General features: G+C 68.9%; 52 protein-coding genes and 3 pseudogenes (1 of these 55 cut by a window edge). 31 read left to right on the top strand and 24 right to left on the bottom strand.

The features are described from left to right. Together TFC3_RS28255 and TFC3_RS28250 are read left to right on the top strand one after the other, a co-directional pair. Positions 1-1,442 carry the 3' portion of a sodium:proton antiporter gene (locus TFC3_RS28255; RefSeq protein WP_067508179.1) on the top strand. It extends 211 nt beyond the left edge of the window, so only the last 1,442 of its 1,653 coding nucleotides appear in the window; the start codon falls outside the window, past its left edge; its stop codon occupies positions 1,440-1,442. A 41-nt stretch (positions 1,443-1,483) separates the two neighbouring features. Then, a complete protein-coding gene (locus TFC3_RS28250; protein ID WP_067508177.1) occupies positions 1,484-1,837 on the top strand; it encodes a VOC family protein in 354 nt (117 codons plus the stop codon). 24 nt (positions 1,838-1,861) lie between these two features. Here TFC3_RS28250 and TFC3_RS28245 read toward each other — a convergent pair whose 3' ends face one another. Continuing rightward, complete coding sequence (locus TFC3_RS28245; protein ID WP_236718495.1) at positions 1,862-2,653, bottom strand: L-type lectin-domain containing protein; 792 nt, start codon at positions 2,651-2,653, stop codon at positions 1,862-1,864. Between the two features lie 246 nt (positions 2,654-2,899). On the opposite strand from TFC3_RS28245, the gene TFC3_RS28240 reads away from it, so the two are divergent. After that, positions 2,900-5,329 carry a fibronectin type III domain-containing protein gene (locus TFC3_RS28240; RefSeq protein ID WP_161952692.1) on the top strand — a complete coding sequence of 810 codons (2,430 nt, stop codon included), beginning with the start codon at positions 2,900-2,902 and terminating at the stop codon, positions 5,327-5,329. Positions 5,330-5,336: 7 nt separating this feature from the next. Here the strand turns inward: TFC3_RS28240 and TFC3_RS28235 are convergent, their stop codons facing one another. Further along, positions 5,337-5,657 carry a hypothetical protein gene (locus TFC3_RS28235; RefSeq protein WP_067508171.1) on the bottom strand — a complete coding sequence of 107 codons (321 nt, stop codon included), beginning with the start codon at positions 5,655-5,657 and terminating at the stop codon, positions 5,337-5,339. Positions 5,658-5,897: 240 nt separating this feature from the next. On the opposite strand from TFC3_RS28235, the gene TFC3_RS38265 reads away from it, so the two are divergent. From TFC3_RS38265 to TFC3_RS28200, 7 genes are all read left to right on the top strand, one after another. Continuing rightward, positions 5,898-6,536: a hypothetical protein gene (locus tag TFC3_RS38265; RefSeq protein ID WP_161952691.1), complete on the top strand. Its 639-nt coding sequence runs from the start codon at positions 5,898-5,900 to the stop codon at positions 6,534-6,536. Next, positions 6,533-8,026 carry a glycosyltransferase family 4 protein gene (locus tag TFC3_RS38260; RefSeq protein ID WP_161952690.1) on the top strand — a complete coding sequence of 498 codons (1,494 nt, stop codon included), beginning with the start codon at positions 6,533-6,535 and terminating at the stop codon, positions 8,024-8,026. The genes TFC3_RS38265 and TFC3_RS38260 overlap by 4 nt, the downstream gene beginning before the upstream one ends. 9 nt (positions 8,027-8,035) lie before the next feature. Further along, positions 8,036-8,755 carry an SGNH/GDSL hydrolase family protein gene (locus tag TFC3_RS28220; protein WP_067508165.1) on the top strand — a complete coding sequence of 240 codons (720 nt, stop codon included), beginning with the start codon at positions 8,036-8,038 and terminating at the stop codon, positions 8,753-8,755. After that, entirely contained in the window at positions 8,752-10,413 is a 1,662-nt protein-coding gene (locus tag TFC3_RS28215; protein WP_067508163.1) for a glycosyltransferase family 39 protein, read from the top strand. The genes TFC3_RS28220 and TFC3_RS28215 overlap by 4 nt, the downstream gene beginning before the upstream one ends. Continuing rightward, the gene (locus TFC3_RS28210) at positions 10,410-11,801 is read left to right on the top strand and encodes an oligosaccharide flippase family protein (RefSeq protein ID WP_161952689.1); all 1,392 of its coding nucleotides are present in this window, start codon (positions 10,410-10,412) and stop codon (positions 11,799-11,801) included. Before TFC3_RS28215 ends, TFC3_RS28210 begins: the two co-directional genes overlap by 4 nt. Before the next feature lie 141 nt (positions 11,802-11,942). Further along, entirely contained in the window at positions 11,943-12,362 is a 420-nt protein-coding gene (locus TFC3_RS28205) for a YciI family protein (protein ID WP_067508159.1), read from the top strand. A gap of 72 nt (positions 12,363-12,434) precedes the next feature. After that, positions 12,435-13,553 carry a glycosyltransferase family 1 protein gene (locus TFC3_RS28200; RefSeq protein WP_067508157.1) on the top strand — a complete coding sequence of 373 codons (1,119 nt, stop codon included), beginning with the start codon at positions 12,435-12,437 and terminating at the stop codon, positions 13,551-13,553. Here TFC3_RS28200 and TFC3_RS28195 read toward each other — a convergent pair. Then, positions 13,526-14,701 carry a beta-galactosidase gene (locus TFC3_RS28195; protein ID WP_067508155.1) on the bottom strand — a complete coding sequence of 392 codons (1,176 nt, stop codon included), beginning with the start codon at positions 14,699-14,701 and terminating at the stop codon, positions 13,526-13,528. The two genes, TFC3_RS28200 and TFC3_RS28195, sit on opposite strands and share 28 nt — an antisense overlap. Before the next feature lie 138 nt (positions 14,702-14,839). On the opposite strand from TFC3_RS28195, the gene TFC3_RS36335 reads away from it, so the two are divergent. Further along, positions 14,840-15,976, top strand: coding sequence for an EAL domain-containing protein (locus tag TFC3_RS36335; protein WP_082772566.1), 1,137 nt, complete (start codon positions 14,840-14,842; stop codon positions 15,974-15,976). 5 nt (positions 15,977-15,981) lie between these two features. On the opposite strand, the gene TFC3_RS36330 is transcribed toward TFC3_RS36335, so the two are convergent. After that, entirely contained in the window at positions 15,982-16,692 is a 711-nt protein-coding gene (locus tag TFC3_RS36330) for a G5 domain-containing protein (protein ID WP_236718494.1), read from the bottom strand. A gap of 64 nt (positions 16,693-16,756) precedes the next feature. Next, the gene (locus TFC3_RS38255; protein WP_161952688.1) at positions 16,757-16,900 is read right to left on the bottom strand and encodes a hypothetical protein; all 144 of its coding nucleotides are present in this window, start codon (positions 16,898-16,900) and stop codon (positions 16,757-16,759) included. A 142-nt stretch (positions 16,901-17,042) separates the two neighbouring features. Between TFC3_RS38255 and TFC3_RS28180 the strand changes: the two genes are divergently transcribed. Further along, positions 17,043-17,303, top strand: coding sequence for an SDR family oxidoreductase (locus TFC3_RS28180; protein ID WP_067508153.1), 261 nt, complete (start codon positions 17,043-17,045; stop codon positions 17,301-17,303). Here TFC3_RS28180 and TFC3_RS28175 read toward each other — a convergent pair. Beyond that, a complete protein-coding gene (locus TFC3_RS28175) occupies positions 17,272-18,069 on the bottom strand; it encodes a class I SAM-dependent methyltransferase (protein ID WP_067508151.1) in 798 nt (265 codons plus the stop codon). The genes TFC3_RS28180 and TFC3_RS28175 overlap by 32 nt on opposite strands. Positions 18,070-18,171: 102 nt before the next feature. On the opposite strand from TFC3_RS28175, the gene TFC3_RS28170 reads away from it, so the two are divergent. Then, a complete protein-coding gene (locus TFC3_RS28170; protein ID WP_067509765.1) occupies positions 18,172-18,549 on the top strand; it encodes a VOC family protein in 378 nt (125 codons plus the stop codon). A 933-nt stretch (positions 18,550-19,482) separates the two neighbouring features. On the opposite strand, the gene TFC3_RS28165 is transcribed toward TFC3_RS28170, so the two are convergent. From TFC3_RS28165 to TFC3_RS28150, 4 genes are all read right to left on the bottom strand, one after another. Further along, entirely contained in the window at positions 19,483-20,904 is a 1,422-nt protein-coding gene (locus TFC3_RS28165) for a sugar porter family MFS transporter (protein ID WP_082772563.1), read from the bottom strand. Positions 20,905-20,951: 47 nt separating this feature from the next. Then, on the bottom strand, positions 20,952-22,016 hold the full coding sequence (locus TFC3_RS28160; protein ID WP_067508148.1) for a low specificity L-threonine aldolase: 1,065 nt from the start codon (positions 22,014-22,016) through the stop codon (positions 20,952-20,954). 12 nt (positions 22,017-22,028) lie between these two features. Next, a complete protein-coding gene (locus TFC3_RS28155) occupies positions 22,029-23,078 on the bottom strand; it encodes a MerR family DNA-binding transcriptional regulator (protein WP_067508146.1) in 1,050 nt (349 codons plus the stop codon). A gap of 193 nt (positions 23,079-23,271) precedes the next feature. After that, positions 23,272-23,865, bottom strand: a complete 594-nt coding sequence (locus TFC3_RS28150) for a LysE/ArgO family amino acid transporter (protein ID WP_067508144.1) — start codon at positions 23,863-23,865, stop codon at positions 23,272-23,274. Positions 23,866-23,933: 68 nt separating this feature from the next. On the opposite strand from TFC3_RS28150, the gene TFC3_RS28145 reads away from it, so the two are divergent. Next, positions 23,934-24,776, top strand: coding sequence for a LysR family transcriptional regulator ArgP (locus TFC3_RS28145; protein ID WP_067508142.1), 843 nt, complete (start codon positions 23,934-23,936; stop codon positions 24,774-24,776). 63 nt (positions 24,777-24,839) lie between these two features. On the opposite strand, the gene TFC3_RS28140 is transcribed toward TFC3_RS28145, so the two are convergent. Then, entirely contained in the window at positions 24,840-25,385 is a 546-nt protein-coding gene (locus tag TFC3_RS28140; protein ID WP_067508140.1) for a TIGR00730 family Rossman fold protein, read from the bottom strand. A gap of 1 nt (position 25,386) precedes the next feature. Then, entirely contained in the window at positions 25,387-26,166 is a 780-nt protein-coding gene (locus tag TFC3_RS28135) for a TIGR00730 family Rossman fold protein (protein WP_067509763.1), read from the bottom strand. Between the two features lie 196 nt (positions 26,167-26,362). Between TFC3_RS28135 and TFC3_RS38605 the strand changes: the two genes are divergently transcribed. After that, a complete protein-coding gene (locus TFC3_RS38605; RefSeq protein ID WP_236718618.1) occupies positions 26,363-26,524 on the top strand; it encodes a hypothetical protein in 162 nt (53 codons plus the stop codon). A gap of 208 nt (positions 26,525-26,732) precedes the next feature. Here the strand turns inward: TFC3_RS38605 and TFC3_RS38865 are convergent, their stop codons facing one another. From TFC3_RS38865 to dapE, 3 genes are all read right to left on the bottom strand, one after another. Beyond that, complete coding sequence (locus tag TFC3_RS38865) at positions 26,733-27,314, bottom strand: hypothetical protein (RefSeq protein ID WP_201787283.1); 582 nt, start codon at positions 27,312-27,314, stop codon at positions 26,733-26,735. 38 nt (positions 27,315-27,352) lie between these two features. Then, a complete protein-coding gene (locus tag TFC3_RS38860) occupies positions 27,353-27,925 on the bottom strand; it encodes a hypothetical protein (RefSeq protein WP_201787282.1) in 573 nt (190 codons plus the stop codon). A gap of 686 nt (positions 27,926-28,611) precedes the next feature. Continuing rightward, positions 28,612-29,685, bottom strand: coding sequence for a succinyl-diaminopimelate desuccinylase (dapE, locus tag TFC3_RS28120; protein ID WP_067508138.1), 1,074 nt, complete (start codon positions 29,683-29,685; stop codon positions 28,612-28,614). Positions 29,686-29,775: 90 nt separating this feature from the next. Here dapE and TFC3_RS28115 point away from each other — a divergent pair, with 90 nt between their 5' ends. The 7 genes from TFC3_RS28115 to TFC3_RS28085 all read left to right on the top strand — a co-directional run bounded on the left by TFC3_RS28115 (position 29,776) and on the right by TFC3_RS28085 (position 41,297). Next, positions 29,776-30,072: a type VII secretion target gene (locus tag TFC3_RS28115; RefSeq protein WP_082772562.1), complete on the top strand. Its 297-nt coding sequence runs from the start codon at positions 29,776-29,778 to the stop codon at positions 30,070-30,072. Then, entirely contained in the window at positions 30,069-31,274 is a 1,206-nt protein-coding gene (locus TFC3_RS38250) for a WXG100 family type VII secretion target (protein ID WP_067508133.1), read from the top strand. The genes TFC3_RS28115 and TFC3_RS38250 overlap by 4 nt, the downstream gene beginning before the upstream one ends. Beyond that, entirely contained in the window at positions 31,271-32,218 is a 948-nt protein-coding gene (dapD, locus tag TFC3_RS28105) for a 2,3,4,5-tetrahydropyridine-2,6-dicarboxylate N-succinyltransferase (protein ID WP_173745409.1), read from the top strand. The genes TFC3_RS38250 and dapD overlap by 4 nt, the downstream gene beginning before the upstream one ends. 160 nt (positions 32,219-32,378) lie before the next feature. Continuing rightward, positions 32,379-33,395 carry a LacI family DNA-binding transcriptional regulator gene (locus TFC3_RS28100; RefSeq protein ID WP_082772561.1) on the top strand — a complete coding sequence of 339 codons (1,017 nt, stop codon included), beginning with the start codon at positions 32,379-32,381 and terminating at the stop codon, positions 33,393-33,395. 41 nt (positions 33,396-33,436) lie between these two features. Beyond that, entirely contained in the window at positions 33,437-34,114 is a 678-nt protein-coding gene (locus tag TFC3_RS28095) for a DUF433 domain-containing protein (RefSeq protein WP_082772560.1), read from the top strand. Between the two features lie 218 nt (positions 34,115-34,332). After that, positions 34,333-37,866 (top strand): ATP-dependent DNA helicase, encoded by a 3,534-nt coding sequence (locus tag TFC3_RS28090; RefSeq protein WP_067508130.1) that lies wholly within the window; start codon positions 34,333-34,335, stop codon positions 37,864-37,866. Continuing rightward, on the top strand, positions 37,863-41,297 hold the full coding sequence (locus tag TFC3_RS28085; protein WP_067508128.1) for an ATP-dependent DNA helicase: 3,435 nt from the start codon (positions 37,863-37,865) through the stop codon (positions 41,295-41,297). The genes TFC3_RS28090 and TFC3_RS28085 overlap by 4 nt, the downstream gene beginning before the upstream one ends. Here TFC3_RS28085 and TFC3_RS28080 read toward each other — a convergent pair. Then, positions 41,265-41,672, bottom strand: coding sequence for a pilus assembly protein CpaE (locus TFC3_RS28080; protein ID WP_067509753.1), 408 nt, complete (start codon positions 41,670-41,672; stop codon positions 41,265-41,267). The two genes, TFC3_RS28085 and TFC3_RS28080, sit on opposite strands and share 33 nt — an antisense overlap. Positions 41,673-41,898: 226 nt before the next feature. Between TFC3_RS28080 and TFC3_RS28075 the strand changes: the two genes are divergently transcribed. Beyond that, positions 41,899-42,102, top strand: coding sequence for a cold-shock protein (locus TFC3_RS28075; RefSeq protein WP_014447450.1), 204 nt, complete (start codon positions 41,899-41,901; stop codon positions 42,100-42,102). 69 nt (positions 42,103-42,171) lie between these two features. On the opposite strand, the gene TFC3_RS28070 is transcribed toward TFC3_RS28075, so the two are convergent. Beyond that, positions 42,172-42,885, bottom strand: coding sequence for a 1-acyl-sn-glycerol-3-phosphate acyltransferase (locus TFC3_RS28070; RefSeq protein WP_067508126.1), 714 nt, complete (start codon positions 42,883-42,885; stop codon positions 42,172-42,174). A 149-nt stretch (positions 42,886-43,034) separates the two neighbouring features. On the opposite strand from TFC3_RS28070, the gene TFC3_RS38600 reads away from it, so the two are divergent. Further along, positions 43,035-43,196 (top strand): hypothetical protein, encoded by a 162-nt coding sequence (locus TFC3_RS38600; RefSeq protein WP_173745408.1) that lies wholly within the window; start codon positions 43,035-43,037, stop codon positions 43,194-43,196. Positions 43,197-43,239: 43 nt separating this feature from the next. Further along, the gene (locus TFC3_RS28065; protein WP_067509751.1) at positions 43,240-44,091 is read left to right on the top strand and encodes a hypothetical protein; all 852 of its coding nucleotides are present in this window, start codon (positions 43,240-43,242) and stop codon (positions 44,089-44,091) included. Here the strand turns inward: TFC3_RS28065 and TFC3_RS28060 are convergent. From TFC3_RS28060 to TFC3_RS28045, 4 genes are read right to left on the bottom strand one after another with little or no spacing between them, the layout of a single operon-like run. Next, on the bottom strand, positions 44,088-45,050 hold the full coding sequence (locus tag TFC3_RS28060) for an ABC transporter permease (protein WP_082772559.1): 963 nt from the start codon (positions 45,048-45,050) through the stop codon (positions 44,088-44,090). The two genes, TFC3_RS28065 and TFC3_RS28060, sit on opposite strands and share 4 nt — an antisense overlap. Further along, positions 45,040-45,783 carry an ABC transporter ATP-binding protein gene (locus TFC3_RS28055; RefSeq protein ID WP_067508124.1) on the bottom strand — a complete coding sequence of 248 codons (744 nt, stop codon included), beginning with the start codon at positions 45,781-45,783 and terminating at the stop codon, positions 45,040-45,042. The genes TFC3_RS28060 and TFC3_RS28055 overlap by 11 nt, the downstream gene beginning before the upstream one ends. Before the next feature lie 18 nt (positions 45,784-45,801). Beyond that, the gene (locus TFC3_RS28050; RefSeq protein WP_067508122.1) at positions 45,802-46,863 is read right to left on the bottom strand and encodes an ABC transporter substrate-binding protein; all 1,062 of its coding nucleotides are present in this window, start codon (positions 46,861-46,863) and stop codon (positions 45,802-45,804) included. A gap of 8 nt (positions 46,864-46,871) precedes the next feature. Next, positions 46,872-47,276, bottom strand: a complete 405-nt coding sequence (locus TFC3_RS28045) for an Rrf2 family transcriptional regulator (RefSeq protein ID WP_067508120.1) — start codon at positions 47,274-47,276, stop codon at positions 46,872-46,874. Between the two features lie 190 nt (positions 47,277-47,466). On the opposite strand from TFC3_RS28045, the gene TFC3_RS28040 reads away from it, so the two are divergent. From TFC3_RS28040 to nudC, 3 genes are all read left to right on the top strand, one after another. Beyond that, positions 47,467-48,774, top strand: a complete 1,308-nt coding sequence (locus TFC3_RS28040) for a pitrilysin family protein (RefSeq protein WP_067508118.1) — start codon at positions 47,467-47,469, stop codon at positions 48,772-48,774. Positions 48,775-48,847: 73 nt separating this feature from the next. Next, the gene (locus tag TFC3_RS28035) at positions 48,848-50,164 is read left to right on the top strand and encodes a pitrilysin family protein (RefSeq protein WP_067508115.1); all 1,317 of its coding nucleotides are present in this window, start codon (positions 48,848-48,850) and stop codon (positions 50,162-50,164) included. Beyond that, positions 50,161-51,090 carry an NAD(+) diphosphatase gene (gene nudC, locus TFC3_RS28030; RefSeq protein ID WP_067508114.1) on the top strand — a complete coding sequence of 310 codons (930 nt, stop codon included), beginning with the start codon at positions 50,161-50,163 and terminating at the stop codon, positions 51,088-51,090. The genes TFC3_RS28035 and nudC overlap by 4 nt, the downstream gene beginning before the upstream one ends. Positions 51,091-51,139: 49 nt before the next feature. Here the strand turns inward: nudC and TFC3_RS28025 are convergent, their stop codons facing one another. Beyond that, the gene (locus TFC3_RS28025) at positions 51,140-51,382 is read right to left on the bottom strand and encodes a mycoredoxin (RefSeq protein ID WP_067508112.1); all 243 of its coding nucleotides are present in this window, start codon (positions 51,380-51,382) and stop codon (positions 51,140-51,142) included. A gap of 81 nt (positions 51,383-51,463) precedes the next feature. Here TFC3_RS28025 and TFC3_RS28020 point away from each other — a divergent pair. The 3 genes and pseudogenes from TFC3_RS28020 to TFC3_RS28010 all read left to right on the top strand — a co-directional run. After that, positions 51,464-53,195: pseudogene (locus tag TFC3_RS28020) on the top strand (ATP-dependent helicase); the annotation flags it as partial. A 71-nt stretch (positions 53,196-53,266) separates the two neighbouring features. Then, a pseudogene (locus TFC3_RS40570) lies at positions 53,267-53,587 on the top strand (HRDC domain-containing protein); the annotation flags it as partial. 580 nt (positions 53,588-54,167) lie between these two features. Then, positions 54,168-54,530, top strand: a complete 363-nt coding sequence (locus TFC3_RS28010) for a WhiB family transcriptional regulator (RefSeq protein WP_067508106.1) — start codon at positions 54,168-54,170, stop codon at positions 54,528-54,530. A 402-nt stretch (positions 54,531-54,932) separates the two neighbouring features. Here TFC3_RS28010 and TFC3_RS36320 read toward each other — a convergent pair. After that, positions 54,933-55,109: pseudogene (locus TFC3_RS36320) on the bottom strand (GNAT family N-acetyltransferase); the annotation flags it as partial. A gap of 22 nt (positions 55,110-55,131) precedes the next feature. Beyond that, positions 55,132-56,478: an AarF/ABC1/UbiB kinase family protein gene (locus TFC3_RS28005; RefSeq protein WP_067509747.1), complete on the bottom strand. Its 1,347-nt coding sequence runs from the start codon at positions 56,476-56,478 to the stop codon at positions 55,132-55,134. Positions 56,479-56,596 lie beyond the last annotated feature (118 nt).

Raw genomic sequence — 56,596 nt, 5'->3', positions numbered from 1 at the left:
CCATGCCGGCGATGAATTTCCGGCGGGAGTTCGGGGCTATCAGCGGGTTGTCCGTACTCCTTGTGGTGGCCAGCGCGCTCGTGCTTGGCCTCTTTTTCACGGTGGCCGTTCCCGAACTGGGGTTCACGTGGGGCGTGGCGCTGGGCGCGATTGTCAGCCCGACCGACGCGGTGGCCACCTCGATCATCAAGCAGACCTCGGTCTCGAAGCGGGTCGTGGCGATGCTCGACGGGGAAAGCCTGCTCAACGATGCGACGGCACTGGTTCTGCTGCGGACGGCGATTGTGGCGGGGGCTGCTTCCTTTTCGCTGTGGGGCGCGGTAGGCACGTTCGCCTATTCGGTGGTCGTGGCGCTGATCATCGGGGTGGTGGTGGGGTGGCTCAACCTCGCGGTGCGCCGGCGGGTGACGGATTCGACTGTCAACACGGTGATTTCCTTTGCGGTGCCGTTTATCGCGTGCGTACCGGCGGGGCTGCTCGGGGCATCCGGATTGGTGGCGGCGGTGGTCGCCGGGCTGGTGACCGGGTTCCGGGCGCCGCGGGATTTGTCGGCGCGGAACCGGCTGTCGGACTCGCAGAATTGGCGGACCGTGGAGCTGGTGCTGGAGGGCGCTGTTTTCCTGACGATGGGGCTGCAGATCCAGTCGATCGTCAAGCACGTGCAGGACGACCACGCGGGCGTGGGAACTGCGGTGCTGGTCGCGGCGGGAGCGCTGATTCTCACCATTGCGGTGCGCGCGGCCTATGTGGGGCCGCTGCTGGGGGTGCTGGCCAGCCGGTCCCGGCACGGCATGAAGGTACGGACCCGAGTGCAAACAATGCACGATCAGATGGGTACGCCCGAAGGTAAGCAAGCAGCGTTCAGCGAGGTGAACCGTCGAGCCAAACCGGCGTCGGAGCGCGACCTCGACCGGTTCGCTTTCCGGCTCACCCAGGCTCTCGCCGACATCGAATACTTCCTGCGCGAGCCGCTGGGCTGGCGCGAAGGCACCGCGGTGGTGTGGGCGGGCATGCGCGGGGCGGTGACCGTGGCCGCCGCGCAGACGCTGCCCGAGGACACGCCGCAGCGCTCGGTGCTGGTGCTGATCGCGTTCGCAGTGGCGGCGATGTCGCTGCTCGTGCAGGGCGGCACCATCGGTCCGCTGTTACGCGTCATTACGCCCCGGGTCGATCCGGGCGCTGTCGAGGAACAGGTGAGCGGTGAACGTACCCGGATCATGCAGCTCCTGCGCGACGAAGCCGAAGCCATGCCGGAACCGCCGCGCGAGCAAGGGTTCGCGGTGGCGATGAAGCATCGGCTCACGGTCATTGCGGCGCAGCGTTCGGCTCTGCTGGATGCGCGCGATCACGGGACGTTTGACGCCGATGTGCTGGCCGAGGAGCTTGCCAACCTCGATGCGTCGCAAATTGCGCTGGAGTTGCGCGGCAGGGCATCTGCGTAAGGCGGACCGGACCTGTCCGGGTTTGGGCTTAGCGTGCCGGTATGAATTTCGTTTCGATTCGCGTGATCACCGAGGATGTGGCCCGGCTCGTGGGCTTTTACGAGCGCGTCACCGGGCTGAAGGCGGCCTGGGCCACCGAGGACTTTGCTCAACTGCAAACTGAAAGCGCCACGCTGGCGATCGGCAGCACCCGGACGGTCGGGCCGTTCGCGCAGCCGGGACAGAACCGGTCGGTGCTCATCGAGTTCCTGGTCGATGATGTGGACGCTTTGTTCAAGGAACTCGATGAGGACGTCGTGCAGGAACCGGCCACCATGCCGTGGGGCAACCGGTCATTGCTACTACGCGACCCCGACGGCAATGTCGTGAACCTGTTCAGCCGGCCGCCGGCGTGAAGGCAGCCGGCTGAACAGTGATGATCACCAGACCTTGACGGACCAGTTGTTGATTTCCTGGACCGAGACGTCCTCGCCCGTGCCACCGGTGAAGCCGGCGAACGCCTTGGTGTAGCCCAGCGCCTTGCGCAGGTCGAATTTCTTGTCCAGCACCTTGTACTCCTGGCTGCCGCCGACCGCCCGGACCCGGACCTTGAGGGTCTTGGTGCCGGCGAGCCAGGTGATGCGCACCCGCACCGTCTGGCCGAACATCATGATCGGGCTCGACGCCACGATCGGCTGGGCCGCGTCCGAGGCCCCGCCGGTCACCACGGCGATGTGGTTGTTGTCCACATCGTTGGGGTTCTTGAAGGTGTCGAGCTCGATCGCGACGCTGTGGGTCATGCCGCCGTAGCCGAGGCTGCCGCCGTACCCGCCCTTCGCCTTCGGGCCGTCGTTCTGCAGGACGAACGCAACGCCGTCGGCGTGGCCGACCTCGCCGGTCATCGAGACGTCGAACGCCGTCTCGAACGACTGCTTGGCGTTGAGCTTGGTCTTCGACCAGGCCGCGCCGGCCAGGCGCTTGGTGCCGCTGGTCAGCCGCAGGCTCGAGCCGTGGATGCTCGCGCTGCCGACCTTGTGCAGGCTCGGGCCCTGGCCGAAGCCGGCGTAGCTGATGACCTTCGTGGGCCCCGTCTGCGCGAGCGCGGGGGTGGAAAGTCCGGTGCCGGCCAGCGCGGCCACCACGGTGGCGGCCGTCAGGTGTGCCCAGCGTTTTCGCATTGCCTGTTCCCCTCGTACGGTTCTAACGGTCGAAACCACCTTGAACCGCCGCAAATGCCTGCCGGGGGCGAATGCCGGACCCTCATACTTTTGGCCGAACTCGTGGTATCCGTCCGGACGTTGCAATTCCGGGCCGGCCTCGCGGCGTCAGCGAGCGTCGCAGAAATGTGAAAGTGGCCTTTGTCTGGTCTGCGCGCAATCTACCGTCCAGGGGAGTTATCGCGATGACGGGGGATTGAGATGAAACCTGCGGAACTTGGCCGGTGCGTGTCGGCGCGGTGTGCCCTCACCGCCGGAGTCATGCTGGTGTCGGCATCGGCCTGGGTGATCGCACCGGTGTCCGCGGCCTGGGCGGGACCGGGGCCCTCGATCGTCGATACCGCCTACAACGCACCGGGGTTCCATTCGGTGCCCGCGAACACCTGCGCCATCGCTTTTGACGTCCGCGGTGGCCAAGGTGAGGACGCTCGCGATCACGGTGGCGTGGGTGGCGCCGGAGGCCGGGTTGTCGCGACGGTGCGGGTTTCCCCGGGTGACTCGTACCTCGTCAGAGTGGGAGCCTCTGGTGCGCAGGGTGGCATCAGCGGTGGCCAGATCTCCGGGGGCCGGCCCGGCCCGGCTGCCTCGATGGGATTCGAGGGCGGCGCGGGTGGCGGCGCCTCCTCGGTGACCCTGGGCAATGATTCGCTTCCGACCATCATCGCGGCCGGTGGTGGTGGCGCCGGTGGTGACGTCAACTACTCCACCGACGGCGGCCGCGGCGGTGCCGTCAACGGTGAGGGAGCCAGTGCTTCGCCGTCGGGGAACGCGACCGGCGGTGGCGGTGCGACCCTCGTCGGCGATGGCACCGCGGGCTCCTCGGCCAACGGGTTCGACCCGGCGATGCCCGGATCGGCCGGCAACGGCGGTCGCGGAGGATACGTCGAGCTCAACTACGGCGCGTCCGGTGGTGGCGGTGGTGGCGGCTGGTACGGCGGCGGCGGTGGTGGTGTCGACGAAGCCGAGTATGAGCACGCCGCCGGTGGTGGTGGGGGTTCCAACAAGGCGCCGGCGAACGCGACGGTCAACTCGTATTCCGACCGCTCGGGTTCGGGCAGCGTCGAGGCGACCTTCGTGCGGTGCCCGCCGCCGGAGCCGCCCACGGATCTGTCCGGCGAAGCAGGCGACGCCAGCGCCACGCTGACCTTCTCGCCGAAGTCGAGCAAATACCCCGTGCCCATCACCGGGTACGAGGTGTCGATCGATGACGGCGTCACCTGGAAGACGCTGGACTCTACCTCCGGGCCGGCCGACAGCCGGAAGGCCACCCTGTCGGAGCTGATCAACGGCACGGCCTACAAGGTCCGGGTCCGGGCCGTCAACGACACCGGCCCCAGCCTCTCGAGCGACTCGGTGACGGTCATCCCGCGTACCACGCCCGGTGTGCCGCGTGACGTGACGGTCAAGAGCCTCGATGCCGCGCTGGCCATCTCGTTCGTCGTGCCCGCCACCGACGGCGGGAGCGCGATCACCGGCTACCAGTACTCGATCGACGGCGACACCTGGCATGCCCTGGCAGCCTCCGGGACCCAGCTGGTCAAAGCTGAGATCACCGCACTGAGCAACGGCAAGACGTACCAGGTACGGCTGCGGGCGGTGAACCTGGTGGGCCCCGGCTCGGCGACCACGGCTGTTCCGGGCACTCCGGAGGGTGCGAAGCCGCCGGTCATCCCGCCGGTGATCCCACCCGTGAGCACCCCCGGGGCGGTCATCGGGCTTACCGCGACGGCCGGCGATGCCCGGGCGACGCTTTCGTTCACCGCGCCCAAGGACGACGGCGGCAGCCCCATCACCGGGTACGAGGTGTCGACCGATGGCGGCAGCACCTGGGCCACGCTCACCACCGGTGCAGGCGAGGGCGGGACCCGTACGGGAACGCTCACCTCGCTGGTCAACGGCCGCACCTACGACGTCCGCGTGCGAGCGGTGAATGCGGCCGGTCCCGCGTCGGCCTCAGCGTCGGCGAGCGTCACCCCGATGGCACCAGCGCCCACCCCGGAACCGGCCCCGCAACCCACGCCGCAAGCCCCGGTACGCCTGAACCTGCAGCTGCAGGTCGCGGTCAACGCACCGCTCGTCGGGGCCACCGCGCAGCTGACCGGCGGCGGCCTGCAGGCTTCATCGGCCTACACGCTGACCATGAATTCCGAGCCGATTGTGGTTGCCACCGGCCGGACCAACAGCTTGGGTGGCTTCCGCGCCACGATCACGATGCCGCGCAAGGCCTGCGTCACCGGTGGTCTGCACCGGTTGGTGCTCAGCGGCACCGCTCCGGACGGCACGACGGTGCAGGACACCAGCTACATCGTGCTGGATGACACCTGCGCCACCCGCAGCGTGCGCCAGGCCAAGCCGGTCAACAACACCGTCGCGCTCGGATTGCTGCGGTTCCCCTATCTGGCGCCTACTTTGACGCCGCATTCCCGCAGCGTGCTGCGCAACATGCGCGGCTCGCTGCGAACGGCGAAGCTGATCACCCTCACCGGCTACACCGAGACCGACCGGAAGTCGCCCGCGGCGGTCCGGGCCAACCGGGTCCTGGCCACCCGCCGGGCGGCGGCGGTGCGCACCTATCTGAAGCTGCTCGGGGTCAAGTCGCGCATCAAGGTCGTTGGTGCCGGCGGCGTGCGGCCGCTCAAGGGTCAGCCGCAGAAAAACAACCGCCGCGTCGAAGTCACCGTCCGCTACTGATCCAGGCTCAGTTCTGCAGAGGTTCGACGTCTGGCCCGTGCACGCGGGCGCGGGCCAGACGGTCGGGGTACAACCGGTACGTCGGCAGGTCCAGCAACTCCACCGGGATGTGGTGGCGGCCGCTGTCGGACAGCTCGTCGACCGGTTCGGGAGCTGCCTCGGCCAGATCGTCCAGCCAGCGGCGGTGCTCGACCTCGATGTCAGGTGCAGGCTGCATCCGGGTTGCCGTGGCGGCGCGCCGGTGCAGCAGGACGGCCAGGATCAGGAAGCCCAGACCACCGAAGATCGACCACAGGGTGACCAGGATCGTGCTGAGGGTGAAGTCCACGCATTGACGGTAATCCGCGCCGCGAGCGGTGACACCGGGCAACTAATCAGTACGGGGTAACCATGTCGGCCAGGTTTTCGCAGCCACTTCGAGATATTCGCCGGTACCCCTTCTGGGCTACGCCGCTCGGTCCCCGAAATGACCGGTCAGGTGGTTACGACTCGGTTTCCCGGCCCCCAACCCCCCGATATGCGGCAAGAATGATCTCGGACGAAAAGGGCAATGGGGGCGGAGCCGACCATGCGACATCCTCTGATGGAGGAGACCGAGATCCGGGGGACGGCAGTGACGCGTCCGCTGCTGGGCGCACGAACCGTACGCCCACCGGGTCGCGGGGGCACGCCGGTGGACCTCGAACTGGTCATGGCGGTGCGCGACGAGGAAGACAAGATCGAACAGCGGCTCACCGAGGCCACCTCCGGGCTGCTGACGCTGGGCATGCCAACGGGCGTGGCGGTGGTGGACGGCGGATCCAGCGACCGGACCATCGAGGCCGTCGACGACTTCGCGGCCGGCTCGCTGGTGCCGGTGCGGGTGCTCGGCTGCTCGATCCCGGGCCGCGAAGCAGCGGTGCGGCGCGGCATCGAAACCAGCCGGGCCCGGTGGGTCGGCTACGGCGAGACCGGGGCGTTCACCGTCGAACTCGACCACGCGGTCCGGCTGCTGGCCGAGGGCAAGCACATCGTGTGCCTGGGCGCCGCGGGCCACCGGGTCACACTGGCGCACACCGCGATCGCGCAGATGTTCGCCGGCACCGGCGTACCGCAGCTACAGGACATCCCGCAGCACGCCGGCATCCGGATGACCGCGCACGGGCGCAGCCGGATTGCCGGCAAGCTGGAGGACACCACGGTCGTGCTGACCCGGATCGAGTCGTGAGGCGCTACCGGGGCGGCGCGGGCGAACATGTGGTCTGGCTGAACTTCAAGGACCGGACCCATCCGCTGGGCGGCGGGGCCGAGGAGTACATGCACCAGGTCACCGAGCGCATGGTGCAGGCCGGGCAACGCGTCACCATTGTCACCTCCCGCTCACGCAGGGCCGCCCGCCGCGACGAGATCAACGGCGCGACCGTGCGGCGCATGGGCAACGCCTACACCGTCTACCTGTTCGCGCTGATCTGGCTCCTCCGCCACCGGCGCAACATCGATGCGATCGTGGACACCTGCAACGGCATCCCCTTCTTCTCACCCTTGGCGGTGGGCACCAAGGTGCCGGTCGTGGTGCTCATCCACCACGTGCACCAGGTGATGTTCGCGCAGCACTTCGGCTTCCCGATGGCCCAGATCGGGCGGTGGATCGAAAAAGTCGGCAATCGCATCGTGTACGGCCAACGCACCATCGCCGTGGTCTCGCCCTCCTCACGTACCGAGGTCCGGCGCCTTCTGGGGTTGATCGGCCCGGTCTATGTCAGCGCCAACGGCCAGGAACCCCTGATCGTCAAGCACGCCGAACGCTCACCGGCGCCGCGCATCGTGTGCGTCGGCCGCCTCGCCCCGCACAAGCGCTGGGATCTGCTGCTGCGCGCGCTGACCCGGGTAGCCGAACTGGTCCCCGACGTCGAGCTGCACCTGGTCGGCGACGGGCCCTGCCGCCCCGAACTGGTCGACCTGGTGGAGGAGTTGGGCCTCGGGGACCGGGTGGTGCTGCACGGCCGGCTCGACAACGGGCCCCGCAACCGGCTGCTCGCCTCGGGCTGGCTGACCGTGTGCACCTCCGAGGTCGAGGGCTGGGGGCTGGCGGTCACCGAGGCGATGAGTCTGGGCGTACCCGCTGTCGTCCTGGCTTCTCCGGGGCTGCGTGATTCCGTGCGCAACCGGCAGACGGGGTGGATCGTGGCCCGGCCGCAGCACCTGGCCGGGCAGCTCACCTCGGCTCTGATCGAGCTGGAGGACCGCGAGGCCGCGGCGGCGTGGGCGCGCCGGTGCCGGGCCTGGGCGGGCCGCTTCACCTGGGACGCCACCGCCGACCGGATCATGGGCTTGCTGTCCGTCGAGGACGCCCGCCGGGTCAGCGCCGACAACCGGGCCGTCTGCGACCTGGCCACCGTGGCCGACATCCCGGTGCGCCTGGCCACCCGCATCGACTTCGCCCGGCTGCGCGACGTGGACCAGGTCGACTGGGACCAGCCCGACCCGGCCGACCCCGCCTCGATGCGCGTACGGGTGCTGCTCTCCGGCTACGACGAGCGCGACGCCACCGCGCTGTTGCACCGCCTCGGCGTGGACACCGATCCGGCCGTGACGCACCTGTGGGTGGCCCGCCCGGCCGACCTGCTCGGCTGGAAACGCGTGGCCGGGTCGCGCGCCGGTGACCTGCGCCCGTACTTCGCTCAATGCGCGGCCGTGAGCACCGGCCGCCGTGGATAGGACTTTGCGATGAGACTGGCCATCCTGGGAGACAGCCACGCGGCGGGACTGGGCGTGCACGGCCGCTCCTATGCCGTGCGCTTGGCCGAGCAGCTCGGCGCCGAGGTGCTGCAGCTTGCCCGCACCACGCAGACCGTCGACGAGATCGGCGAGGACGAACTGCAGCAACTGCGCGCCTTCGCCCCGACCCTGGTGCTGGTGTCGTTCGGTGCCGCCGAGGCGTTCGTGCACCCCAGCCGCATGCTGCAACGCATCCTCGACCGCTGCGCCCCGAAGAGCTGGCGCGGTGTGGCAGGCCTGGAACCACGACCCTACTTCTCCCGTACGACCACCCGTCGCCTGCGCCAGAAACTCACCTCGGCCACCAAGGTCGTGCTCAAGCGCTCGATCATCAAGGTCACCGGCGGCTTCCAACGGCTGCCCGCCGGCCCGTATGAGGATCACCTGCGCGCCCTGCTCGACTCGCTGGAACCGGCCGTACCCAAGATCCTGATCGGGTTGTGGGCGGTTGACGAGCACGCCTTCCCGCGCTCCAACCCCGGGCTGGTGGCCAACGACGAGGTCCTGCGCAAGCTGGCCGCCGAGCGCGCCGACTGCGTGTACGTACCCACCCGCGACGCCGTGACCAGGTGGGACGACTACCTGGCCGACCGCGCGCACCTCAACGACCGAGGCCACGACCGCATCGCCGGGCTGCTGAGCGACGCCGTGCTGGTGGAGGTCCCGTGACCCTTGCCGTCCGGACGCCACCGGCAGTCGCCCGCACCTCGCCGTCGAAGAAGGACTGGGTCATCTACGCCGCGGCGCTGGCCGTCGCGGCAGTCGCCTACCTGGTCAACCTGCGCGGGGCCCTGGACTTCGACCTCGACGAGGTCATGTACACCATCGCCGGGCAGAACGTGGCCGGGGCGGGCTCGGTGTCCTGGGGCATCGAGCCGACAGCGGTCCACCCGCCCGGGCACTTCCTGCTGCTCGGCGGCTGGATGCTGATCACCGGCACCGCGCACGCCGACACCATCGACGCGCTGATGAGCGTGCGTTACCTGGGAGCGCTGTTCAGCGTGCTGACCGTGGCGCTGGCCGGACTGCTGGCCCGGCGCTACACCCGCAACGGGTGGCTGGTCGGTGCGGTCATGGTGATCGTGGCGTTCGACGGGTTCCTGCTGCGCTTCGGCCGGACCGGGCTGATCGAGGCGACCGCGGTGTTCGCCGGGCTGCTGGTGGTGTACCTCGCGGTGCGGCTGCGCCACGCGGCCAGCCCGATCTACCTCGGCGTGGTCGGCATCGCCTCCGGCATCGCGCTGCTGATCAAGGAGCCGCTGCTGTTCACCATCGGGGTGCCGCTGCTGGCCGCGGTGCTCGAACGCGATTGGACGTACTTCCGGCGCGCCACCGCGGCAGCCGGGATCGGCGGGCTGATCTGGGGGGCGTTCCCGCTGTGGGCGGTGCTGGGCGGCGCGGGCCGGTGGTGGTGGTCCGAGCACGACACCAGCCTCAACCGCCTGGCCGGGTTCCTGCAGGTCAGCGGGCTCAACCGGACGGGGGTGCCGGCGAGCGGGGTGTTCACCGACACGCTGCGGACGTACGCCGGCGGTTATCTGATCTTTGGCATTGGCGCCGTTGGCCTGCTGGTGCTGATCTTTCGCGGGGGACTGTTCCACAAGCGGCGGCTGAGCACCCGGGACGCCTCGCTGGTCGCGTTCGGCGTGCTCAGCTACGGGTTCCTGGCCTACTGCGTGCTGCTCGGGCAGGCCAACGAGCAACTGAGCGTGTACTCGGTCTGCCCGGCGGTGTTGCTCTGCGTGCTCGCCTGGGGTCCGGCACCTCGCCTGACCGGGATCATCTGCGCGGTCACGGCGATCGTCGGCGTCGCGCTGTGGGGTCTCAACATCGCTGCGGTGCGTGACGACGGCACCGAACGGATGGGCACGTTCCTGGCCACGAACTACAGCTGCGTGCCGGTCAACGCCACCGGGAACGCGCTGCGCTGGGCCCCGGCGCTGACCCGCAACCACGTCGAATCCTTCACCGACGGTGGTGCCGCCCTGCGTGCCGGCATCCGGCTTTTCCTGCTCTCACCCAAGGACAGCAGGATGCTGTACGGCAACAGCTCGCCCACCCTCGACCACTTCGTCCGCTCCTACGGCACCCCGCTGCGGTCCTTCCCCAGCCGCCGGTACGAGCGCCTCGAACTGTGGTCGGTACCCACCGCCATCCCCGCATCCCGCGACTGCGGCAACACGCGCCCACCGGTGTCCACCCAGGCCTCCGCGGCCCGTTTCCTGATGCTGGCCGGTGCACTGATCGGCCTGGTCGCGCTGGTGATGTACACGTGGCACGCGGTCGCCCGGCGCCGCGAATGGGCCCGGGAATGGGCCGCGCGATGACCTCGGCCGAACTCCTGGAAGCCCCGGCCGCACCTGCTGCCGCGCGTGCCGGTGGGGCCGGTTGGCTGATGCTGGCCACCACCGGCTCCGGCGTCATCAACTACGGCTACGCGCTGATCCTGACCCATGGCCTGCCGCCCGCGCAGTACACCGCCTTCGCCGCCGGTCAGGCGCTGCTCATGGTCCGCGCCGCCATCTCCGGCGCGGGTATTCCGTGGATCCTGGCCCGCGAGATCGGCCGTGCCCCCGGCGACCACGAACGCCACGCCGTTGCCACCACCTTCGCGTTCTGGGCCAACCTCGCGCTCGGCGTGCTGCTCACGCTCGCCGTCGCCGGTGGGGTGCTCATCTTCGGCACCCTGCAGGACGCCGCAGTGGTGGCCACCGCGTCGCTGATCATGTCCGTCGGCTCCACCGGCACCGGCTTCCTGCAGGGCATCGGCCGGATGGAAGCGATCGCAGTGCTGTTCACCCTTGAAGCGATCGTCAAAGCCGGAGTGGGCGCGGGCCTGGTGTTCTGCACCGGGCTCGGGGCGGCCGGCGCGCTCGCCGGGTTCGTGGCCGGCAGCCTGGTCCTGCTGCTACCCCTGCCGCGCTACCGCCACCTGCTGCGCCGCCCGTCCTGGCGTCCGGCCGAGGCGGCTCTGCTGCGCGCGGCGATCCGCCAGACCAAGTTGCAGGCCGGCGTGGCGATCACTGCCGCCGGGGACACGGTGCTGGTGGGCGTGCTCGGATTGGGGGCGGTTGGCGGCGGGCCGTACCAGGCGGCTTCGGCGCTGGGCCGGGTGCCGCTGTTCGCCTCCAACGCGGTGGCAACTGCGGCGTTCCCCCAGATCAGTCGCGATGGCTCGGCTGCTCGCAAGGCTGCGGCGCTGCGGTCGTACCTGCTGGTCGGGATCTTCATGACGGCGGTGATGACCACCCTGCCGGACACCATCCGCACGCTGCTGTTCCCCGAGACGTTCTCGTCGGTCGGGCGCTGGCTGCCCTGCGCCGCGGTGCTCGGCCTGGCAATTGGCCTGCTCAACCTGTGCGTGTCGTTCCTGCAGGCCGACGACCGGCACGGCGCGGGCGGCTGTCTGCTCGTGCTGACGGCCGGCTACCTCGCGGTGGTCGCGCTCAGCGGCACGATCTTCGGGGTGGCCGGTCTCGCGGTGGGTTCAGCAACTGCCGCCCTGCTGGCCGTGGCGGCGCTGGCCATTCTCCCCCCGGTACGTCCAGGGTGGCGCCACCTGCCCCTGCGCGACCTGGCCGCCGTCGTGGCGGTGGCTCTCCTGCTCGCAGTGGTCGGCAACGTTGTGCTCTGGCTGGCGATCGTGGCGGTGGCGGGGGTTGCGGTGCTGGTGGCGGGCTTCCCGGAGTTCGCGCCCCGCTTCGGCAGACGCTGACCGGGCGCTGCGTCGGGTGGGTCGAGTGGACTGTGGCGCGGGTCACCCCGGATGCTGTGTCGATCTGGGGGAGGGCCGTTCGACCTCGGGGGGAGAACGGGCCGGGAGCCGGTCCGGACGGTGTGAGGGAGTGGTACTGCGATGGCCAAGTACATGCTGATCCTGCGGGGAACCGACGAGTCGATGGCAAAGATGATGTCGACGCCGTTCGAGGAGATGCTCGAGACGGTCGGGCGGTTCAACGATGAGCTGATCCAGGCCGGGGTGCTGCTGGCCGCCGAGGGCCTGGACGACCCGGGTCAGGGCGTGGTGGTCGACTACGGGTCCGAGGCGCCGGTGGTGACCGACGGGCCGTACGGGGAGACCAAGGAGCTGTTCGGCGGGTTCTACCTGATCGACGTGGCGTCCAAGGAAGAGGCAGTGGAGTGGGCCAAGCGGATCCCGGCGATCAGCGGGTCGAAGTGTGAGATCCGGCGGGTGCCCGGGATCGACGAGTTCCCGCAGGACAACGAGTGGGTGGTCCGGGAGCGGGCCTGGCGCGAGCGCACGGGTCAGCTCTGACAAGCGGCGCGACCGGGTGAAGCGGGCGGTGAAGCTGCCGCCCGCCCGTCCGGCACCGGCGATGATGCGGGCATGGCGATCCGCATCGGCGTTGACGGGCGTGTGCTCACCGACCGCTACCACGGGATCGGGCGGGTTGCGTTCTCGTTGCTGCGGGAGATGGCGCTGATTCCCGGCGTGGAACTCGTGATCTTCGCCGGCGACCAGGGTTCGCGGCGCTTCGACCTGGCCACGATCCCGGCCGAGATCGTGCCGGTGGGGATGGCGGCGGTGGATGTGCGCCAGCTGTGGCGATTGCGGCCGGTGCTGCGCCGCTCGGGCGTCGACGTGATGTTCTTTCCGTACCACCTCGGTGCCTCGCCGGTGCCGGGGAAGCCGGGCGTGGCCCTGGTGCACGACTGCATCCTGGAGACCGATCCACGGTTCGTGCCGTCGCGCGCGGTCGGGTGGGCGTACCGGATCATGACCGCGCTGGTGGCCCGGCGGGTGACGGTGGCGACGGTCAGCGCGGCCTCGGCGCGCGAGGTCGAACGCTTCTACGGGCGGCGGGTCAGCCCCGATCTGGTGATCCCCAACGGGGTGGAGCCGTTCCCCGGTGGCGTCGAGCTGTCCCGGCTGGGCGAGCTGGGGATCGAGCCGGGTTATGTGCTGCACGTGGGAGCGCAGCGACCCCACAAGAACGTGAAAGTGCTGGTCGAGGCGATCGCGGCGGTGCCGGGGGCGCGGCTGGTGCTGGTGGGCTCGGCCGACGAGCGGTTCCAGGACGAGATCGGACCGGCGATTCAGCGGTACGGCGTGAGCGATCGGGTGACCCGGCTGCCGTTCGTGCCCGAGGATCTGCTGGGAACCGTGTACGCGGGGGCGGCGCTGGTGGCGTACCCGTCGCTGGTGGAGGGTTTTGGTCTGCCCATGCTCGAAGCCATGCTCGCGGGGACGCCGGTGCTGGCCAGCGATGTGCCGGTGCTGCGCGAAGTCGGCGGGCAGGCCGCGCTGTATCTCGCCCCGACCTGCGCGCAGGCGTGGACGGCAGCCATCGAACGGCTCGGGACCGACGATGACCTCCGGAACAGCCTGGTGGCTGCCGGTGCCGTCCACGCCTCGCGGTTCACGTGGAGTGCTGCTGCTGCGCGGCTGGTGGCCGCCTGTTACTCGGTATCGGGAACTCAGCGGCGGGTGCTGACCGACAGGTAGCGGGCGTTGCCGATGATGTCGGTGGCGCCGAGGCGCACGATGTACAGCGCGGCGAGGTTGTTCTCCTGCGCCTGGTTCATCACGGTCGGCAACTGGCTGGGCAGGCACACGTGGCTGGTCTCGGCCATCGCACGCAGGCCCTTCGCCTTGGCCAGGGTGGCCAGGTCGGTGACGGTGTCGAAGTTCTCCGCCCAGGTGCCGTAGACCACAACGTTGCGGTCCTTGAGCGCGTTGACCTGGCGCGCGTGGTCGTACCCCCGCTGCACCTCGCCGTTGATCTCCGGGCTTGACGTGCCGCTCAGGTTCGTGGCGGTGGCGGTCTCGAAGTCGCCGGCGCGCATGCCGTAGGACGGGTACAGCACCGCGGCCGTCCCCTTGTAGCCGGCCGACCGCAGCGAGGCGACCTGCCAGTTCTGGTACGACGCGAGCGAGTTGAGGTAGAACTTCAGGAACTTGGCGGCCTGGCCCTTGGTGCTGGGCATGCCGGGCTTCCAGTTCGGGGTGGGGCTGAGCTTCCTGGCGTTGATGTCGAAGGCGTAGTACAGGTTGCGCAGCTTGCCGGTGGCTGGGTCGAGCTTGAACGGGTACGTCAGCTCACCCCAGTGACCGCCGCCCACGCGCACGATCGAGAAGTCACCGCCGACCTTCGCGAAGACCTTCTTCAGATAGCGGGTGGCCAGGATGCGGTACTGCGTGCCGAAGATCAGGTTGGGCTCGCTGGAGTCGGTGTAGGCCTGACCGTACTGGTCGACGTAGCGGGCACCGGGCAGCTTGAGCAGCCATGCGGGCGCCTCGTGCACCCCGGTGTTGAAGGAGATCGTGTAGCCCAGCGCCTTCAACCGCGAGATGCGCTCGGCAATGCTGGTCAGGTACGCCTCGTTGTACTGCCCGCGCACCGGCTCGGCCTGCGCCCACGCCATCTCAACGAGCACGTCGGTCGCTCCGCCGGCGCGGTGCAGGTCGCTCATGTCGGTGTCGGAGTAGTTGCCGATGATGCCCAGCGCCGGAGCGGCAGCGGTGCTCATCACGTCGGTCGCGTTCGTTCCGGCGGCGGTGGTGGCTGCACTGGCGGCCTCCGCGGGGGTGAACGAAAAGAGGGCGAAAGCGGCGGCGGCCGCTGCGGCGATCTTAGTCGAGATGAGCTTCACGAAGGGTTTGTCGGCGCGGGGCGGGCGGACAATCGGGCTCGCAACCGAGCCCTAACGCGTGGCACCTCTTTCGCTACGCTTTTTGGTCTGGGCGCTGGCTGTCTCAGGTCGGGGGCTTTGGTGCCGATAGCTGAGGCCATGGAATGGTCGGTGGTCGAGCGGTTGCTCGGGCTCGCCCGGGCGCACCTCGGGGCCGAGGTCGCCGTGCTGTCCGACATCAGCGACGGCCGGCAAGTCGTGCGTGCCATCGACGGCGATGCCCGGGGCTGGACGGTCGGCGCCGAACTCACCGACTCGTACTGCCTGCGCGTGCTTGAAGGCTCGCTGCAACCGGTGATCAACGACGCGCGCCGTGACGTCCGGACCCGGGATCTGCCGTTCACCGTGCGGACCGGGATCGGCTCGTACGTCGGGGTGCCCTGGCAAACCGCGGACGGCAGTCGTGCCGGGGTGCTGTGCTGCCTGAGCCACATCGCCGACCCGCGCCTGGGCGATGACTCGGCGCGCTTTCTCGCGATGCTGGCCGAACTGATCGGCGACCAGGTCACCAGCCCGGTACTGCGTGACGACGGGGAAGACGTCCGCGTGCTGCGCGAGGTGTTGCGGGACCGAGCGTTGCGGGTCGTCTTCCAGCCCGTGGTCAGGCTGTCCGACGACCACGTGGTCGGCTACGAATCGCTGGCCCGCTTCGACTTCAGCCCGTTCCCCACGCCCGCGCACGCCTTCGCCACCGCGGGCCGCTCGGGACTGGGCGCCGAACTGGAACTGCTGGCCGTGCAAAGAGCCTTCGAAGCCCTGCCGGAGATGCAGTACGACACCACGCTCGGCGTCAACCTGTCCGCCGAGGCACTGATGACCACCGCGGTGCAGGACGTGGTGCTCGCCCACGCCGGCGGCAACATCTGCGTGGAAGTCACCGAGCACACCCAGGTCGCCGACTACCCGGCGCTCAACCGGGTGACCGAACGGCTGCGCGAGGCCGGCGTGCTGATCGCGGTGGACGACGCCGGGGCCGGGTACGCCAGCCTCCGGCACATCCTGCAACTGCGCCCGGACATCATCAAGCTCGACATCAGCCTGGTCCGTGACATCGACGCCGACCCGGTCCGGACGGCGCTGGCCCGCTCGCTGGTGTCATTCGCTGGTGAGGTCGGGGCGCGGCTGGTGGCCGAGGGCATCGAGACGCGCGCCGAATACGAGAAGCTGCGCGGCATCGGGGTGGATTTCGGTCAGGGGTACTACCTGGCCAAGCCGGGGCTGCTGCCGGTTTCTTAGTCTTTCTACGTGTCGCAGGCGATGCCGTCTCCGTCGCGGTCCAGCTCGTAGGGGTCGCTGCCGGTCACGGTGATCGGGCCGTCCACGTAGGCCGGGCCGTTGCCGCTGCCGCCGGCACAGTCGACGTCGCTGGCGACCGGCACGCACGGGTCATAGCCCGGCGTGCAATTGCCGTCGCCGCCGTCCGGTTCTTCGTAGGTTCCCACGGCCACAACTTCGCTGACCGGCTTGCGGGTGACCTCGGAGCCGACCAGTTCGCGGCTCTGCTCGCGGCCGTCGACGAGCGTGACCTCGTACGTCAGCGTCTTCTCGCCCTTGATCCCGGTCGTGCGTTTCTCGCGTTCGCCCTTCGGCAGGGAGTCATCGTCGACTTGCCGCTTCTTGTAGGGGATCGCTTTCTTCTCGGTGATCGTGCGTTTCGTCATCACCGGTTCTTGGCTTGGGATTTTGTCGCTTGCTTGCGGGCTCGCGTTTCCTTCGCCCGCTGCCGGGATTGCTGCCAGGGCGGAGGCGAGCGGTGCTGCGGCCGGGGATTTCGTTCCGGTGGCCGCGTGGACATTGTCGACAGCGCTCAGCGTTCCCGCGGGTTTGTCATCGCCGGCCACCGCACCGATGACCCACAAGCCGCCGCAGCAGGGCAGAATGAGGGCGGCGGCGACGAGCCCTGCCCGGGGGCCGATGCCGAGCCGGTTCCACCACCGCATCCGATTCGTCACGGGCACAGTTTGATGGGTGATTATCCGGTACTGATCCACTGTTCGGCTCCATCGCATTCACCTCTCAGCGCCCCAGTCCGGACACGCCGACCGCAAGGACACCCAGGAGGCCGAGCAGCAGCAGGATGAGGACCGCGAGCTGGATCTTGTCGCGGCGGGTCAGGCGGCGGGGTTGGTTACCGCCCCAGTCGAATCGGTGATCGCGCACCTGGACAGTCTTCGCGAGACCGCCGCAGATGTGATCGCCGAAAGAAGCAAAAAGATTTAGCCTCTTTCTGAGCGACGTGCCGGGGTGGCTGCTCGTTGGTACTCACCGCACGCCTTCCCGGCGGCAGGGTTGGGGCGAGTCCATGCGCCGGCAACTCGCCGCGGAACTCGGGCGCTTCGGCATTCGCGTCATCACCTTGCGGACCAGCGGCGTACCGGAAGCCATTCCGCAGGATTTTGCCGGGCGTGCGGCCATCGAGGCGGACCTGGTCGGTCAGACGTTGCTGGGGCGCACGGCAACGCTGGAAGATGTGGGCAATGTGGCGGTGTTCGCGGCCTCCGACTGGGCGCGGACGCTGACCGGGGCCGCGATCAATATGTCCTGCGGAGCGTTCCTGGATTGATGGCCCCGGCCAGCTCCGGTTCGGCCGGCTCGCGGGTGGCCTCGACCAGGAACCGGTGGGCGGTGGCGGTGAAGTGGCCCTGCGTGTTGATGATGGCGTGCAGGCGGCGCAGGGCCCGGTCGTACTTCTCGACGCTGAAGTCGCGGATCTGCCACGGAACCGCGCGGAGCTGATAGATCACGGCGCCGATGTCGTGGAAGGTGAGGGGGATGCGCTCTTCTCGTACCTCTGTCACGCTCAAACCCGCTGTCCGCAGCGCTGCAGTCGCCGTCTCCGCCGTCCAAGCCCGCGGGTAGGGCGGCGGCGCGCCGAGCACCTCGTTGAGGTCGGCCAGGTCGTCGCTGCCCACCTGCTGGCTCAGCAGCGTGCCGCCCGGCTTGAGCAGGCGGGCCAGATCCTCGGCCGGCAGGCGGCCGTGGCGGCTGAGCACCACGTCGAACACGTCCTCGCCGCCGGGCAGCTCGGTGACCACCGAAACCCCGAACGGCGTCAACCGGTCCCGCGCCACCGGCACGTTCGGCGCCCAGCTTTCCACCGCCACCGTCAGCGGCGGCAGCGGGGCCAACTCGGCGAGCAGCTCACCGCCGCCGGTGTCCAAGTCGAGCAGACTGTACGCGCGGCGCAGCAGCGGGCGGGCGAGTTCGGGAAAGGCCCACGACGGGTACGAGCCCACCGCGCGCCCATCCAGCCAGGCGAATTCCCAGCCCGTGATCGATACGCCCACGGCCTCGGCCACAAGCTGCTCATACTGCCGTCCGGACTCCATGGACCGACCGTAGCCGCGCGTGTACCGCTACACCGGCCTTGTTGCCGGAGCAGTGCAAGCTTGTTGTCGGACGGTTACCTGATCTCTGGCAAGCTGGCCCGTATGGTCTCCCTTATTCGCAATGTAGCGTTTGATTGCCCCGATCCGTACGCTTTGGCGACCTTCTGGAGCAGCGTCATCGGAGCCCCGGTGCACGCGGACTGCGCCCCCGGCGACGACGATGCGGTCATCGAGCCGGACTCCGGCCCCCGGCTGTTCTTCCAGGCGGTGCCCGAGGCCAAAGTGGTGAAGAACCGGGTGCACGTGTGCCTGCAACCGCGCGGAGCCCAGCGCGATGCCGAGGTCACGCGCGTGGTGGGGCTGGGCGCGAGCGTGCTGGCCGACCACCGGGGAGCCGACGGAAGCGGGTGGGTGGTGCTGCAGGACCCGGCCGGCAACGAGTTCTGCCTGACCCGCTCGGACGAGGAAAGGTGTGGTTAACCCCATTCTCGAAGGACCTTCGGCGGACCACGCTATGACGCATGACTTCTCGCGTTCTGAGTTCGGTCCGTGACGTCGGCTATGGTGCCGCCTTGATTCCGATTACCGCTTCTTCACTGATCCGCCGGAGTTCCCCGCGCGGCGCCGTGGCTTTGGCTTATGTGGGGCTGAGTGTGCTGCTCGGGATTGCGGCGCTGGTTCCCTTGGGGTTGCTGCTGCTGTTCGTGCTGCGGGGGGTGTTGTACGGGTTCGTGGACCACGGGCCGTACGACCATTCGTGGGGTGGTCCCGGGCGGGCGGGAGCTTGGGCGATGCACTTCTTGGTGAGCTTGCCTATTGCGGCGGTTGCTGTTGGTGCGCTGGTGGGGATCGCTGCGGTTCATCGGGGGCTTACGGCTCAGTTGCGGGAGGGGCGGTTGCGGGGGCGGATGGTCTGGTGGGGCGGTTGCGGGGGGGGATGGTCTGGTGGGCCTTGGCGGTGCCGGTGCCTGCTGTTGCTTTCTTCTTTGTTTGGCTGCAGCAGATTTAGCTCTGCTGTTGTCGTGGCTGGGCTAATTCGTGTTCGTGGCTGAACTTGCTCAGGAGGATGGCGTAGGCGGCGCAGGCGGCGGTTGTGCGGGGGTTTCACCGGTTGCGCGATGATCCTGGAGCAGGCCACGGGCTACCGCTGGGGCGAGCGTAGCCAGGGCGCCGGGGGTGGGGTAGGCGCCGGATATCGAAGCCCTGCAGTCAATCCTGAGTAGCGGCGAACCATCGATCGTGGTGGCGCACTCCTGTGGCGCAGTGGTGGCAAGCGCCGCCGCTCTCCACGGCGACGTGCACCACCTTGGTGTACATCGACGCCGGCGAGTCCCTCACCACCCTGACCGGCTCCGACCCCGGCGCCCTACCCGACCGGGCCACGCCGCCTGAGCGGCAGCGGGTCCGGGTGGGTCAGGTTCGGGCGAAGTCGGCTGGTTTGAAGTTGCCTTCGTGTAGCTGGGTTTCGATTTGTTCGAGGCTGCGGCCGGTGAGCTCGGGCATGCGCCGCCAGACGAAGAGGAAGGCGGCGACGTTGAAGGCGGCGTACAGCCACATGGTGGGGCCGGGGCCGATGGCGTTGATGATGGTCAGCAGCGTGGTGGTGATGAGCAGGTTGGTGGTCCAGAGGGTGGCGGCTTGGACGCTGGTGCCAGCGGCGCGTACGGCCAAGGGGTAGATCTCGGAGCCGGTCAGCCAGCCCATCAGTTGCAGGCCGCCGGCGTTGAAGAACATGAAGACGATGAGGCAGGTGACGATGAACGGGGTGCTACCGCGGCCGCTGTGACCGGTGACGAACAGGGCGCCGAGCACGGCCAGGCTGAGCGCGGCCCCGGGCACCATGATCAGGGTCAGGCGGCGCCGGCCGACGCGGTCGACGATGCTCAGACCGACGATCATCATCACCAGGTAGGTCACGCCGAGCCCCACGCTGACCCGCAGCGCGGCGGACTCGGAGAAGCCGTTGTCGGTGAGGATCGTGGGGGCGTAGTAGATGATCATCTCGATGCCGCTGAGCTGGGTGAAGATCGCGATGCCGCAGCCGACCACCAGCGCGGGGCGTACCCAGGCCTGGCGCAGCCCGGACCACCCGCGGTTCTTGGCCTTGACCTCGCGCTCCTGCGTTTCCAGGTCGAGGATCTCGCCCAGCTCCCGGTCGAGGTGGGCGCTGTCCGAGCGCACGCGGCGCAACGCCTGCTCGGCCTCGTCGCGCCTGTTCTGCTTGACCAGCCAGCGCGGGCTCTCGGGTAGCCGCAGCATGAGCAGGAGCATGACGACGGCCGGCACCGCGGCGAGCCCGATCGAGACCCGCCAGGACAGGGCCTCACTGGCACCCACCAGCGTGGAGATCACGATGCCGACGCCGATGCCCACCTGGAAGGTCAGGACCAGCCGGCCGCGCTGTTTCGCCGGGGCGAGCTCGGCGACGTACATGGGCACGGTCTGGGTGGCGCCGCCGACCGCAAAACCGAGGACCACGCGACCGAGCGCGAGCAGTACCGCGGTCGGCGCCACGGAGGCCAGCACCGCACCGAGCGCGAAGACGCCCGAGATGAGCAGCACCGTTCGCCGCCGCCCCCAGCGCTCCGACAACCGGCTGGAGGCCAGCGCACCGATGACCGCGCCGAGCAGGATCGCCCCGGCGATGACCTGTTCCATGCCGCTGCCGGTGTCGAAGTCCCGCCGAATCTGCAGCAGCGCACCCGAGATGATGCCGGTGTCGTAGCCGTACAGCAGCGCCGAGACAGCCGACACTGCCGCCGCAGCCAGCATCAATCCGGTCAAGCGGGCCGGGTTCGTTCCTGACTTGCTCGATGCGCCATTCGCAACCGACATGCATGCCTCCCGGGGCTGGGGCGCACATCTACCCCATTCAGCATCACCTATGTGCAGAGCTTAGAGAGGATTTCGGCAATCGCCTCGGGTTTGTGGCGCAGGGTCGCGCTGCCGACGGTCAGCTCGGTGACCACGAAGCCGGGTTCGGCGGTGGGACTCGCGGTGGGCCAGAGCCAGAGGCCGGTCTGTTCGGCGAGGCGACGACTGGTGGCGCGGAAGGCGTCAGCGCTGGTGGCGAACAGCAGATGCATCATTGGGGTCTGCGGAGGATCCGGTAGCACGCGAACCTCGGGGACGGACTGCAGCGCCTCGGCGATGGCACGAGCGTGGCGCATGCGGGCGGGCATCTCCTCAAGCGTCACGTCGAGCCGGGCAAGCGCCGAGGAAGCCGCCGGCCACAGCGCGAACAGGGTGCCACCCAGGCGTGAGCGCCACTCGCGTACCTGGGCGATGTCTTGCTCGGGGCCGGCCACGCAGCAGCCCGGCAGCGCGCCGACTCCCTTGTAGAAGGACACGTAGACCGTGTCGAACAGCGCTGCGATCTCGGCGGTGGAACGTTCGTAGCCGGCGGTGGCTTCCCAGAGGCGGGCGCCGTCGAGGTGCACCGCCGCACCGCGGTCGCGGGCCCAGCCGGTCTGCGCGGCCAGGTCTTCCCATGACGGAAGCTGGCCACCCAGATCGCGCTGAGGCAGTTCAAGCACCAGGGCGGCGAGTGGCTCGGCTATCTTTTCGAGGTCGCTCAGCTCGAGGAGCCGGCTCAGGTCGCCGGTGGACCGGCCCACCAATTGGTGCAGCCGCTGATGCGCCTGCGACTCGTGCCGCTCGAGATGGCAGTAAGGATGCCAGGCGATGGTCCGGGTGCCCCGCCGATCGGCGTGCACTCGCAGCGTCGCGGCTTGAGCCATGGTCCCGCTGGGCAGGAACACCGCCGCCGGCTTGCCGAGCAGTGCCGCGATGCGTTCCTCGAGCTGCTTGACCACGCCGCCGTCGCCGTAGACATCCTGGCCGGCATCCGGATCTATCGTGGCCAGCAGGTCGCGTGAGCGTCCCAGCCCGTTGCCCAGGAACGTGTCGGTGCAAGCTGCTTTGAGAGCGCGAACCTCGTCATCCACGGCGTCAACCTTTCAGTGCTTGACAGGCATGAGCAGAGAGAACCTGTCGGTGCTGCGCATGGCCAGCGGCTTGATCGGACCGTCCAGCTCCAGCACCAGCTGGCACGGGCCGCCCGCATCGAGGGCCTGCAGCAGGAACTCCCGGTTGACCGCTACATGCGACGGCGAGTCGGTGGTCCATTCCGTCTCGTTCAGGGTGCGCAGGGTGCCGGTCGGATCCAAGGTCAAAATGGTGACCTCGAACGAGATCCCGTTGTATTCACGGCGCACCGGGGCCGCGGCGTACACCGCTGTGCGCAGGCTGGGCGCGTCGATGGAGATGCGCCGGGCCGGGTGCGAGTCGTTGCTGATCACGCGCCGGTGATCGGGGAAGTCAACGGTGAGTGGCGTGGCATCGAGGCGTCCGGCCGGCGTCGACACCGTGATGGCCTCCGGCGTGACGTCCAGCGCGACATCACCGGTGAGCAGGGGGCGGAGCGCGTCGGCGAACGGTAACGGCGCGACCACCCGTACCGGTGGGCCGGTCACTCGGGCCGGCGAACCCGCGACCGCAAGCCGGAAACGGTCGGTGGCCACCAGGGTTATGGTCTCCGGCTCGACTTCGAGCAGAATGCCGTTGATCATCGGCAGGGCGGGGTCGGTGGACGCGGCGAAGCGCACCGCATCCAGCGCGGTAACCAGGGCTTCGGCGGGCATGTTGATCTGAGTCACGGTGGTCTCCTCCAGGTGATGGCCGGCCGCCAGCAGACGGTGCAGCCGGGAGAGCTCACGCCGGGCCTCGGTCAGGCCGTCCTCCAGCCGCACCTGGTGCTCGTCGAGGATCTTGCGCACCGCGTCGGGGTCGGGCAGCTCGGCCACCGCCCGCCCGATGTCGGCGACCGGCATGCTCACCCGCCGCAGACCCGCGACCAGGCGCGCGGCCAGGATCTGGGTCTCCGCATAGAGGCGGTATCCGGTCGCCGGGTCGACGGCAGCGGGCACCAGCACACCGGCGCGGTCGTAATACCGCAGTGCGCTGATGCCCAGGCCACTCGCCCGGGAAATCTCGCCGATGGTCCGCATTTCGCTCCCCACAGCACGACACCCTGGAGCCTCGACAAGGTCGAGGGTCAAGCTGCAGTGTGGTCCATGTGAACCTCGTCATGGTGCGCAGAGCCCTGATCGGGTGGACCGGGGGTTCGCGGTCAGATCTGGAGAAGCGCCCCGAACGCCGATTGTTCCAGCGTGCGAGGCATGACGATTTCCCGCTGCGGCGCTAGACGATCAAGGCGATGCCGAGGGCGGCCATGACGATGGCAATCGCGGCGTCGAGGATGCGCCAGGCCAGCGGCTTGGACAGGACGGGAGCCAGGCGCCTGGCTCCCAGCCCGAGCACCGTGAACCAGACGATGCTGGCCAGCGCTGCTCCCGCGCCGAACAGCCATCGGTAGGAGTGCTGTTGTGCGACGGAACCCAGCAGCAGCACCGTGTCGAGATAGACGTGCGGGTTGAGATAGGTCAGCGCCAAGCAGGTGAGCAGCGTCGCGCGCAGCGTGGCTGGGCCGCGGTCGGTGGGAGCCAGGGCGGAGGGCTTGATTGCCCGTTTGGCGGCCAGGGCGGCGTACGAGATCAGGAAAACGGCCCCGGCCCACTTGATGACCGTGACGATTGCGGGGCGCGCGGCCACCAGAGCGCCGAGGCCGGCGATGCCTGCCGTGATCAGCAGGAGGTCGGACAGGGCGCAGGTCACGACGACGGGGATCACGTGCTCGCGGCGTAGTCCCTGGCGCAGCACGAAGGCGTTCTGCGCGCCGATGGCGACGATGAGGCCGAGAGACGCGGCGAAGCCGGCGAGGGTGGAGGCAAGCACTAGTCGACGGTAAGGGGCTGATCTGCTGTAATCCAGCTAAAGATTCTTCAGGACCTTTAGGAATTCTCATGGACTCGCAGCAGCTTGCCACCTTCGAGACGGTCATCACCGAGGGCAGCTTCGACGCGGCCGCGCGGGCCCTGCACATCACGCCCTCCGCGGTCAGCCAACGGATCAAGGCGTTGGAGCAGGCCGTAGGGCAGGTTCTGGTCCGGCGCACGAAGCCGGCCGAGCCGACAGAAGCAGGTCAAGCGTTGGTACGACTGGCCAGCCAGATCGCTCTGCTGTCGCGCGAAGCCCTCGACGCCGCGCGCGGAACGGCAACGGGCGGCCGGATCTCGCTGGTAGTCAACGCTGACTCGCTGCACACGTGGTTCCTGCCGGTCCTGACTGCGGTGCCGGGGGTCAGCTTCGACGTGCATCAGGACGACCAGGACTACACCGCCGACCTGCTGCGCGCCGGGACGGTGATGGCGGCGGTAACTGCTCAGCGGGTACCCGTGCAGGGGTGCAGGGTGGAGGAGCTTGGCTCGATGCGATACCTGGCTGCGGCTGCGCCCGGGGTGTTCGCCGACTATGCGACAACGCCGATGATTGTGCTGAACCGCAAGGATCGGCTGCAGCATCGCTTCCTGGCCGAGATGGCAGGGGCGACCCAGTCCGCGGTGGCGGGAGGGGGCGGGGACCCGCCGGTGCATTACATACCGGCTGCGGCGGCGTTTGTGGAGGCGATCAAGCTGGGGCTGGGCTGGGGGATGGTGCCTGAGCAGGTGCTGGGTGACCTGGCGGAGATCGCGCCGGGGCGGCACCTGGATGTGCCGCTGTATTGGCAGTGCTGGCGGATGGAGTCGGTGGGGTTGCAGGCGCTGACCGCGGCGGTGAAGGCGGCTGCGGCTACGGCGTTGCGGTAGAGGATTCCACTCCGGCACGTCGCCGCCGCGTTGAAGCGTTCTACGTGCCGGCGGCGGACATTGTCATCGCAGCGCCTCTTCGATGTGGTCGAGGGCCGCGTCTATGGAGGTGACTACGGCTACTTGGGCCAGTGCGGACGTACGGACGAAATGGGTTTGGGTTATGTCGTTCAGCCATTCCCACAGGCCGGTGTAGAAGCCCTCGGGATCGAGGATCACTATGGGCTTGCGGTGCAGGTCCAGGGTGGCTGTTGTCCAGACCTCGAACAATTCGTCGAGGGTGCCCAGGCCGCCGGGCAGGGTGATGAAAGCGTCGGAGCGCTCGATCATGATGTTTTTCCGGGCGCCCATATCGGAGGTCACCACCAGGTCGTCCGATGCTGTGTCCGCTACTTCCAGATCCACCAAAGATTGCGGAATGATGCCCAGGGTGTGCGCGCCGCCGGCTCGGGCGCCATCGGCTACTGCGCCCATCATGCCTACGCAGCCGCCGCCCGACACCAGCGAATGGCCGCGGGGACCTAGGGCTTTACCCAGCGCTGTTGCCAGGTCCAGGTGCTGGGCGCCGATGCGATTCGAGGAGGCGCAGAAAACGCAAATGGCGGCCACGTCAGTGGTTACCGTCCAGCTTGGCCAGCGCTTTGTCGGCCGCCACGATGTGGTGCACGGCCTCTTCGACGTCGTCGGTCAGCATGATCAGCTCCATGTCGTCCGGGCTCACCTTTCCATCGGTGAGCAGGCGCTGCTTGATCCAATCGAGCAGGCCACCCCAGTATTCGACGCCCATGAGGATCACCGGGAACCGGGTCACCTTGCGGGTCTGGACCAGCGTGATCGCCTCGAACAGTTCGTCGAGGGTGCCGAAGCCGCCCGGCAGCACCACAAAGGCCTGGGCATATTTGACGAACATGGTCTTGCGGACGAAGAAGTATCGGAAGTCGATGCCGATGTCGACCCAACGGTTGAGACCCTGCTCGAACGGGAGTTCGATGCCCAGCCCCACCGACATTCCGCCCGCGTCGGTGGCTCCCCGGTTCGCCGCTTCCATCACGCCCGGGCCGCCGCCTGTTATCACCGCATAGCCCGCCTCGGCCAGGGCCGCGCCCAATTGCTCGGCCATGACGCATTCCGGACTGTCAGGAGTGCTGCGAGCCGAGCCGAATACGCTCACCGCTGGCGGCAGGTCGGCCAGCGTGTCGAAGCCCTCCACGAATTCCGACAGGATGCGCAAAGCTCGCCAGGCATCCTTGGTCTTCCACTCGCCACGGTGGTGCGAGTCAAGCAGTTTCTCGTCCGCTGTGCTGGGCGGGATGGAATCCCGGCGCAGAGTGACGGCGCCGCGATGACGCTCCTGTGTTCTGGGATTGCGTCCATCGGGGCTGTCCGTCATGGCACCCACGGTAGTGCGGACGGTCGACGGTCGGTGAACTATCCGGTGGGGTTTCGGTAAGAGGATTGCGGCATCGCGGCGTTTTTGCCAGATTGAAGCAACGGACGGTAGCTCTGCGACGTCTGTAGAGTTACCTACCCCCGCACGGCATGCACGGCGTCCGGCTCCGGCCGGGCATCAGGGCGAAGGAGCCACCGTGATGACCCGCTATGAGCGCATGAAAGCCCACCGCAGGCTGCAGCGGCGCATCCGCATGGTGGTCGAGGAACGCCGCATGGCGCTGGCCCAGCCGCCGGCCCCGGCCGATCCGGCCTTCGATCCCGAGACCACCGTGGAGATCAAGCGGCCCGAGGTCTGAGCTCCAACGCGCCGCAGTGGCGTTTCGTGCGGCCCTCATGGCGGGTCCGCGTGGCGGCGCCCGACGGGGCAGGATCCGATCCGAACACACCCGGACCACGACTTTCACCGGCAGGTCCTGCAGTAGTAACGCCAGCCGGGGCCCGTCGTAGCCGGCGTCCGCGACGATCCAGACGTCGGGCTCTCCCGGCTGCACGTCAGAACGCAAGCTAGTAGTACGTCGGCTGCCGCTCCGCCGGATTCGCAGGCGCGACGTCGAGGTTCTTGTCCGCCGTGAGGCGGTCGACAACCTCACGGTCTGCTCCGATGCCGGCCCAATGGGGGTCGACGTCGCTGGCGAAACACCACGCATGATCTGCCGGCCAGACGAATGCCGGCGCTGAGTGGACCTCGGAGGTGAACAAGTCACTCCATCCCGCCAAGTCCCCCAGGGTGCCGGTGAACAGGACGTAACGCCGGTATTGCAGGTCCACCATGTTCCTACCGGTCAGTGCGGGATTCCGGAACGTCGCACCGCCCGCCCACACGCAGACATAGCAATCGCGTGTGGAGGAGCTGTAGTCGGCAAGGGCCTCCAATGCTGTTCGGGCCATGTCGATCTCGGTGGGTCGGAGATATGGCAGCCGTACGTCCGACTCGCGCATATCCGGACGGATCGGATCGGGTAGGTAGCGAAGACGTGCGTACGCAGGAAACGAGGCCGGCCCGAACGTGATCAACCGCGTCGGGCCGACATCGGTCGCGTACAGCCACGCCGCAGCAGAGAGCTCGTCAGTGGGCTGCAGTGTCATCGTCTGAATGATAGACCGCCAATTACCAGGCAGTGCGGCTAGTTCACCACGCAATTGACGGTGGCCTGCCTGTAGGGAGTGTCGCCGGTGTCGATCTCGCCGATGACGTCCACGTCCTCGTGATTGCGCCAGGAGATGGCCTGGCCGGTCGAGTCACAAGCGTGACGGGCGTTGGACCTGTTCCCAGATCCGCCGCCGGCCGTCACTGTCACCGTGGTCGAACACGCCTTCTGCCGCCAGGTGTTGTCGGTGTAAAACTCGTACAAGCAGTTGAAGACCTTGGCCGTGTTGTTGGTGCACGATCCCTTGACGTAAGTTCCATGTCCCGAGACGTCAGGCGCCGTGTAGTGCGGATTGTCAGCTCCGTTGCCCGGTGTGCAGCCAAGAAGCTGGGCGCTGCCTGCTGGGCCGGCGTTGGCCCCACGCATTGACAGGACGTTGCCCTTCTGGTCGAGGTACGTGCCTCCCGCACCGGCGGGCGCCAATCCCGGTCGAGCAGCGGCCGGTGCCGCACCCGATGCCGGTGAAGCGGCTACGGCGCTCGCTCCGGTCGACAGCAAGGCGACGGCCAGGGCGACAGCGACGCTCGATGCACGCATGTTTCTGATCACGACGATTCCTCCCGTTGGGGCGCACGCGCCGTGGCCTGCGCATGCGTCAATGACTTAATGAGCGCCGAACGTAACGATAAAAGCATCTTTCGGTCAACGAATTCCGGGTGTCACTAGACAGACACCGGGCAATGTTTGTCATCAAATTAATTTGACGTTCGTTGGCAACGAAATTGACCCAGCTCCGCACCTTCGCCCCGGGCGCGGGTCAGGGCCAATGGCGCTTTTGTAGCCCATTGCGGAATACGATCTCTTTTGCGGCTGACGTGACTCGTATAGCCGGGGCGGCGGGGGATCGGATGGCAATCGGAGTCGGATCAAGACGCTCCCGCTGGAGTGACCGGACGAGGTCGATGATCAGTCGCGGGCTCCGGAGTAGCGGAAACTGTCACTGCCGGTCCGACTGGCCCTGTACTCATCCGGGCGATGCGGGGGAGGCTCACCCGGCATTCTCCGGATGATCCCTTATCCATTGCCGTTCCACGCTGAGGCGTGTTTCATAACCACTCGCCGATGACGGTGATGGTCAGGACCGCTTGGAAGCGGGCGGCTGACAGTCGTAGCGAGTAGCGACACCGCAATGACGTTTGAGGGGTGCGATGCCGTTCTCGACGGCGTTTCGTAACCAGTAGGGCTGCGGGTGGAACGTCGGTGGACGGTCCTCAGCGCGACTTACGAGACACGTCTTAGTAGGCGGCCAGCCATCGGTGCAGGGTGGCGGCGCCGTCGCGGATCTTGCCGATCTCGACGTGCTCGTCCTGGGCGTGCGCCAGCCGTGGGTCGCCGGGACCGTAATTGAGCGCCGGGATGCCCAGGGCCGCGAAGCGTGAGACGTCCGTCCAGCCCAGTTTGGCCGCCGGTTCCTCGCCGACCGCCGTGAGAAAGTCGCGGGCCGGGGCCGCCTTCAGTCCGGGCATCGCGCCGGGAGCCGAGTCGGTTACTTCCAGGTCGAAACCGCTGAAGATCTCGTGCAGGTGGGCCAGCGCGTCCTTCTCCGAGCGATCCGGCGCGAAGCGCAGGTTGACCTCGATGGCGCACTCGTCGGGGACGACGTTGCCGGCCACCCCGCCGGAGATCTTCACGGCGTTCAAGCCTTCACGGTACGTACACCCGTCGATCGTCACCGTGCGCGGACGGTAATCGTCGAGCCGGCGCAGCACCTCGCCCGCAGCGTGGATGGCGTTCACCCCGCGCCAGGCGCGCGCGGTGTGGGCCCGGCGCCCGTGGGTGCGTACGGTGGCCTTCATCGTGCCCTGACAGCCCGCCTCCACCACGCCGTACGTGGGCTCCAGCAGCACCGCGAAGTCGGCGCGCAACCACTGCGGGTGCGCCTCCCCGGCCAGCCGCAACCCGTTGAATTGCGAGTCGATCTCCTCGGCCTCGTAGAGCAGGAACGTCAGGTCGTACCGTGGATCGGGCAGTGTCGCCGCGATGTGCAGGGCCAACGCCACCCCGGACTTCATGTCGGCGGTGCCGCAGCCGTAGATCAAGTCGTCAACGACGGTGGACGGAAAATTGTCGTTCAGGGGCACGGTGTCGAGGTGCCCGGCCAGCACCACGCGCTGCTCGCGGCCGAGATCGGTGCGCGCCATCACAGTGTTGCCGTGTCGCTCGACACTCAGGTGCGGGGTCTGCCGCAGGACGTCTTCCACGCAGTCGGCGATGACCTTCTCTGCGCGCGAGACGGACTCGATGTCGACCAGGACGCGGGTGAGTTCCACGGGGTCAACGAGCACGTCAGGGGTTAGCGGGTTCGCCATGAGCGGCACATTACCGCCCGAACATGAACCTGCTCGGCGAGCTTGACGACGCTACCGTCGGGCGGGGGACTTCCGGCGGAAAGAGCAACGATGAAAGTCGATACGGCTCACTTGCGAGCAGTCGCGGATCGGCTGGTCGAGCAGGCCGGGCAGCCACTGGAGCAAGCCGGCCACATCGTCGCGCAAGCCGAGGGCGACGTGTCGATCGCCACGATGTTCGATGACTGTGCCACTGCGGGACCGTACCGGGAGGCGAGCGCGAGCTGGCAGGCGCAGATCACGGTGCTGCGCCAAGCGGTCGGGGAGCTGGCCGCTGCCATCAGAGAAAGCGCCGACGGGTACGACCACAGCGACGCAACCGCCGAGACGCGCCTGGACCCCCGGTGACCCCGCTGGACCGGTTGGCGTCATTGCAGGACGCGATCCACGCCGGCACCGGGAACTGGCCATTGGCGGCGCGCGAGGCTGCTCGCGTGGCGTCGATCGGCGGGGACGCTGCCCAAGTGCTGAGCCTGGAACAGGGCTGGAGGGACGCGGCGGCTGCCCTGCACGAATCGGCGCAGGTGCTCGCGGCGCTGGTGCACGAGGACTTCGCCGGGGCTTGGGCCGGGGAGGCGCACACCGCGGCTGCCGAGGTCGTGCGGGCGCTGGCTGACGAGGTTGCGCGTGCGGCGGAGGCTGTGCGGGGCGTGGCTGGGGTGCTGGGGACGTACGGGGAAGGGTTGGAAAGCGCAACGGTGCGTGACCGGACCGGCCGGATCGAGATGCAGGTGGCTCCGGAAATCGGCATTGATCTGCGCGTCGCAGCTCACATCGCGGCCCGCGACAACGCCTCGGACCTGGCCGTCGAACTCCATGACCTCGCAGGTCAGGCCGCCCGGTTGCCGCTCGGAGCCCTCGATTGCGTGCTGATCAACGACAGTCTTCCGCTGGCGCCCGCCACCGTCTCGCGCGTGGAGCTGGTCGCTTCGGGGACCCGAGAGTTGATCATGTCGGCGGACTCGGCACCGCAGCGCGCCTACTTGCTCAAGGCCAGCGCGGCCGGGTACGAGGGCGCCGACCTGGTGGCCTTCGCCGAGGCGATCGCCCCGCACGACGCCGGATGGCTCGACCAGCATCTGGACCCGCTGGCCTGGGGGCAGGGGCCGTATCCGACCTGCGTAGCCGCGGCGACGGTCACGGCCCACGCCGAGGTCGACCCGGTCTATGCGTTAAGCATCACATCGACGCCCGGAGAACTGCGCTCGGAGCAGCAACGTGTGTACGACGGCGGGCGCAATTGGGTACAGGATGTTCTGGGGCTCGACGGCATGACGCCGGGGCAGTCGGCGCAGGTAGCGAACGAGGAGATCGCTCCGCACACCGGACGCCGGTACGAGGAACGGCCCTTCGGACCTGCTCTGCTCGCCGATATCGAGCGAGCCGTTGATGATGGCTACCCCATTCCGTTCATTGCCGCCGACCACGAGTTGGTAGTGATCGGTCACACCGGCGATCAGCTGCGGATATACAACCCCTGGGGGAGTACCTACTGGATCAGCGAGCAGGAATTTGCCGATGCTTCGCCTCTAGTAGGGTTCCCGTCGTGACTAGCGCGATCTCGACCTCCGCAGCCTGGGGCATCGGCCTCGCCACCGTGACCGCCGACGGGACGGTGCTCGACACCTGGTACCCCACCGGCTTCCTCGGCCTGGGGGAAGTGCCGGGCGACCTGCCGGCGCTGCCCGCCGGGCTGACCGGCCCGAAGGCGCCGGCCGGGCTGTCGACCGTCGAGGTGCGCATCGAGATCGCGTCGCTGGCCGAGCCGATCAAGGACTCCTCGGACGCGTACCTGCGGCTGCACCTGCTCTCGCACCGCCTGGTCCGGCCCAACGAGCAGAACCTTGACGGCATCTTCGGCATGCTGGCCAACGTCGCCTGGACGTCGGCCGGCCCGTGCCCGCCGGACCGCGTCGACGAGCTGCGCCTGATCGAGCGGGCCGCCGGGCGCCACCTCGCGGTCCACGGCGTGGACAAGTTCCCGCGGATGACCGATTACGTGACCCCCTCGGGCGTGCGCATCGCCGACGCCGACCGGGTTCGCCTGGGCGCGCACCTGGCCAGCGGCACCACCGTCATGCACGAGGGCTTCTGCAACTTCAACGCCGGCACGCTCGGCACCTCCATGGTCGAGGGCCGCATCGTGCAGGGCGTCGTGGTCGGCGACGGCTCGGACGTGGGCGCCGGCGCGTCGATCATGGGCACACTGTCCGGCGGCGGCAAGGACAAGGTGTCGATCGGCGAGCGCAGCCTGCTCGGGGCGAACGCGGGCATCGGCATCTCGCTCGGCGACGACTGCGTGGTCGAGGCCGGCTGCTACATCACCGGCGGCGCCAAGCTCACCCTGCCGGATGGGCGCGTGGTCAAGGCCAAGGAGTTGTCCGGGGTCAACGGCCTGCTGTTCTGGCGCAACTCGGTGACGGGGGCGCTGGAGGCCCGGCCGCGCAAGGGCACCGGCATCGAGCTGAACTCGGCCCTGCACGCGAACGACTAGCCGCTTCTCCCTGGAGCCGGGTTTCCCGGGAGCCCTGCCGAACCGGTGCTCTTCGTGGCTGCCGGCCCGGCAGGGGGAATGGCCCCGCTAGAAGCATTTAGCGGAACCCTGCCGTGTGCGTACACCTGCGTCAAGGATGTCGATCAGTAGACTTTTGGACATGCCCCCGCCACGGGTGACCCTGCTGCAGGTCGCGGAGCGGGCGGGCGTGTCCCGCAGCACGGCGTCCTTTGTCCTGGCCGGGCGCCATCTCGACATGCGCATCTCCGAGGACGCCCGCCAACGGGTGCTGCGTGCCGCCCAGGAACTGGACTACCGGCCCAACCTGATGGCGCGCAGCCTGCGTACGAAGATCACCAAGACTGTTGCCCTGGTGTCCGACACTTTGGCGTCCGACCCCTACGCCGGCCGGGCCATCCACGGCGCGCTCGCCGCGGCGGTCGCGCGCGGTCACCTGCTGTTCATCGGCGAGACCGAAGGCAACGCGACGGTCGAGAAGAAGCTGATCTCCGACTTCCTGGACCGCCAGGTGGACGCGTTCATCTACGCCTCGATGTTCACCCGCCACGTGCGCGTGCCCAACCTGCTCAAAGGACACCCGGTGGTCCTGCTGAACTGCCTGACCCGGGCAACCAAGCCAGTCCATCACTCGGTCATCCCCGACGAGGTGACGGCGGGAACGGGGGCGGCGGCAACGCTGGTCGAGGCGGGCCACTCCGCGGGGATCTACCTGGTCGGAACCCCCGCCGAGCACGTGTTCGCCGGACGCGAGCGGGTGGCCGGGCTGCGGTCGGGCTTCGCTGCGGCCGGAGTGAAGATGGCGGGCACCATCGAATGCGACTGGTGGCCCGAGCCGGCGTACGAGGCGGTGTCGGCGGCTTTGGCGCGCGGGGTGACGCCGCGGGCACTGGTGTGCTTGAACGACCGGGTGGCGCTGGGGACGTACCAGGCGCTGCGCGAAGCGGGTTTGTCGGTTCCCGGCGAGGTTTCGGTGATGTCATTCGACGATTCGGACATGGCGGCTTGGCTGCGGCCGCAATTGACGAGCGTCGCGCTGCCGCATTACGAATTGGGCTGGAAGGCGGTGGAACTGCTGCTCGGAAAGAGCGAGGAGCCGGCAATCCACCGCGTGTCAATGCCCATCCGCATGCGCGCGTCGATCGGCAAACCGGCCTGAGCGGGGAGCACGCCGGCATTGGGAAACGATACGGTGGCAGCATGACGACGGTGGTTGAGCGTGACGGGCGGTTCACCGCCCCGCTGCTGACTGCCTCGGCTGCGGGCGTGCACATGGGCATTTCGGCCACCACCATCAAGGAGTGGCTCAAAGCGGCCGGTGACGGGCCGGTCATGCATTCGGTGCGCCCCGAGAGTCCGCACGGTCCGCGGTTGCCGTTTGTCGCACTTGCCGAGGCTCAGATCCTTCGCGAGCTGCGGAACACCGGATTGACCATGCAGCACATCCGGGCGGGCGTGGCCCGGCTTCGCGAGCAAACGGGTGATGAATACGTGCTCGCGACGAACATGATTGCCACCGACGGGGGCGAGCTGCTTTACAACGCCGCGTCGAAGGTCGCGCCGGAATGGGTGCGGGCCCGAGACGGTCAGGTAGCCATCCGGCAGGTCATCGAGGCTGTGATCAAGTACGTGTCGTATGCCGACGATGGCTACGCGTCCCGCCTGGTGCTGCGCCCCTATGGCGCGGCTGACGTCATCATCGACCCGCGTTTCGGCTTCGGTCAGCCGGTCTTCCAGTCCAGCAAGATCAAAGTTGAGACCATCGCGGACCTGTTCTACGGCGGCGGTGAATCAGTAGAGGACATAGCCGACGAGTACGACCTGAGCACCGACGAAGTGGAAGTGGTCCTCCGAGTCATGGCGCGGCGTGCGGCCTGAGTTCCTTGTCGATCGCAATATCGGCAAGCGCGTAGTTGCTGCCCTCCGGGAGGCTGGTGATTTGCGCCGAGCCAGAAGGTCTGGGAACCATCTGGGTCGTGCAACGAGACGGCCGCGTCGAGCGGATCTGGGGACCGGGCGACGAGTAGAACCGGTGCCGGGTGATGATCGGGAACCCTCGCCGGAAGTTGTCGTAGGGGCGTGGTGTTATTGGTGCCGTGACCTCGACGCCTGCTGCCGTTCATCGGCCCGCGTACCGGCTGGTTCGCCGGCCCGCGCCGGCCGTTGATGTGCTGCGGGATGATCCGTTGCAGCGGTATGTGGCCGGGCATACCGATGGGCCGCTGCTGGTGGTTGGCGGGCCCGGCACCGGCAAGACGACCATCCTGGTCGAGGCGGTGGCCGAGCGGATCGCGGCGGGCGTCGATCCCGAGCGGATCCTGGTGCTGACCTTCGGGCGGCGCGGGGCGATGGCGCTGCGGGACCGGATCGAGGCCCGGATCTCGGGTCCGACCTACCATGAGCCCCTGGTACGCACCTTCCACGCGTACGCTTTCGGCCTCCTCCGCCGGGCCGCAGCCGAGCGGGGAGAGCCGTCGCCACGCCTGCTGACCGGGCCCGAGCAGGACCTCATCATCCGCGAACTGCTCGAAGTGGTCGGCGACGAGCAAGCCGCCGACACCATCGGCTGGCCCGACGCCCTGCGGCCGGCACTGCCCACCCGAGCCTTCGCCCAGCAGCTCCGCGACCTCATGCAACGCGCCGCCGAACGCGGCATCGGCCCGGTCGAACTCGCCCGCCTCGGCGAACAACTCGGCCGCGACGACTGGCCCGCCGCCGCGCGTTTCCTGCGGGAGTACGTGGCGGTGCTCGCTCTGCGCGACGTCACCACGCGCGGGTCCACGGCCTACGACCCGGCGGAGCTGGTGCGCGCCGCCTCGGGCCTGCTCGCCGACGACCCGGACCTGCTCGACGCGGAACGCCGCCGGCTGCAATACGTGTACGTCGACGAGCTCGCCGACACGGACCCGGCCCAGATCGAACTCCTGTCGCTGGTCGCGGGCGGCGGAAAACCCCTGGTCGCGTTTGGAGACCCGGATTCGTCCATCTACGGCTTCCGGGGCGCGGATCCGGAGGCGGTCGCGCTTTTCCCCAATCGATTCCGTACGTCCTCAAGTGCCCTCGCCGAAACAGTCACCCTGCACACGAGTTACCGCGGCGCGCCGGGCCTGCTCTCCTCGACCGCCCGGGTGGCCCGCCGGATGCGCGGCCGGATGCGCCACCGCGCCCTGCACCCTCCGGCCCCCCTGCCGGACGCCGTGACTTCCGCAACGGCGCCTGCCACCGCTGCGCCTCCCGCCGCTGTTGTGCGGACGTTTCGCACAGCGGCAGCGGAGACGGCCTTCGTAGCGCATGCGCTCCGGGAAGCGCATCTCCTGCACGGCATCCCCTGGTCGCGGATGGCCGTGATCTTGCGGTCCACCAGCCTTCAGCTTCCTTCGCTGCAGCGGGGCCTGGTTGCCGCCGGCGTACCGACCGTCACCCACTCCGAGGATCTTCCGCTTCACCTTCAGCCGGCCGTTGCCCCCTTCCTGCTTCTCCTGCGCTGTGCCCTGCAGCCCGACGTACTCGATGAAGAAGCGGCCGTCTCCCTCCTGCACTCCCCGCTCGGCGGCGCCGACCCCCTCGCCGAACGGCGGCTGCGGCAGGGATTGCGGGCGCTGGCCCTGGCTGCCGGGGATCGGCGGCCCTCCGGTGAGCTGCTTGTCGACTCGATGCGGGATCCGGCCGGGTTGGACATGGTCGAGCGGCGCTGGGCGGTGCCTGCTCAGAACGTGTCGCGGTTGATTGCGGTGGCGCGGCAGGCTGCGGCGGCGCCGGGAGCAACTGCGGAGCAGGTCTTGTGGGAGGTCTGGCGGGCCAGCGGGTTGGCGGAGCGATGGTACGGACTGAGCACCCGCGGCACCCCCGTTGAACCGGGAGGTGAGGGCGGCCGGGCTCGGCAGTGGCGCGCGGAGGCGGCCGACCGGGATCTTGATGCCATGGTGGTGTTGTTCGACGCGGCTGCTCGGTTCGTGGACCGGTTGCCGGGGGCGCGTACGGAAGTGTTCCTTGACCATGTCCTCGGTCAAGATCTGCCGGCTGACTCCATTGCGCCCAGTGCTGACCGAGGTGAGGCTGTCCGGCTCCTGACTGCGCACGCGGCGAAGGGGCTGGAGTGGGATGTTGTCGTGCTGGCCGGCGTACAGGAAGGAATCTGGCCTGATCTTCGGCTTCGGGGCAGCCTGCTGGGGTCGGAGCGTCTTGTCGACTTCTTGGCCGGGCGGCCCGCGGCGGGGGCGGCTGCGGTGGTGGGGCAGACGTCGGCGTTGCTGGATGAGGAGCGCCGGCTCTTCTATGTGGCTACGACGCGGGCGCGGCAGCGGCTGATGGTGACGGCGGTGGCCTCGGCGGGCGTTGGCGGTTCCGACGGGGAGGAGCAGCCGAGCCGGTTCCTCACCGAACTCGGCCTGCCCGACCAGCGGGGAGATGATCAGCCGCCGCCGGATGCGGGGCCTACGCCGGATCCGGACGACCCCGGCCCCACCGAGCCCGACCCGTTCGACGATCCCGACGCCCCGGCCGGCGAAGCGCCAGGCGAGGAAGCGCAGCGCGAGGAAACCCATGGGGAAGCGCAGCGTGAGCAAAGGCGGGGAGAAAGCGGCAGCGCCGACCCGGAGCAGCTCAAGGACCTCCTCCCGCCGGTAGTGGACTTCGCGCCACCGATAGGCCGCCCACCCCGTGCCCTCACACTTTCCGCGCTCGTGGCGGAGCTTCGTACCGTTGTGGTCGCCCCCGATTTCACGCCTGCCCGGCGCCATGCCGCCGCTCTTGAACTGGCCAAGCTAGCCCGCGCCGGCGTTCCCGGCGCCCATCCCGACGAGTGGTGGGGCTTGCGCGCGCTCTCCGACGACCGCCCGCTCGTCGACGAAGGTGAGCCGGTCAAGGTCACGCCGTCGGCCATGGAGAGTGCCCTGCGCTGCAGCTTGCGGTGGCTGCTCGAACGCCATGGTGGAGCCGCGCCTGCCGGACCGGCTCAAGGCGTGGGCAACCTGGTGCACGCGGCGGCGATGCTGGCCGAGGATGCCAACGCTGATCGGGAGCAACTGGTCGAGTATGTTTCCGCGCGTTTTGAGGCCATCGAGCTGGCCGCGCGGTGGTTGGCTGGGCCGGAGCAGGAACGCGCGCAGGGCATGGTGGACAAGCTGCTTCGGTGGCTGGCCAAGAATCCGCGGCGGCTGCTGGCCATCGAGCACGAGTTCACGGTGCGGCTGGATGATCCGAGCCGGCCGATCCAGTTGACCGGGCGGGTTGATCGGCTGGAGGTTGACGAGCTGGGCCGGCTGGTGGTCATCGACTTGAAGACCGGCAAGTCGACAACCGTGACCGGCTCGGACATCGAGGAGCACGCCCAGCTCGCCGGGTACCAGGCCGCCGTGGACGCGGGGGCGTTCGAGCACCTCGGGGCCGGTGCCGAAAGCGGGGGCGCGGCGCTGGTTCAGCTGGGCCCGACCAAGGAAGCGCGCGAGCAGATGCAGGTTCCGCTTTCCGAGGCCGAGGACCCGCAGTGGGCGTACGCCATGGTCCGCCGCACGGCCGACACCATGGCCGCCGCCACCTTCTCGGCAGTTGTCAATGCCAAATGCCGGGTCTGTCCGGTCCGGACGAGCTGCCCGGTCAGCGGTCAGGGACGCCAGGTAGTGGAGCCGTGACGCAACCGTCTCTGTTTGCCGATCCCGCTCCCCAGCCGCGGCGCCGCGCTGATTCGGGACCCCGGTACACCCCCCTTGAGCTGGCGCGGCTGCTGCGGCTGCACGCGCCGACGACCGAGCAGGCCGCGATCATCTCGGCGCCCGTGGAACCGGTGCTGGTGGTCGCGGGCGCGGGATCGGGCAAGACTGAGACGATGGCCTCGCGGGTGGTCTGGCTGGTCGCCAACGGGTACGCCCACCCCGACGAGATCCTGGGACTGACGTTCACCCGGAAAGCCGCAGGAGAACTGGCCCATCGGGTACGGATGCGGCTCGGCCAACTGGTCCGCCGGCTCGGCCGCCACGACGCGCTGGCGGGTGAGCCAACCGTTGCCACCTACCATTCGTACGCGGCCCGGGTGGTCATTGAGCACGGCCTGCGCGCCGGCTACGAACCGTCAGCCCGGCTGCTGACCGAGGCGGCCCGGTGGCAGATCGTGGACTCGATCGTGCGGTCGTACACCGGGGAGATGACCGGCCTGAACCGCGCCCCGGGCACCGTGACCGACGACGTGCTCGCGCTTTCCGGTGAGCTCGCCGAGCACCTGGTGTCCCCGGACGACCTGGCCGCCTGGACCGGGCGCTTCTTCGCCGACCTCCAGTCGCTGCCCGGGCGGGTCTACAAGGACGTCACCGACGTGTTGCAGCGCCAGCAGCACCGGCTCACCCTGCTACCCCTGGTTCGCCGCTACGAGCAGCGCAAACTCGACCTGGAAGCCATGGACTTCGGCGACCAGATGGCCCGGGCGGCCCTTGTGGCCCGCGAACATCCCGAGGTCGGGGCGATCGAGCGGGGCCGCTACAAGATCGTGCTGCTGGACGAGTACCAGGACACCAGCCACGCCCAGGTGGTCCTGCTGAACGCACTGTTCGGCGGCGGGCACCCGGTCACCGCGGTCGGCGACCCGTGCCAGTCGATCTACGGGTGGCGGGGTGCGTCGGCGGGCACGCTGGACCGGTTCCCACGCGAGTTCACCGGTCCGGGTGGTCGTGAGGCGTGGGTGCTCAACCTGACCCGGAGCTGGCGGAACCGCCCGGAGATCCTCGAGGTGGCCAACGCGTTGTCCCGGCCGTTGCGCGCCGCCGGGGCCCGGGTGGCCGAGCTGGTTCCGGCGCAGCGGGTTGCCGAGCGGGTGGGCGGGCGCACGGTGGCGTGTGCGCTGCTCCCCACGTACGCCGAAGAGGCTGATTGGATCGCGGACTCCATGCTCGAGGCGTGGCGGTCCGCGGCGCGCCTGCCGGACGCGCTGCCCGGGGACATTCCGCTGGAGAAGCGGCCGACCAGTGCGGTGCTGGTGCGGGTGCGCAGTCAAATTCCGGCGATCGAGGAGGCATTGCGCGCGCGGGGACTGCCGGTCGAGGTCGTGGGGCTGGGCGGCCTGCTGGACACCCCGGAGGTACGAGATGTGGTGTGCACGCTGCGTGTGCTCGCCGACCCTACGGACGGTGCCTCGCTGCTGCGCCTGCTGACCGGCGCCCGGTGGCGCATCGGCCCCCGTGATCTGGTGGCCGTGCACCGGCGGTCCCGGTCCATTGCGGCGGCCCGGCGAGCGGCGGGGGCAGCCGCACCGGCGGATCCCGAGGAGATCGTAGGGGACCGGCTCGACGATGCGACCCTGGTCGAGGCGATGGCTGACCTGGGTGCCCCGCAGCAGTACTCGCAGGAGGGCTACCTCCGGCTGCGCTCTTACAGCCGGGAGCTGGCCGAGCTGCGGCTGCGCCTGGACCAGCCGTTGCCGGACCTGGTCGCCGATATCGAGCGGACCATCGGGCTGGACGTGGAAGTGGCGGTCCGGGGCTGGGGAGCCGGTGACGCTGGGTTGGCGCGCGGGCATCTCGATGCGCTGGGTGACGTCGCTGCCCGCTACGCCGGGGACACCGACGGCGGCACGCTTGCCGGTTTCCTGGCGTTCCTGGACGCCGCCGAGGAAGAGGAGCGCGGGCTCACTCCGGGGCAGGTCGACGTGGTCGAGGGTGCGGTGCAGGTGCTGACCGCCCACGCGGCCAAGGGGCTGGAGTGGGACGTCGTGTCGGTCGCGGGCCTGACCAAGAACGTATGGCCGGGCATGACCCGCGGCTCGGACAACTATCTCGGCGGGATGGGCGTGCTGCCGTTCCCGCTGAGAGGGGACGCCGACGGGCTGCCGCAGCTCGACCTGTCCGAGGCCGTCGATCAGAAGGACGCCGCGGGCGCGGTTACAGCGTTCGGTCGTGCCTGGCGCGAACACGACGAACGCGAAGAGCGGCGATTGGCGTACGTCGCGGTCACCCGTCCGCGCAGGCTGCTGCTGGCCTCCGGGTACTGGTGGGGTGACGGGGTCAAACGGCCCCGCGGACCATCGGTGTTCCTGCAAGAAATCCAGGCCGCCTGCCTCGCCGGCGCCGGGGTGGTCGAGCACTGGGCCCCGGAACCGGCGGCCGATGCCCCGAACCCGAGTGCCGAGCTGGTGGCCTCGGCGGAGTGGCCGGCGGACCCGCTGGGCGGGCGGCGACCGGCCATGGCGGCGGCCGCGGACCTGATCCGCCGGATGATCGCGGCGCCGGACCCGGAGGCGGCCAAGGCGTTCGTCGACCTCGCCGGGTCCGACGAGGAGATTGCCGAGCGGGCCGGGCTGGGCGCCGACCTGGCCGGGCTGGCCCCGGAAACAGGCGGGCCGGCCCGGGAACCAGACGGTGATGGGGACATCGCGCGGTGGCGTCAGGAGGCCACCATGCTGCTGGCCGAGCGTGAGGAGCGTGCCCGCCGCGACGGGCCGCTGGACGTCGCCCTGCCGCCGCACCTGTCGGTTTCGCAGCTGGTGGTGCTGCGCCGCGATTCGCAACTTCTGGCTCGCTCGCTGCGCCGCCCGTTGCCGGCGCGGCCCGCGCCTTACGCGCGCCGGGGCACGGCGTTTCACACCTGGCTGGAGCAGCGGTACGGCGCGGTCCGGCTGCTCGACGTGGACGAGCTGCCCGGCGCCGCCGATGACGAGGCTGCCGCGGATGAGGAGCTGGCCGCGTTGCAGCAGGCGTTCCTGGCCGGCGAGTGGGCCAACCGGACACCGGTGGACGTGGAGGTGCCGTTCGCCACCACCGTCGCCGGACTCGTGCTGCGCGGGCGCATGGATGCCGTGTTCGCCGACCCGGGGGACCGCTATGACGTGATCGATTGGAAGACCGGGCAGCGACCCACTGCCGCCGATGCCGAAGCGGCGACGGTGCAGCTGGCTGCGTACCGGCTGGCTTGGGCTGCCCTTGCGAACGTGCCGGTTTCGCGCGTACGGGCAGGCTTCTACTACGTCCGTGATGCCGTGACCATGCGCCCGGCCGACCTGCTCGACGCCGACGGCCTGGCCGATCTGATCACCAGCCTGCCCGAATCAGAGACCGGCCGCCGCGAGCAGGTGCACTAACGCCGCGGCGTAGGCCTGCTCGACGGTCGCGGCAGCGAACGTGCGCTCCTCACCCAGCAGGGTGATATCGACGTTCCAGCCCGTGTCCGACCGGCGTAACGCGCGCAGCGTGCCGCCGAGCAACTCGCGTAGCTGATCCTCGCGCGGCAGCCACAGCGCCTCCTCCAGTTCCACGTCGTCCAGCGCCCACTCGGTGGTGCCGTTGAAGCCAATCACCTGCCCTTCCGGCAGGTTGTGCACCTCGATCGTCATGTTGCTGAGCACGAACACGTCATCGTCGAGATCGCGGTCCGGGATGGCGAAACGATCGCCGGGAGCCGGTTTCCACACCAGCCCGGCATCCCTGAGCCGGCTTGCTTCGTGCGTGCCGATCACGTCCAGGACCTCCTTGGTCGTGCTACGCTCGCTGCGTTGTGTCAGTTTGGTTCCCAAGTACTCAGGAGCGCCTGCGGGGAAGTCTGCCGCAAGGCGCTCTTTGTCGTAACCCGGGTTTCTCCGGTACGGGCGATCAGTACGGCGACACGAGACCCTAAAAATGGGGTCTTACTACCTCGTTCCCGTCCATAATGGCCGAGAGCGATCGACCGTCGAGGAGACGAGCATGGTTACGGGCGTTGTGAAGTGGTTCAACGCGGACAAGGGCTTCGGGTTCATCACCCCGGACGACGGCGGCGCCGACGTCTTCGCCCACTTCTCCGCTATCCAGATGTCGGGTTACCGGTCTCTGGAGGAGAACCAGCGGGTGGAGTTCGAGGTGACCCAGGGCCAGAAGGGCCCGCAGGCGGCTAACATCCGCTCGGTCTGAACACAGCCATAAGCTGACAACGGCGCCGGTTCCCCCTCGGGGGGACCGGCGCCGTTGCGCGTTCAGCCCTTACACGTCGACGGTTTCCGGCCGCGGTGCGGTGCCGCCCAGGTGCGCGGGCATCCACCACTGCTCCTGCGGCCCGGACGGCTTCTCGGGGTAGTCCTTCTGAGCCTGTTCCAGTAGGACGCTCAACCGCTGCCGCAGTTGCAGCGTGATCGCGTCGGCGGTGACCTCCGGCGGCACCGCGAGCGGCTCGCCGACCTTGATCAGCACCGGTACGTGCCGCTTGGTCAGATCTTTCGGGTGCCCCTTGGTCCACAGCCGGTGCGGGCCCCACACCGCCATCGGCAGCAGCGGCACACCGGCGCTCTGGGCCAGCCTGGCCGCGCCGGACTTGAGCGCCTTGACGGTGAACGACTCGCTGATCGTCGCCTCGGGGAAGACACCGACCACCTCGCCCTTGCGCAGGGCCGTCTCCGCTTCCTGGAAAGCCGCGCTGCCCGCCGTGCGGTCCACCGGGATGTGCCGCATGCCGCGCATCAGCGGGCCGCTGACCCGGTGGTCGAAAACCGACTTCTTTGCCATGAACCGGACCAGGCGCTTGGCCGGCTGGGCGGCCAGGCCACAGAAGATGAAATCGAGGTAGCTGACGTGGTTGCTGGCGAGTACCGCCCCGCCGCTCGTGGGGATGTGCTGTGCACCGACGATCTGGATGCGCATGTCGAGCACGCGGAACATCGTCTTGGCCAAGCCGACGACCGGGGGATACACGATTTCCATTCAGTTACGGTACCGGCGCTGCATGAACCTTTCCTGTGAGAGGCGCAACCGATTCGGCTTCCCGAGCGTCTTAAGTGTGACTGCGCCGAGCCGCGCCCCGGAGGACGCTGAACGTTCACCGGTTGCCGGCATCACTGGAGGGCCCCCGCATGAAACCCGTGTCCGCACGCCGCGAGCTGGCATTGGTGCTCGCCCTGGCCGTGCTGGGGCTCGGCCTCGTCCTCGCGGTGGCCTTCATCCCCTGGTACGTCCCGGCCGGTCACCCCGGCGCGGCAGTGGTCAGCACGATCCCGCCCAACAGCAAGGTCTGAGCCCGCTAGCCCATCGCGCGCCCCGGTGGTGTTCACTGGGATGATGTCCGAGGGCTCGCCGATCAAGTGGTCGTCCGGCTTGGTGACTGCTGCGGGCGTACCCCCGGCGCCACCGCCACCGCAAGCACCCCCGGAGCCCGAACCGGGCAATCCCCGCCGCCGCCAGATGCTGATCTTCGGCGCGGTGGCCGGCGGCATCCTTGCGATCGGTCTGACGATCATCCTCATCGTGGCGCTGACCTCGGATGGCAACGCGTTCAGCAGCAAGGCCTCGGCGCCCAGCGATGTCCGGCCGCCGCTCGCGCAGATGTGCCCGGCGCCGACCACGATTCCCAGTGAGGGTCCGAGCGCGGCCGTCCCGAGCCTGCCGCCGGACAGCGGGGAACGCACGATCGACCAGGAAGCGGGCATCTCCTACCGCAAGTTCGGTGCGCCCTGGCAGCCGTGGACCACGATCTGGCGGGCCGGGACGCTGGAGGTGCCCTACAAGGTCGGGCAGCATTTCGTCACCGAGGAGTACAGCGCCGGTTCGTACCACGCGTCGATCCTGTCAGCTGCGGTGCCGGCGGCGGACAACGACGCGGTGACGCTCAACCTGGAATGCGTGGGCCGGCAGGTGGCCGCGGACGTGCGGGCCGAGTATTACCCGCAGCCCAACACGATGGACGTGTTGCGCGACGAGATGACCACGCTTGGTGGGCGCCCGGCGTACCTGAACGAGTTCCGGCTGCACTTCGACGCGCCGGGCCTCAGCGCCAAGGACGAGCGGTCCGCGGTCGCCGTCATCGACGTGGGCAAGACGACGGCCGCGGTCCTCTACATCTCGATTCCGGGCACCCACAAGCAGTTCGACTACGTCATCGACCAGACGTTGAAGTCGGTGAGGCCGCTCTAGTTTCCGGTGAGGCCCCAGCGCTTACGGAGCGCGTTGTCGGCGGCGTTGAAGAGCACGTCGATCAGGATGCCGATGACCAGCACCACGATGATGAAGCAGATGACCAGGCTCGACTCGTTGAGGTCACGGGCCTGCTGCATCCGTACGCCGATGCTCAGCGCGCCCGGCACGATCACCAGCAGCTCACCGGCCATCAGCGAGCGCCACGAGAACGCCCAGCCCTGCTTGAGCCCGGAGATGAACGAGGGCAGCGACGCCGGCAGGATCAGGTAGCGGTACTTGGCGAAGCCGGTCATGCCCAGCACCTGACCCACCCGCAGCCAGGTCCGCGGCACATAGTCGATGCCGCTGATCAGGCCGTTGGCCACCGACGGGGCGGCGCCGATGACCACCACGAACAGGATCGCGCTCTCGCTGATCTGGAACAGCAGGATGGCCAGCGGGAACCACATGATCGAGGGCATCGTCTGCAGACCGGTGATCAGCGAGCCGATCGCCGCCCGCAGCGGGGCGAAGCGGGAGACCGCCGCGCCGATGACCGTGCCGATCAGCACCGCCAGCGCGAAGCCGGTGACGGCGCGGACCATGGTCACCCGGACGCCGCCCCAGAAGTCGCCGGTCGTGATCACCGAGCCCAGGTCCTTGAAGACCGTGAGCGGGTCGGGCAGCACGTAGCTGGGCTTCCACTCCGCCCACACCACGGCCTGCCAGGCGATCAGCACGATCGCGACGGCCAGCAGCTTGGGCCAGGCGCTGCGCCAGATGCGCTTGCCGAGCGAGCCCTTGTCGCTGGCGCCCCCGAGTTCGAGCTTGTCCAGGCCGGTGACACGGTCGGCCGCGGCCAGGTCGGCGGCCGGCTGCGCGTTGTCAAGTGCCACCGGGTCCTTTTGGCCGGGCAGCGGGAAATCTCCGGTGAGGCCTTCGAGGCCGGCCCGGGCGGAGGGGAGCTTAGCTGGCATGACGGGCGACCTCCGCGCGGAGCCGATCGGTGATCTCGGCGGCCTGCCCGGCCACCTCGGGGGAGTCGATGCGGCGGGGCCGCTCGTGGGTCACCGCGAAGTCCTCGATGACCCGGCCCGGGCGGCTGCTGAGCAGGATCACCCGGTCGCCGAGGCGCACGGCCTCGCGCACGTTGTGCGTGACGAACAGGACCGTGAGGTTCTGCTCACGCCAGATCCGCTCCAGCTCGTCGTGCAGGATGTCGCGGGTCATCGCGTCGAGCGCGCCGAACGGCTCGTCCATCAGCAGGATGTCGGCGTTCTGGGCCAGCGCGCGGGCCAGGGCGACGCGCTGACGCATGCCGCCGGAGAGTTCGTGCGGACGCTTCGAGCCAAAGCCCTTCAGCCGTACGATCCCAAGCAGCTCCTCCGCGCGTTGCTGACGTTCGGCGCGGGCAACGCCGTTGAGCCGCATCGGCAGCTCGACGTTGCCCGCAACCGACAACCATGGGAAGAGCGCCGCCTCCTGGAACATCAGCGAGACGTGGCGCCCGCCGATGTCGAGGGTGCCGCCGCTGACCTGGTCGAGCCCGGCAACCAGCGAGAGCAGCGTGCTCTTACCGCAGCCGGAGGCGCCCAGCAGGCAGACGAACTCGCCCTTGTCCACGCTCAGGGACACCTTGTCGAGGGCCAGGAGGGCGTTGCCCCCGGCACCGTACTGCTTGGAGACCTGCTCCAGGGTGACGACGCTCATGGTTGGCAGTCCTTGCGATCAGGCGGCGGGGGCGTCGCTGACCTCGGGCTGACCGTCGGCCTTGAGCAGCTCGTTGAGCGGGCCGAGGTCGTAGATGCCCTTGAGGTCAACCGGCTTGAGCAGACCGACATCCTCGGCGTGCTTGGCGCTGGCGTACAGCGACGAGGAGATCGGGTCGTTGGTGAACTCGAGATTCTTGAACGCCGCGGCCAGGACCGGCTCCTTGAGCGGCTTGCCGGACAGCGCGGCGAGCTGCTCGTTGGCGGCCTTCTGCGCGTCGGCGTTGTTGTCCTTGATGTACTTGACCGCCGCGATGTGACCCTGCAGCAGCTTCTTCACCGTCTCCGGGTGCTCCTTGAGGAACTTCTGGGTGACGATCAGGTGGGTGGTCACGAACTGCCCGTTCGGCCACAGGTCCTTCTCGTTGACCAGGATCTTGCCCTTGCTCTCCTGCACCATGCGGCTCAGGTTGGGCTCGGGCACCCAGGCGCCGTCGATCGCGCCCTGGGCGAACGCCTGCAGGGCCGTGGCGTTGTCCTGCGGCAGCACCGAGACGTCGCCGCCGCCCTGCTGGTCGGCGTTGAGGCCGTTCTGCTTGAGCCAGGCGCGCAATGCGACGTCCTGGGTGTTGCCCAGCTGCGGGGTGGCGATCTTCTTGCCCTTGAGGTCGGCGGGGGAGTTGATGCCCTGCTTGACCACCAGGCCGGCGCCGCCCGAGGTGCTCCCCGCGATGATCTTCAGCGCGGTGCCCTTGGAGGTGGCCCAGCCGTTGATCGCCGGGTTCGGGCCGATGTAGGTCGCGTCGATCGCGCCGGAGAACAGCGCCTCGATTGCGGCCGGACCGGCGTTGAACGTCTTGGTCTCCAGCTTGGTGCTGCCCAGGGCCTGCTGGAACAGGCCGTTCTTCACCCCGATCAGCGCGGGCGCGTGGGTGATGTTGGGGAAGTAGCCGAGCCGGATGGCGCTGGCCTCCCCGCCCGCGCCGCCGGAGTCGTCATCGCCACCGCAGGCGGTGAGGACGGTGGCGGAGAGCAGGGCAGTGGCGGCAATGGCTAGCGCACGGAGGGTGCGGGAGCGCATGGGGACTCCTAAGCAGCGGAAGTAGTGAGCTGGGCGAGCGTCCGGTGGTTCACGACGCCCTCAATGGCCTCCTCCACCGCCAGCCAGACGTCCTTGAGGCCGATGGCGACCCCGTGGTACGTCGTCGTGGTGGTGGGCAGACCGCGAACAGTGGTCAGCGCTCCCCCGACAGCCCGGACTATGTCGCCAACGGTGATGTCCTCGGCCGGGCGGGCCAAGGCATATCCGCCGTCCACCCCGCGGTGGCTGTGCAGCAGTCCGGCGCGGCGCAGGTCGAGCAGGATGCCCTGCAGGAAGCTCAGCGGGATGTCCTGGGCTTCGGCCAGCGTTGCCGCCTTGACCAGGTGCGGATGGTCGGCGGCGATGGCCAGCATGGCGCGGACGGCGTAGTCGGTGCGTGCCGAGACGTACACGGGGCATGTCCTCTCGGGCCGGCGGAGCTAAACCCTGGTTTCTCTATCTGATGGATGGGAATAGTGGACGAAATAGGAGGCGTCCGTCAACCCCGAACCGGATCGTGAGAACAGACGTCACTCGCAGTGGTGACACGCGCCGTTCAGCGGCCGCGCGCGCCGGGCGTGGCGGCCGGGATAGATTCGGGGGGTGGCACGCAAAGTGAAGATCCCCGCGACGAAGTACCCGGTCGAACGGTTCACCCTCGACAACGGCCTGCGGGTGGTTCTCACACCCGACCGCAGTGCGCCCGTCGTCGGCGTGGCTGTGGTCTATGACGTCGGCATCCGCTCCGAACCCGAGGGGCGCACCGGCTTCGCCCACCTCTTCGAGCACCTCATGTTCCAGGGCTCGGAAAATCTCGAAAAGCTGGCCCATTTCCGGTACGTCCAAGGCGCCGGCGGCAGCTTCAACGGATCGACCCACCTCGACTACACCGACTACTTCGAAGTCCTCCCCGCCGGAGCGCTGGAGCGGGCGCTGTTCCTGGAAGCCGACCGCATGCGCGGGCCCCGGCTCACCGAGGAGAACTTGCGCAACCAGGTCGACGTGGTGAAGGAGGAGATCCGGGTCAACGTGCTGAACCGGCCGTACGGCGGGTTTCCATGGTTGAAGCTGCCTCCGGTGATGTTCGAGACGTTCCCCAACGCCCACGACGGCTACGGCTCGTTCACCGATCTGGAGAGCGCCACCGTCGACGACGCGGCCGAGTTCTTCCGTAAGTACTACGCCTCGGGCAACGCCACGCTGGCGGTCGCCGGTGACTTCGACGTGACCGTGGCGACCCAGCTGATCGAGCGGCACTTCGGTGACGTGCCGGCGCGACCCAAGCCGGAGCTGCCCGGCTTTGACGAGCCCGGCCTGAGCGCCGAACGCCGGGAGAGCTACGTCGACAAGCTCGCCCCGCTGCCCGCAATCGCGGCCGGCTGGCGGGTGCCCGACCCGATCGCCGACTTCGCCGGCTACCTGCCGTACGTGGTGCTGGCCGAGGTGCTGACCGACGGCGACGCGTCCCGGCTGGTCGAGCGGCTGGTGCAGCGCGATCGCATCGTCACCAGCGTCGGCGGCTACATCGGCTTCATGGGCGACGAATACCAGGTCCGCAACCCCACCGCGCTGCTGCTGCAGGCGCACATGCCGCCCGGCGGCGACGCCGGCAAAGTACTGCGGGTGGTCGACGAGGAACTCGACCGCCTGGCCACCGGCGGCCTGACGCCCGGCGAGCTCACCCGCACCCAGGCCCGGATGGCCACCCACCTGCTGCGCGACACCGACGCGGTGCTCGGGCGGGCGCTTCCGATGGCGGTGCTCGAACTGCAACGCGGACGCCCCGAACTGCTCAACGAACTGCCCCGGCTGGTCGGCGAGGTCACCGAGGCCCAGATCGTGGCGGCCGCCGCCGCCCTGCGGCCCGAAAACCGCGCCACCGTCGAGGTCGTCCCGGGAGCCAACCAGTGAGTGAGCGCAGCGAACGAACCATCAAATTCAGTGCTTCCGGTCATGGCCGGTCGGAGCGAAGCGGAGACCGTCCATGACGCACACCCTGCCGGACCTCGTTCCGGATTCGAAGATCAAGCTGCCGAAGCAGGCCGAGCGGACGCTGAGCAACGGGCTGACCGTGATCGCGGTGCGTCGTCCGGCCGTACCCCTGATTGAGTTGCGTCTTCAGGTGCCTTTCGGTCGTGCGCCGCTGGCTCGGGCGACCCTGCTCTCGCAGGCGTTGTTCACCGGCACCTCGACCATGTCGAGCATCGACATCGCCGCGCAGCTGCAGACCGTTGGCGGCGGGCTGTCCGCCGGGCTTGACCCGGACCGGCTGCTGATCAGCGGCAACGCGCTGGCCTCGGGGCTGGAACGCACCCTGGAGATTCTCGCCGGGATCCTCACCGACCCCACCTACCCGGCCGAGGAGGTGGGCATCGAGCGCGACCGGCTCGTCGACCACATCCAGGTGGCGCTGAGCCAGCCCTCGCACCTGGCCCGCGAAGCCCTGCTCAAGCGGATGTACGGCCGTCACCCCTACGCGTTGCAGACCCCCGAGGCCGAGCAGGTCAAGGGCGTGCGCCCGGGACAGCTGCGGGCCATGCACGCCGACCGGGTCCACCCCGGCGGTGCGGTGCTGGTGCTGGTCGGCGACCTCAACCCGGACAAGGCCATCGACGCGGCGGAGAAAGCCCTCAGCGACTGGACCGGAGCCGGCCGCGACGCCTCAGTCCCGGCCACCCCGGCGCTGGAGCCCGGCCCGCTGGTGCTGGTGGACCGGCCCGGCTCGGTGCAGTCGTCGCTGCGCATGGCCCTGCCCGCGGTGCCGCGCACCCACCCCGACCACGCCGCGTTGCAGCTGGCCAACCTCGTGTTCGGCGGCTACTTCTCCTCGCGCTGGGTGGAAAACATCCGCGAGGACAAGGGCTACACGTACGGGCCGCACACCGCGATCGAGCACCTGGTCGGGGGTTCGGCGCTGGTCGTGGCGGCGGAGGTGGCCACCGAGGTGACCGGCCCGGCGCTGCTGGAGACCCTGTACGAGCTGGGCAAGATCGCCAGCCTGCCGCCCGGTGAGGACGAGCTGGAACAGGCCCGCCGCTACGCGCTGGGCACCCTGCGGCTGAGCATGTCGACCCAGGCCGGGCTGGCCGGGCTGGCCAGCATCTACGCCAGCTTCGGGCTGCGCCTGGACTACCTGACCGAGTACTCGGCGGCGCTGTCCGCGGCGACTCGTGAGCAGGTGGCCGAGGCGGCCGCCAAGTACCTCGCCCCGGCCAAGGCGGTGTCGGTGGTCCTCGGCGACGCGGAGAAGATCGAGCCCCAGTTGACCGCGCTGACCAGCGTGGAGCGCGAGGATTCATGACCGACTTCGCCGGGCCGCCGCTGGCTCGTACGACGCTGGACCGGGCCGCGCACCACCGCACCGACCAGGCCTGGCTCGACCAGGCCTGGAAGAGCGGGCTGATCCTGATCATCGACATCGCCGGGGGCGGCAAGGCGCTGATCGAGGGGCTCGACACCTCCGCCCCCAGCCTGGTGCTGGTGGGAGCGGACGCGGCGCCGGCGGGGGAGCGGCTGTTCCTGGGCCTCGACGCAGGCGGCGTGCCGATCTTTGCCGTGGACGCGCCGTTGCCGGTCGGGGCCGTGGCTGGGGCGGGCACGGCCCGGGAGTTCGGGGACCGGCTCGACGCGCGCGACGCCGGGATCCTCATGACTGCCACGGCGCTGGGCAACTGGCACGCATCGCACCAGTTCTCCGCGCGTACCGGCCAGCCCACCACGGTGATCGAGGGCGGCTGGTCGCGGGTCGATGCCACCGGGCGCCAGATGTGGCCGCGCACCGACCCGGCGATGATCGTGCTGGTGCACGACGGGGTGGCCGGTCGGCAGGGACGCTGCCTGCTCGGCCACAACGCCACGTGGCCGGTGGTCAACGCGGTGAAGCGGTTCTCCTGCCTGGCCGGCTTCGTGGAGCCCGGCGAGTCGGTTGAGGCGGCTGTGACACGCGAGGTTCGTGAAGAGGTCGGAATCGGACTGGGCAGCATCTCGTACGAGGCCAGCCAGTCCTGGCCCTTCCCCGGATCGCTGATGCTCGGCTACACCGCCGAGGCCGACCCGCAGCAGCCGATGACCCTGGACCCGGCGGAAATCGCCGACGCCCGGTGGTTCACCCGCGACGACGTGGCGCTGATGATGCGCGAGGAACTGGTGGACGACGGCGTACGGCTGACGCTGCCCATGGCCTCGTCGATCGCGCGCTACCTGATCGAGAAGTGGCTGGTCATGTGAAAGAGCCGCCCCCAGTGTTGTCCTGAGGGCGGCTTCTCCTACCGTTCTGTCACGCGGAGAGCGCGGCCAGATGCTCCTTGACCTGCACGATCGAGGGGTTGGTCATCGCCGTGCCGTCGTCAAACTTCATCGTGGGAACCGTCTGGTTGCCGCCGTTGACGCTCATCACGAAGTCGGCGGCGGCCGGGTCCTGCTCGATGTCGATGACTTCGTACGCGATGCCTTCCCGGTCCAGCTGCGACTTGAGCCGGTGGCAGTAACCGCACCAGGGCGTCGAGTACATGGTCAGCATCGGTCTTTTCCTCTCGGAGAAAGTCACATGGCACTGTGCCGTCCGTTGAAACGTCGGACCCGGGTGCCATGATTCCCGGTTGTGACTGCGGAACGGGTTCTTGCCGGGCTCGACCCCGACCAGCGTAAAGCGGTAACCGCCCCCGCGGGGCCGGTCTGCATCCTCGCCGGTGCGGGGACGGGTAAGACTCGGGCAATTACCCACCGCATCGCGTACCGAACACTGTCGGGTGAAATCAACGCCCGCCATGTACTGGCGGTGACGTTCACCGCGCGGGCCGCCGCCGAGATGCGCGCTCGCCTGACCGAGCTGGGCGCTGGGCGGGTGCAGGCCCGCACGTTCCACGCGGCCGCGCTGCGCCAGGTGCGCTACTTCGCGCCGCGGCTGCTCGAAGGCCGGGGCATGCCCGAGCTGGTCGAGAGCAAGGCCCGGCTCGTCACCCAGGCCGCCGGGCATGCCGGGGTTCGCGCCGACCGCAACGCCGCTCGCGACCTGGCCAGCGAAATCGAGTGGGCAAAATCGTCGCTGGTCGAGCCGGGTGAATACGTCGTTGCCGCTACCAAGGCGCTGCGCGAGCCGCCGTACGAGGTGAGCATGGTCGCCGACGTGTTCGCGGCGTACGAGTCGCTCAAACGCCGTCAGGGCGTCATTGACTTCGAAGACATGTTGCGCGCCGCCGTGTGGGGCATCGAGGAGCACGCCGATGTCGGGGAGCAGGTGCGCTCGCAGTACCGGCACTTCGTGGTCGACGAGTACCAGGACGTCAACCCGCTGCAGCAGCGCCTGCTCGACGCGTGGCTGGGCGGGCGCGACGACATCACCGTGGTGGGCGACGCCAGCCAGACGATCTACTCGTTCACCGGGGCCACGTCGTCGTACCTGGTCGACTTCCCCCGCCAGCGCCGCGAAGCAGTGGTCATCCGCCTGGTGCGCGATTACCGCTCCACGCCGCAGGTTGTCGGGCTGGCCAACGCGGTCATCAAGCAGGCCCGCGGCACCGAGGCCAAGCTGCGCCTCGAACTCGTCGGCCAGCGCCCGCCCGGCCCCCAGCCCGACCTGAAGATCTTCCCCGACGAGCCCGGTGAGGCCACGGCGGTCGCCAAGCGCTGCCGGGAACTGCTGGCCGCCGGCACCCCGGCCAGCGAGATCGCCGTGCTGTTCCGCACCAACGCGCAATCCGAGGCGTACGAGGAGGCGCTGGCCGAGGCGCAGGTGCCGTATGTGGTGCGCGGCGCGGAACGCTTCTTCGAGCGCACCGAGATCCGGCAGGCGATGGTGGCCCTGCGTGCCGCGGTGCGCTCGACGCCGGGGGAGACCCCCCTGGTCCAGGCGGTTGTGGACGGGCTCTCGGCCACCGGCTGGTCCCGCGACCAACCGCCACCCGGCGGAGCCCAGCGCGAACAGTGGGAGGCGCTGGCCGCCCTGGTCGCGTTGGCCGAGGGATACGCGCGCAGCCCGGTCATCGACCCGATCGGGCAGGCCGGGGCGGTGCAGCGCGACGTTTCGCTGTCGGCGTTCAACGACGAGCTGGCCCGCCGGGCCGAGCAGCAGCACGCCCCCACGGTCGAGGGCGTCACGCTGGCGTCGCTGCATTCGGCCAAGGGGCTGGAATGGGACGCGGTGTTTCTGGTCGGGCTGGCTGACGGGACACTGCCGACGACGTACGCGAAAACGACTGAACATCTCGAAGAGGAACGCCGGCTGCTCTATGTGGGCGTGACCCGCGCCCGGCAATGGCTGTGGCTTTCCTACGGCCAGACGCGTGCTTCCGGCGGCCGGCCGCGACGCCCGTGCCGATTCCTGCCGCAGTTGACGGAGACCCGGCACCGCACGTTCGACAAATCAACAACACCCTCTTCTGCGGGATTACGCAAAACTCAGCAGCGCACTGTCATCGTGTCCTGCCGCATCTGCGGGGCCACTTTGCTGGCCGGCGCGGACCGCAAACTGGGCCGCTGCGCCACCTGTCCGTCCGACCTCGACGAGGCCCTGTACGAGCGGCTCCTGCAGTGGCGCGCGACAACTGCTGCAGAGCAGAAAGTGCCTGCGTATGTGGTGTTCACCGACGCCACGATCGTGGCCATCGCCGAACGCCGCCCGAGCACCCCGCCGGAGCTGCTGGCGATCGCGGGAATCGGACCCCGCAAGCTCGGGCAGTACGGCGAGGCGGTGTTCGCTCTGGTGACCTCTTCCGAGGCCCCCTGAAAAACTTTGGAAGTTAGTCCGTTAATTCGTTTGCTCTCGCTTCACATGAGCGAATAGCCTCAGGTCACACCTCAGCGAGCGACCTGCTCGCGCGAGGTTTCGGGAACGAGTGCAAGGCGATGGAGGTGGCCACTGTGAAGCTCAACTACACGATCGAGCGTCCGACGACGCTGCCTGCTGGCGCTTGCGCTCCGACCGTCTCCGTGTCCGCCTTCTTGGCGGCTCTGCCGACTTCCGCCCCTGTGGCGGTTCTGGCAGCGGAACGGGCCCCGGCTTCGCGGGCGCACCAGGTCCAAATCCAGGCCGAGCTGGTCAGGACCCTGGTCGGCGGAAGCTACAGCACCACTGGGTTCACGGGCGGCAATGGCACCGATCCCTCGATGAAGCGTCGGGTGGATGGTGGCAGCGGTGTCCCGCCTCGAGGAAGGCCGGTCTGATCACCAGACCTCCGGCTCACCTCGAGGCCGCGGAACCCGTAACCGGGATCCGCGGCCTTAATTTTTTCCCCGGCGCACCTGCCGGTACGCACGAAGCAACGCGATCAACCAAGATCGAGAAAAGAGAGAGGTGACCGGGCTTTATGAGTCTGGCGCTGGCCCCGCTCGACGTGAGCGTCGAGATCGAGGCGAACCTGCCCTGTCGGAAGTTTGACCCGGACCTGTGGTTCTCCGACGCCCCGGCCCAGCTGGAACTGGCCAAGTCGCTCTGCGGGGACTGCCCGCTGCGCGTCGAGTGCCTGGCCGGCGCGGTCGAGCGAAACGAGCCCTGGGGTGTCTGGGGTGGCGAAATCTTCGAGCGCGGTGCCGTGGTTCCGCGCAAGCGGCCGCGTGGCCGTCCCCGCAAGGTCGACGTCGCCCGCGACGCCGAGCTGGCGGTCGAGGTTGAGGAGCGGCTCGAGGCTGTCGGTCTCGAAGGTCGCAACTCGGTCCGGCTGGCGGCCTGACATGACCACCCTCACCCCTTATCGGAAGACGGAAAACGTAGCGATGACCCCGAACGGAGCACCCAAGGTGAGACTCATCCAAGAAGCGCTGTCACGAGCACGAATGCGTCGGCCTCAGGTCCACCACAACCCTGAGGCTCACCGCACCGCCCGCCAGATCGCCATGGCAGCACGGCACCGTACTGCCAACGAACTGGGTGGACGCCTCTGACCGCGTCCTGCTGATAACGCCCCGCCTGCACACTTCGCAGGCGGGGCGTTCGTCTTTGGTGACGGTGAATGGCCGGGGGCGTACCTATCGGGGTCTTGAGTGCCTCGCTACGACGTCTCGTTGAGGACCTGGAACATGTGGTCCCGCCATTGCCCCGCGATGTGCAGGAACCGTGGGGCCACTCCGATTCGCTACTTGGCGAGTACCCGCCGCGAGGCCAGGTTGTCCAGCAACGTGAATGCCTGAACGCGGTGCAGCCCCGGGCCGGCGAACGCTATGCGGATGATTTCCCGGGCGGACGCGGTGGCCAGCCCTTGCCCGTTGACCGCGGGGCTCACCCAGTAACCGAGGTCGCCGGATTGCAGCGGGCCGCGACGGCGTCGTCGGGTGTCATGAGACCGGCGCGAACCCGGGGAGCCATTTTTCGAGGATGCCCCGGTATTGCGCCTTGGCCTCCAGCTGGCACAGCACCCCGATGGAACCGAGCGTCACCCGGTGGATGAGCAGGTATGACGGGGGCAGGTTGAGTTTGCGGCTCAGTTGGAAGGCCGGGGATTTGGGGCTGGACAACCGGGCGGCTTCCGAGCGGATCCAACTGCGCGTGAACCGGAATTCGTCCACTGCCACCGGCTCAATCATCGGGCGCAGGAACGCCAGCACCGCCTCGGCGTCGAGGTCGTCGTCGGGCTTGATGAAGCCTTCCTCGCGCAGCCCGTCGGCGACCGCGGCGGCGTCACCGGCCAGCGCCAAGCGAACCAGCCGGCCGATGGGCTCGGGGTGGCCGTCAGGAAGCCGCGCCACCGCGCCGAAGTCGATGACCCCGAGGCGCCCGTCGGGCAGGATCCGGAAGTTGCCCGGGTGCGGGTCGGCGTGCAGCAGTCCAGCCCGGGCCGGCGCCGAGAAATGCAGCGTCGCCATGAGCCGGCCGGCCTCGTCGCGCTCTTCGACCGTACCGTCGCTGATGATTTTGGCCAAAGGGGTGCCATCAACCCATTCGGTCACCAGCACGCGCGGCGCCGACGCCACGACCCGCGGCACAAAGATCTCCGGGTCACCCGCGAAGGCAGAGGCGAACGCGGTCTGCGTCTCAGCCTCCATCGCGTAGTCAAGCTCTTCGGTGATCCGCTCGCGCAGCTCGGTGAGCAGTGGCTTCATGTCCATGCCGGGCTGGATGACCTTGAACATCCCCGCCAGCCGCCCCAACTGCTTGAGGTCGGCCAGCAAAGCCTCCCCAGCGCCGGGATACTGCACCTTGACCGCGACGGCCAGCGTCTTGGGTTTCGCCCCCTTGCGCGACGGCGGCAACTTCCACACCGCCCGGTGCACCTGCCCGATGCTCGCAGCAGCGGCCGGATTGTCGTCGAACTCGGCGAACTTGTCGCGCCAGTCCTCGCCCAACTGCTCGGCCAGGGCCTTGTGCACGCTCGCCACCGGCATGGGCGGAGCGGCCTCCTGAAGCTTGGTGAGCGCCTGCCGGTAAGGCCCAGCCATCTCCTCGGGCATGGCCGCCTCGAACACCGACAGCGCCTGGCCGAACTTCATGGCCCCGCCCTTGAGCTGGCCCAGCACGCTGAAAAGCTGCTCGGCCGTTCGCTGCTGAATGTCCGCGGAGATGACGTCGGTCGCAATCCCGGTAACCCGCTTGCCCAGCCCCAGCACGGTCCGCCCGGCAAAGCCGAGAGGCAGGGCGGCAAGCTTCGCGGTCCGGGACGCCGCACGACGCGGGATGTCGGTCACCAGATCATTGTGACCGACATTGCGGCGATCGACCGCCTTGCTGATAAGGAGCTTGTGCCATTCGCCCCTCAAACACCATCAATAAGGCATTCGCACGTACGATCACAGCCCCCGTTCC

Origin of the sequence: Actinoplanes sp. TFC3, from assembly GCF_001553785.1 — a bacterium.
Classification (GTDB): Bacteria; Actinomycetota; Actinomycetes; order Mycobacteriales; family Micromonosporaceae; genus Actinoplanes.
The sequence above is the reverse complement of the archived record's forward strand: the minus strand, read 5'-3'. Positions and strand labels throughout refer to the sequence as shown.

What these genes read in the sequence shown, in the direction of transcription:
- TFC3_RS28250 (WP_067508177.1), top strand. Translation starts at nt 1,484, where the DNA reads ATGAATTTCGTTTCGATTCGCGTGATCACCGAGGATGTGGCCCGGCTC.
- TFC3_RS28240 (WP_161952692.1), top strand. Translation starts at nt 2,900, where the DNA reads ATGCTGGTGTCGGCATCGGCCTGGGTGATCGCACCGGTGTCCGCGGCC.
- TFC3_RS38265 (WP_161952691.1), top strand. Translation starts at nt 5,898, where the DNA reads ATGCGACATCCTCTGATGGAGGAGACCGAGATCCGGGGGACGGCAGTG.
- TFC3_RS28220 (WP_067508165.1), top strand. Translation starts at nt 8,036, where the DNA reads ATGAGACTGGCCATCCTGGGAGACAGCCACGCGGCGGGACTGGGCGTG.
- TFC3_RS28210 (WP_161952689.1), top strand. Translation starts at nt 10,410, where the DNA reads ATGACCTCGGCCGAACTCCTGGAAGCCCCGGCCGCACCTGCTGCCGCG.
- TFC3_RS28205 (WP_067508159.1), top strand. Translation starts at nt 11,943, where the DNA reads ATGGCCAAGTACATGCTGATCCTGCGGGGAACCGACGAGTCGATGGCA.
- TFC3_RS28200 (WP_067508157.1), top strand. Translation starts at nt 12,435, where the DNA reads ATGGCGATCCGCATCGGCGTTGACGGGCGTGTGCTCACCGACCGCTAC.
- TFC3_RS36335 (WP_082772566.1), top strand. Translation starts at nt 14,840, where the DNA reads ATGGAATGGTCGGTGGTCGAGCGGTTGCTCGGGCTCGCCCGGGCGCAC.
- TFC3_RS28180 (WP_067508153.1), top strand. Translation starts at nt 17,043, where the DNA reads ATGCGCCGGCAACTCGCCGCGGAACTCGGGCGCTTCGGCATTCGCGTC.
- TFC3_RS28175 (WP_067508151.1), bottom strand. Translation starts at nt 18,069, where the DNA reads ATGGAGTCCGGACGGCAGTATGAGCAGCTTGTGGCCGAGGCCGTGGGC.
- TFC3_RS28170 (WP_067509765.1), top strand. Translation starts at nt 18,172, where the DNA reads ATGGTCTCCCTTATTCGCAATGTAGCGTTTGATTGCCCCGATCCGTAC.
- TFC3_RS28165 (WP_082772563.1), bottom strand. Translation starts at nt 20,904, where the DNA reads ATGTCGGTTGCGAATGGCGCATCGAGCAAGTCAGGAACGAACCCGGCC.
- TFC3_RS28155 (WP_067508146.1), bottom strand. Translation starts at nt 23,078, where the DNA reads ATGCGGACCATCGGCGAGATTTCCCGGGCGAGTGGCCTGGGCATCAGC.
- TFC3_RS28145 (WP_067508142.1), top strand. Translation starts at nt 23,934, where the DNA reads ATGGACTCGCAGCAGCTTGCCACCTTCGAGACGGTCATCACCGAGGGC.
- TFC3_RS28135 (WP_067509763.1), bottom strand. Translation starts at nt 26,166, where the DNA reads ATGACGGACAGCCCCGATGGACGCAATCCCAGAACACAGGAGCGTCAT.
- TFC3_RS38865 (WP_201787283.1), bottom strand. Translation starts at nt 27,314, where the DNA reads ATGACACTGCAGCCCACTGACGAGCTCTCTGCTGCGGCGTGGCTGTAC.
- dapE (WP_067508138.1), bottom strand. Translation starts at nt 29,685, where the DNA reads ATGGCGAACCCGCTAACCCCTGACGTGCTCGTTGACCCCGTGGAACTC.
- TFC3_RS28115 (WP_082772562.1), top strand. Translation starts at nt 29,776, where the DNA reads ATGAAAGTCGATACGGCTCACTTGCGAGCAGTCGCGGATCGGCTGGTC.
- TFC3_RS28100 (WP_082772561.1), top strand. Translation starts at nt 32,379, where the DNA reads ATGCCCCCGCCACGGGTGACCCTGCTGCAGGTCGCGGAGCGGGCGGGC.
- TFC3_RS28095 (WP_082772560.1), top strand. Translation starts at nt 33,437, where the DNA reads ATGACGACGGTGGTTGAGCGTGACGGGCGGTTCACCGCCCCGCTGCTG.
- TFC3_RS28075 (WP_014447450.1), top strand. Translation starts at nt 41,899, where the DNA reads ATGGTTACGGGCGTTGTGAAGTGGTTCAACGCGGACAAGGGCTTCGGG.
- TFC3_RS28070 (WP_067508126.1), bottom strand. Translation starts at nt 42,885, where the DNA reads ATGGAAATCGTGTATCCCCCGGTCGTCGGCTTGGCCAAGACGATGTTC.
- TFC3_RS38600 (WP_173745408.1), top strand. Translation starts at nt 43,035, where the DNA reads ATGAAACCCGTGTCCGCACGCCGCGAGCTGGCATTGGTGCTCGCCCTG.
- TFC3_RS28065 (WP_067509751.1), top strand. Translation starts at nt 43,240, where the DNA reads ATGTCCGAGGGCTCGCCGATCAAGTGGTCGTCCGGCTTGGTGACTGCT.
- TFC3_RS28060 (WP_082772559.1), bottom strand. Translation starts at nt 45,050, where the DNA reads ATGCCAGCTAAGCTCCCCTCCGCCCGGGCCGGCCTCGAAGGCCTCACC.
- TFC3_RS28055 (WP_067508124.1), bottom strand. Translation starts at nt 45,783, where the DNA reads ATGAGCGTCGTCACCCTGGAGCAGGTCTCCAAGCAGTACGGTGCCGGG.
- TFC3_RS28050 (WP_067508122.1), bottom strand. Translation starts at nt 46,863, where the DNA reads ATGCGCTCCCGCACCCTCCGTGCGCTAGCCATTGCCGCCACTGCCCTG.
- TFC3_RS28035 (WP_067508115.1), top strand. Translation starts at nt 48,848, where the DNA reads ATGACGCACACCCTGCCGGACCTCGTTCCGGATTCGAAGATCAAGCTG.
- nudC (WP_067508114.1), top strand. Translation starts at nt 50,161, where the DNA reads ATGACCGACTTCGCCGGGCCGCCGCTGGCTCGTACGACGCTGGACCGG.
- TFC3_RS28025 (WP_067508112.1), bottom strand. Translation starts at nt 51,382, where the DNA reads ATGCTGACCATGTACTCGACGCCCTGGTGCGGTTACTGCCACCGGCTC.
- TFC3_RS28010 (WP_067508106.1), top strand. Translation starts at nt 54,168, where the DNA reads ATGAGTCTGGCGCTGGCCCCGCTCGACGTGAGCGTCGAGATCGAGGCG.